General features: G+C 65.4%; 55 protein-coding genes, 1 tRNA gene and 3 pseudogenes (2 of these 59 cut by a window edge). 34 read left to right on the top strand and 25 right to left on the bottom strand.

All coding sequences use genetic code 11. The features are described from left to right. Positions 1-122: the 5' portion of a caspase family protein gene (locus ACVJ19_RS13535; RefSeq protein ID WP_453955096.1), read on the bottom strand. Its footprint begins 1,663 nt before the window's first position; 122 of the gene's 1,785 nt are visible here — the first part of the coding sequence; its start codon is at positions 120-122; the stop codon falls past the left edge of the window. Between the two features lie 424 nt (positions 123-546). Then, positions 547-633: transfer RNA gene (locus tag ACVJ19_RS13530), tRNA-Leu, on the bottom strand. A 140-nt stretch (positions 634-773) separates the two neighbouring features. Here ACVJ19_RS13530 and ACVJ19_RS13525 point away from each other — a divergent pair. Further along, a complete protein-coding gene (locus ACVJ19_RS13525) occupies positions 774-1,739 on the top strand; it encodes a complex I NDUFA9 subunit family protein (RefSeq protein WP_453948714.1) in 966 nt (321 codons plus the stop codon). Between the two features lie 197 nt (positions 1,740-1,936). Here ACVJ19_RS13525 and ACVJ19_RS13520 read toward each other — a convergent pair whose 3' ends face one another. The 3 genes from ACVJ19_RS13520 to ACVJ19_RS13510 all read right to left on the bottom strand — a co-directional run bounded on the left by ACVJ19_RS13520 (position 1,937) and on the right by ACVJ19_RS13510 (position 4,917). Next, positions 1,937-2,677, bottom strand: coding sequence for an SDR family oxidoreductase (locus ACVJ19_RS13520; protein ID WP_453948715.1), 741 nt, complete (start codon positions 2,675-2,677; stop codon positions 1,937-1,939). 3 nt (positions 2,678-2,680) lie between these two features. Beyond that, on the bottom strand, positions 2,681-4,012 hold the full coding sequence (locus tag ACVJ19_RS13515; RefSeq protein ID WP_453948716.1) for an FAD-binding protein: 1,332 nt from the start codon (positions 4,010-4,012) through the stop codon (positions 2,681-2,683). 98 nt (positions 4,013-4,110) lie between these two features. Next, on the bottom strand, positions 4,111-4,917 hold the full coding sequence (locus tag ACVJ19_RS13510; protein ID WP_453948717.1) for an undecaprenyl-diphosphate phosphatase: 807 nt from the start codon (positions 4,915-4,917) through the stop codon (positions 4,111-4,113). A 169-nt stretch (positions 4,918-5,086) separates the two neighbouring features. Between ACVJ19_RS13510 and ACVJ19_RS13505 the strand changes: the two genes are divergently transcribed. The 3 genes from ACVJ19_RS13505 (at position 5,087) to ACVJ19_RS13495 (ending at position 7,855) form a co-directional block, all read left to right on the top strand. Beyond that, on the top strand, positions 5,087-5,779 hold the full coding sequence (locus ACVJ19_RS13505; RefSeq protein WP_453948718.1) for a glutathione S-transferase family protein: 693 nt from the start codon (positions 5,087-5,089) through the stop codon (positions 5,777-5,779). Beyond that, positions 5,728-6,903, top strand: a complete 1,176-nt coding sequence (queG, locus tag ACVJ19_RS13500; RefSeq protein ID WP_453948719.1) for a tRNA epoxyqueuosine(34) reductase QueG — start codon at positions 5,728-5,730, stop codon at positions 6,901-6,903. The genes ACVJ19_RS13505 and queG overlap by 52 nt, the downstream gene beginning before the upstream one ends. Positions 6,904-7,057: 154 nt before the next feature. Next, positions 7,058-7,855, top strand: coding sequence for an acyl-CoA thioesterase domain-containing protein (locus tag ACVJ19_RS13495; protein WP_453948720.1), 798 nt, complete (start codon positions 7,058-7,060; stop codon positions 7,853-7,855). A 102-nt stretch (positions 7,856-7,957) separates the two neighbouring features. Here ACVJ19_RS13495 and ACVJ19_RS13490 read toward each other — a convergent pair whose 3' ends face one another. Together ACVJ19_RS13490 and ACVJ19_RS13485 are read right to left on the bottom strand one after the other, a co-directional pair. Then, positions 7,958-8,428, bottom strand: a complete 471-nt coding sequence (locus ACVJ19_RS13490) for a nuclear transport factor 2 family protein (RefSeq protein WP_453948721.1) — start codon at positions 8,426-8,428, stop codon at positions 7,958-7,960. A 137-nt stretch (positions 8,429-8,565) separates the two neighbouring features. Beyond that, positions 8,566-9,354 (bottom strand): alpha/beta hydrolase, encoded by a 789-nt coding sequence (locus ACVJ19_RS13485; protein WP_453948722.1) that lies wholly within the window; start codon positions 9,352-9,354, stop codon positions 8,566-8,568. A gap of 251 nt (positions 9,355-9,605) precedes the next feature. On the opposite strand from ACVJ19_RS13485, the gene infC reads away from it, so the two are divergent. Further along, the gene (gene infC / locus ACVJ19_RS13480) at positions 9,606-10,145 is read left to right on the top strand and encodes a translation initiation factor IF-3 (protein ID WP_080134054.1); all 540 of its coding nucleotides are present in this window, start codon (positions 9,606-9,608) and stop codon (positions 10,143-10,145) included. A 244-nt stretch (positions 10,146-10,389) separates the two neighbouring features. Here infC and ACVJ19_RS13475 read toward each other — a convergent pair whose 3' ends face one another. Further along, a complete protein-coding gene (locus ACVJ19_RS13475) occupies positions 10,390-10,794 on the bottom strand; it encodes a hypothetical protein (protein WP_453948723.1) in 405 nt (134 codons plus the stop codon). 272 nt (positions 10,795-11,066) lie between these two features. On the opposite strand from ACVJ19_RS13475, the gene rpmI reads away from it, so the two are divergent. Next, entirely contained in the window at positions 11,067-11,267 is a 201-nt protein-coding gene (gene rpmI, locus ACVJ19_RS13470; protein ID WP_008539890.1) for a 50S ribosomal protein L35, read from the top strand. An 83-nt stretch (positions 11,268-11,350) separates the two neighbouring features. Beyond that, a pseudogene (rplT, locus tag ACVJ19_RS13465) lies at positions 11,351-11,714 on the top strand (50S ribosomal protein L20). A gap of 8 nt (positions 11,715-11,722) precedes the next feature. On the opposite strand, the gene ACVJ19_RS13460 reads toward rplT, so the two are convergent. Next, positions 11,723-12,136, bottom strand: coding sequence for a hypothetical protein (locus ACVJ19_RS13460; protein ID WP_453948724.1), 414 nt, complete (start codon positions 12,134-12,136; stop codon positions 11,723-11,725). A gap of 151 nt (positions 12,137-12,287) precedes the next feature. On the opposite strand from ACVJ19_RS13460, the gene pheS reads away from it, so the two are divergent. The 4 genes from pheS (at position 12,288) to ACVJ19_RS13440 (ending at position 17,269) form a co-directional block, all read left to right on the top strand. Beyond that, positions 12,288-13,370: a phenylalanine--tRNA ligase subunit alpha gene (pheS, locus tag ACVJ19_RS13455; protein WP_453948725.1), complete on the top strand. Its 1,083-nt coding sequence runs from the start codon at positions 12,288-12,290 to the stop codon at positions 13,368-13,370. Between the two features lie 221 nt (positions 13,371-13,591). Beyond that, entirely contained in the window at positions 13,592-14,038 is a 447-nt protein-coding gene (locus ACVJ19_RS13450) for an endonuclease domain-containing protein (protein ID WP_453948726.1), read from the top strand. After that, positions 14,035-16,443 (top strand): phenylalanine--tRNA ligase subunit beta, encoded by a 2,409-nt coding sequence (gene pheT / locus ACVJ19_RS13445; RefSeq protein ID WP_453948727.1) that lies wholly within the window; start codon positions 14,035-14,037, stop codon positions 16,441-16,443. Before ACVJ19_RS13450 ends, pheT begins: the two co-directional genes overlap by 4 nt. Before the next feature lie 55 nt (positions 16,444-16,498). Then, entirely contained in the window at positions 16,499-17,269 is a 771-nt protein-coding gene (locus tag ACVJ19_RS13440; protein ID WP_453948728.1) for a sulfite exporter TauE/SafE family protein, read from the top strand. Positions 17,270-17,433: 164 nt separating this feature from the next. On the opposite strand, the gene ACVJ19_RS13435 is transcribed toward ACVJ19_RS13440, so the two are convergent. Continuing rightward, positions 17,434-18,819: a flavin monoamine oxidase family protein gene (locus tag ACVJ19_RS13435; RefSeq protein WP_453948729.1), complete on the bottom strand. Its 1,386-nt coding sequence runs from the start codon at positions 18,817-18,819 to the stop codon at positions 17,434-17,436. Positions 18,820-19,011: 192 nt separating this feature from the next. Between ACVJ19_RS13435 and ACVJ19_RS13430 the strand changes: the two genes are divergently transcribed. Continuing rightward, positions 19,012-19,977, top strand: coding sequence for a YiiX/YebB-like N1pC/P60 family cysteine hydrolase (locus ACVJ19_RS13430; RefSeq protein WP_453948730.1), 966 nt, complete (start codon positions 19,012-19,014; stop codon positions 19,975-19,977). 196 nt (positions 19,978-20,173) lie between these two features. On the opposite strand, the gene ACVJ19_RS13425 is transcribed toward ACVJ19_RS13430, so the two are convergent. Beyond that, on the bottom strand, positions 20,174-20,449 hold the full coding sequence (locus ACVJ19_RS13425) for a metal-sensitive transcriptional regulator (RefSeq protein ID WP_024338640.1): 276 nt from the start codon (positions 20,447-20,449) through the stop codon (positions 20,174-20,176). A gap of 63 nt (positions 20,450-20,512) precedes the next feature. Between ACVJ19_RS13425 and ACVJ19_RS13420 the strand changes: the two genes are divergently transcribed. The 3 genes from ACVJ19_RS13420 to ACVJ19_RS13410 all read left to right on the top strand — a co-directional run bounded on the left by ACVJ19_RS13420 (position 20,513) and on the right by ACVJ19_RS13410 (position 24,584). After that, on the top strand, positions 20,513-22,972 hold the full coding sequence (locus ACVJ19_RS13420) for a heavy metal translocating P-type ATPase (protein WP_453948731.1): 2,460 nt from the start codon (positions 20,513-20,515) through the stop codon (positions 22,970-22,972). 202 nt (positions 22,973-23,174) lie between these two features. Further along, positions 23,175-23,621, top strand: a complete 447-nt coding sequence (gene nikR / locus ACVJ19_RS13415) for a nickel-responsive transcriptional regulator NikR (RefSeq protein WP_453948732.1) — start codon at positions 23,175-23,177, stop codon at positions 23,619-23,621. 222 nt (positions 23,622-23,843) lie between these two features. Continuing rightward, on the top strand, positions 23,844-24,584 hold the full coding sequence (locus tag ACVJ19_RS13410) for a sulfate transporter family protein (protein ID WP_453948733.1): 741 nt from the start codon (positions 23,844-23,846) through the stop codon (positions 24,582-24,584). Between the two features lie 23 nt (positions 24,585-24,607). Here ACVJ19_RS13410 and nth read toward each other — a convergent pair whose 3' ends face one another. After that, positions 24,608-25,375 carry an endonuclease III gene (gene nth, locus ACVJ19_RS13405; protein WP_453948734.1) on the bottom strand — a complete coding sequence of 256 codons (768 nt, stop codon included), beginning with the start codon at positions 25,373-25,375 and terminating at the stop codon, positions 24,608-24,610. Positions 25,376-25,397: 22 nt separating this feature from the next. Between nth and ACVJ19_RS13400 the strand changes: the two genes are divergently transcribed. Next, entirely contained in the window at positions 25,398-25,931 is a 534-nt protein-coding gene (locus tag ACVJ19_RS13400; RefSeq protein WP_453948735.1) for a DUF2244 domain-containing protein, read from the top strand. 54 nt (positions 25,932-25,985) lie between these two features. After that, positions 25,986-26,882: a methylated-DNA--[protein]-cysteine S-methyltransferase gene (locus ACVJ19_RS13395; protein WP_100233290.1), complete on the top strand. Its 897-nt coding sequence runs from the start codon at positions 25,986-25,988 to the stop codon at positions 26,880-26,882. A 135-nt stretch (positions 26,883-27,017) separates the two neighbouring features. Here the strand turns inward: ACVJ19_RS13395 and ACVJ19_RS13390 are convergent, their stop codons facing one another. From ACVJ19_RS13390 to dnaK, 8 genes are all read right to left on the bottom strand, one after another. After that, positions 27,018-27,641, bottom strand: a complete 624-nt coding sequence (locus tag ACVJ19_RS13390) for a 2,3-bisphosphoglycerate-dependent phosphoglycerate mutase (protein WP_271510315.1) — start codon at positions 27,639-27,641, stop codon at positions 27,018-27,020. A gap of 23 nt (positions 27,642-27,664) precedes the next feature. Then, entirely contained in the window at positions 27,665-28,480 is an 816-nt protein-coding gene (gene dapB / locus ACVJ19_RS13385; RefSeq protein WP_453948736.1) for a 4-hydroxy-tetrahydrodipicolinate reductase, read from the bottom strand. A 211-nt stretch (positions 28,481-28,691) separates the two neighbouring features. Next, on the bottom strand, positions 28,692-29,003 hold the full coding sequence (locus ACVJ19_RS13380; protein ID WP_453948737.1) for a DUF1330 domain-containing protein: 312 nt from the start codon (positions 29,001-29,003) through the stop codon (positions 28,692-28,694). Between the two features lie 22 nt (positions 29,004-29,025). Then, positions 29,026-29,736, bottom strand: a complete 711-nt coding sequence (pyrF, locus tag ACVJ19_RS13375) for an orotidine-5'-phosphate decarboxylase (RefSeq protein ID WP_453948738.1) — start codon at positions 29,734-29,736, stop codon at positions 29,026-29,028. Between the two features lie 6 nt (positions 29,737-29,742). Beyond that, entirely contained in the window at positions 29,743-30,321 is a 579-nt protein-coding gene (locus ACVJ19_RS13370; protein ID WP_453948739.1) for an NADPH-dependent FMN reductase, read from the bottom strand. 57 nt (positions 30,322-30,378) lie between these two features. After that, positions 30,379-30,978 (bottom strand): class I SAM-dependent methyltransferase, encoded by a 600-nt coding sequence (locus ACVJ19_RS13365; protein ID WP_061023588.1) that lies wholly within the window; start codon positions 30,976-30,978, stop codon positions 30,379-30,381. Between the two features lie 88 nt (positions 30,979-31,066). Then, a complete protein-coding gene (gene dnaJ, locus ACVJ19_RS13360) occupies positions 31,067-32,191 on the bottom strand; it encodes a molecular chaperone DnaJ (RefSeq protein WP_453948740.1) in 1,125 nt (374 codons plus the stop codon). 245 nt (positions 32,192-32,436) lie between these two features. Then, complete coding sequence (gene dnaK / locus ACVJ19_RS13355; RefSeq protein ID WP_018645013.1) at positions 32,437-34,338, bottom strand: molecular chaperone DnaK; 1,902 nt, start codon at positions 34,336-34,338, stop codon at positions 32,437-32,439. Between the two features lie 393 nt (positions 34,339-34,731). On the opposite strand from dnaK, the gene ACVJ19_RS13350 reads away from it, so the two are divergent. Then, a complete protein-coding gene (locus tag ACVJ19_RS13350; RefSeq protein ID WP_453948741.1) occupies positions 34,732-35,673 on the top strand; it encodes a hypothetical protein in 942 nt (313 codons plus the stop codon). 271 nt (positions 35,674-35,944) lie between these two features. Next, the gene (gene pncA, locus ACVJ19_RS13345; RefSeq protein WP_453948742.1) at positions 35,945-36,667 is read left to right on the top strand and encodes a bifunctional nicotinamidase/pyrazinamidase; all 723 of its coding nucleotides are present in this window, start codon (positions 35,945-35,947) and stop codon (positions 36,665-36,667) included. A 148-nt stretch (positions 36,668-36,815) separates the two neighbouring features. On the opposite strand, the gene grpE is transcribed toward pncA, so the two are convergent. Next, positions 36,816-37,436 carry a nucleotide exchange factor GrpE gene (grpE, locus tag ACVJ19_RS13340; RefSeq protein WP_453948743.1) on the bottom strand — a complete coding sequence of 207 codons (621 nt, stop codon included), beginning with the start codon at positions 37,434-37,436 and terminating at the stop codon, positions 36,816-36,818. A gap of 96 nt (positions 37,437-37,532) precedes the next feature. Further along, positions 37,533-38,621 (bottom strand): heat-inducible transcriptional repressor HrcA, encoded by a 1,089-nt coding sequence (gene hrcA, locus ACVJ19_RS13335; protein WP_453948744.1) that lies wholly within the window; start codon positions 38,619-38,621, stop codon positions 37,533-37,535. A gap of 168 nt (positions 38,622-38,789) precedes the next feature. Here hrcA and rph point away from each other — a divergent pair, with 168 nt between their 5' ends. Genes rph through hemW form a run of 3 tightly spaced genes read left to right on the top strand, consistent with a single transcriptional unit; the run spans position 38,790 to position 41,351 of the window. Continuing rightward, entirely contained in the window at positions 38,790-39,503 is a 714-nt protein-coding gene (gene rph / locus ACVJ19_RS13330; protein ID WP_439372379.1) for a ribonuclease PH, read from the top strand. An 11-nt stretch (positions 39,504-39,514) separates the two neighbouring features. Further along, entirely contained in the window at positions 39,515-40,150 is a 636-nt protein-coding gene (rdgB, locus tag ACVJ19_RS13325; RefSeq protein ID WP_453948745.1) for an RdgB/HAM1 family non-canonical purine NTP pyrophosphatase, read from the top strand. A gap of 16 nt (positions 40,151-40,166) precedes the next feature. Continuing rightward, complete coding sequence (gene hemW, locus ACVJ19_RS13320; RefSeq protein ID WP_453955097.1) at positions 40,167-41,351, top strand: radical SAM family heme chaperone HemW; 1,185 nt, start codon at positions 40,167-40,169, stop codon at positions 41,349-41,351. Between the two features lie 164 nt (positions 41,352-41,515). On the opposite strand, the gene ACVJ19_RS13315 is transcribed toward hemW, so the two are convergent. Next, a complete protein-coding gene (locus tag ACVJ19_RS13315; protein WP_453948746.1) occupies positions 41,516-42,751 on the bottom strand; it encodes a penicillin-binding protein activator in 1,236 nt (411 codons plus the stop codon). A gap of 339 nt (positions 42,752-43,090) precedes the next feature. Here ACVJ19_RS13315 and rsmI point away from each other — a divergent pair, with 339 nt between their 5' ends. From rsmI to ACVJ19_RS13280, 7 genes are all read left to right on the top strand, one after another. Then, positions 43,091-44,041, top strand: a complete 951-nt coding sequence (gene rsmI / locus ACVJ19_RS13310) for a 16S rRNA (cytidine(1402)-2'-O)-methyltransferase (RefSeq protein WP_453948747.1) — start codon at positions 43,091-43,093, stop codon at positions 44,039-44,041. Continuing rightward, positions 44,028-44,426, top strand: coding sequence for a YraN family protein (locus ACVJ19_RS13305; protein ID WP_453948748.1), 399 nt, complete (start codon positions 44,028-44,030; stop codon positions 44,424-44,426). Before rsmI ends, ACVJ19_RS13305 begins: the two co-directional genes overlap by 14 nt. A 10-nt stretch (positions 44,427-44,436) precedes the next feature. Next, positions 44,437-45,381 carry a glutathione synthase gene (gene gshB, locus ACVJ19_RS13300; protein WP_453948749.1) on the top strand — a complete coding sequence of 315 codons (945 nt, stop codon included), beginning with the start codon at positions 44,437-44,439 and terminating at the stop codon, positions 45,379-45,381. A 415-nt stretch (positions 45,382-45,796) separates the two neighbouring features. Further along, entirely contained in the window at positions 45,797-46,609 is an 813-nt protein-coding gene (cpaB, locus tag ACVJ19_RS13295; RefSeq protein WP_453948750.1) for a Flp pilus assembly protein CpaB, read from the top strand. Positions 46,610-46,619: 10 nt separating this feature from the next. Then, positions 46,620-48,140 carry a type II and III secretion system protein family protein gene (locus ACVJ19_RS13290; RefSeq protein WP_456739387.1) on the top strand — a complete coding sequence of 507 codons (1,521 nt, stop codon included), beginning with the start codon at positions 46,620-46,622 and terminating at the stop codon, positions 48,138-48,140. A 55-nt stretch (positions 48,141-48,195) separates the two neighbouring features. Next, the gene (locus ACVJ19_RS13285) at positions 48,196-48,930 is read left to right on the top strand and encodes a CpaD family pilus assembly protein (protein ID WP_453948751.1); all 735 of its coding nucleotides are present in this window, start codon (positions 48,196-48,198) and stop codon (positions 48,928-48,930) included. After that, on the top strand, positions 48,927-50,216 hold the full coding sequence (locus ACVJ19_RS13280; RefSeq protein ID WP_453948752.1) for an AAA family ATPase: 1,290 nt from the start codon (positions 48,927-48,929) through the stop codon (positions 50,214-50,216). Before ACVJ19_RS13285 ends, ACVJ19_RS13280 begins: the two co-directional genes overlap by 4 nt. Before the next feature lie 12 nt (positions 50,217-50,228). Here ACVJ19_RS13280 and ACVJ19_RS13275 read toward each other — a convergent pair whose 3' ends face one another. Beyond that, positions 50,229-51,005, bottom strand: a complete 777-nt coding sequence (locus tag ACVJ19_RS13275) for a tetratricopeptide repeat protein (RefSeq protein ID WP_453948753.1) — start codon at positions 51,003-51,005, stop codon at positions 50,229-50,231. An 80-nt stretch (positions 51,006-51,085) separates the two neighbouring features. Next, the gene (locus ACVJ19_RS13270; protein ID WP_018644993.1) at positions 51,086-51,331 is read right to left on the bottom strand and encodes a PilZ domain-containing protein; all 246 of its coding nucleotides are present in this window, start codon (positions 51,329-51,331) and stop codon (positions 51,086-51,088) included. Positions 51,332-51,559: 228 nt separating this feature from the next. Between ACVJ19_RS13270 and ACVJ19_RS13265 the strand changes: the two are divergent. From ACVJ19_RS13265 to ACVJ19_RS13245, 5 genes and pseudogenes are all read left to right on the top strand, one after another. Then, a pseudogene (locus tag ACVJ19_RS13265) lies at positions 51,560-52,204 on the top strand (magnesium chelatase domain-containing protein); the annotation flags it as partial. A gap of 45 nt (positions 52,205-52,249) precedes the next feature. Further along, positions 52,250-52,423, top strand: a complete 174-nt coding sequence (locus ACVJ19_RS13260; protein ID WP_018644991.1) for a hypothetical protein — start codon at positions 52,250-52,252, stop codon at positions 52,421-52,423. Positions 52,424-52,722: 299 nt separating this feature from the next. After that, positions 52,723-54,265, top strand: a pseudogene (gene istA / locus ACVJ19_RS13255) (IS21-like element ISFK1 family transposase). Between the two features lie 18 nt (positions 54,266-54,283). Further along, entirely contained in the window at positions 54,284-55,045 is a 762-nt protein-coding gene (gene istB, locus ACVJ19_RS13250) for an IS21-like element ISFK1 family helper ATPase IstB (protein ID WP_011090937.1), read from the top strand. Between the two features lie 115 nt (positions 55,046-55,160). Then, positions 55,161-55,621, top strand: the 5' portion of a protein-coding gene (locus ACVJ19_RS13245) for a recombinase family protein (protein ID WP_453948754.1). Its footprint extends 1,015 nt past the window's final position; the window shows 461 of its 1,476 coding nt (coding positions 1-461); the start codon lies at positions 55,161-55,163; its stop codon lies beyond the right edge, outside the window.

Genomic DNA, 55,621 nt, shown 5'->3' with positions numbered 1-55,621 from the left:
AGCCGGGTTACACTTTTGTAGGCGGAATTGCCCATTACCAACGCGACACGGCGCTCAGCATGGGCCGAACCGCACGTCAGCCAGATGAAAAAGAACAATGAAAACCAGCGAAACGTGCCCATCGTCGCCCCGAATGACAATCCGCGCAGCGTATCCAGAGACTGTCGGAAGGCAAGCTCAGGCTCTGTGACGCCTGTCACCTTGCCGTCTGATTCCCCATGTTGGGACGAAAGGCGAGATCGCAGGAGATGAACCGGTAGACCGTCCCAAAGCCAACGTCGCTCTCGATGAGACTTTCAGCCTGCCGCCATTTCCTCCTGGCCTTTCTTGGCGGCCATCCCGTGGACCCTCGAGGCGGCCGACCCGGACCATTGTGGTCTTGTCTCCAGGATGCGCAGCGCCAAGCCCGCCGCCCTGTCGGTCAGATCAGCCGGAGCGCCCTTTCGGAGCCAATCAAGGGAGAAACCATTCGCGGAAGTATGTGCAAACGCTCGATCACCCCTGGTGATCAGGGACTTCAGCGAAATCAACAACATCGCGGAGCGATGGTGCCCAGGAAAGGACTCGAACCTTCACGGCCGTTAAGCCACTGGCACCTGAAGCCAGCGCGTCTACCAATTCCACCACCTGGGCATGCCGTTTGGGGCACGGAGGCGGTTACTACGGTTCGGTGACGCCGTTGTCAATTCATGCGTTGTGATGCGGATTGCGCATCGCAAACCGGCCCGATACAAGCCTGATAATACGCACTCTTCCCTGCAGGAATGGACCCCATGGCATCGAATCTGGAAACTCTCGTCACGGTTTTCGGCGGATCGGGGTTTTTGGGCCGGAATGTCGTCCGCGCGCTGTGCCGGCGGGATTACCGGGTCCGTGTTGCGGTGCGGCGGCCGGAACTGGCCGGATACCTGCAACCCTCCGGCAAGGTCGGGCAGGTCCATGTCGTGCAGGCCAATCTGCGCTATCCGGCCTCGGTCGAGGCGGCGCTGCGTGATTCGGATGTCGTGATCAACCTGGTCGGCATCCTCGCCGAGGGCGGCGCGCAGACCTTCGACGCCGTCCAGGCCAAGGGCGCCGAGACCGTCGCCAAGGCGGCTGCTTCTGCCGGCGCGCGCCTCGTCCACGTCTCCGCGATCGGCGCCGACGCCGAATCGCCCTCGCAGTACGCCAAGGCCAAGGCGGCCGGCGAGGCGGCGGTGCTGGCCGCGGTGCCCTCCGCCACGATCTTCCGCCCCTCCGTGATATTCGGCCCCGAGGACCAGTTCACCAACCGCTTTGCCGCCTTGGCCCGGATGTCGCCGGTGCTGCCGCTGATCGGCGGCGAGACCCGGATGCAGCCGGTCTATGTCGGCGACGTCGCCACCGCGATCGCCGATGCCGTCGACGGCAAGGCCAAGGCGGGCGCCACTTACGAGCTCGGCGGGCCGGAAGTGCTGACCATGCGCGAGATCATCGAGGCGATCCTCGCAATCATCGACCGCAAGCGCATGCTAATCCCGCTGTCGTTCGGCCTCGCCCGCTTCCAGGCCAACTTCCTGCAATTCGCGCCGGGCGCGTTCAAGCTGACGCCGGACCAGGTGACGCTGCTCCAGCGCGACAACATCGTGTCGGATGCGGCGAAGGCTGCGGGGCTGACGCTGGAAGGGCTCGGCATCGCGGCCGATTCGCTGGAGGCGATCGCTCCGCAATATCTCTGGCGCTTCCGTTCGGCCGGTCAGTTCCAGCGCATGAGCGTGTGAGTTGGTTTCACCTCTCCCGCTTGCGAGAGAGGTCGGATTGCGTTCGGCGATGCGAAGCATCGTCCGAAGCAATCCGGGTGAGGGCTTTCTCCTCTAGGGGAGTCTCTTTGTGGAGGCACCCTCTCCCCTACCCTCTCCCGCAAGCGGGAGAGGGGGCGCACCGCCGCTGGGGCGAAGATTGACCCGTCACACGACGTTCAAAACTTCAGCTTCTTGAACACCGCTTCCGGCAGCGTCTTGATGATCAGCATCACGAGGCGCCATTTGCTGCTGACATAGACGACGTCGGTCTTGTTCTCGACGGCGCGAAGGATCGCATCGCCCACGACGGGCGCCTCGACGGTCAGCGGGCCGATCAGCTTCATGCCTTCGGTCATTTTCGTCCGGACAAAGCCGGGCTTCACCGTGACGACGTGCACGCCGCCACGGCTGGCGCGGGCGCGCAGGCCCGAGAGGAAGGCGGAGAAGCCGGCCTTGGCCGAGCCATAGACATAGTTCGAGGCCCGGCCGCGATCGCCGGCGACCGACGACACGCCGACGAGGATGCCGCTGCCGCGGCCCAAAAATTTCTCCGCGAACAGGCCGAGGATCAGCGACGGTCCCTCGTAGTTGGAGCGCATGATCGTGGTGGCGTGGGCGAGATCGCTCTGCGCGCTCTCCTGCGTGCCGAGCAGTCCGACGATCGAGATGACAACGTCAGGCAACGCCGGAAGGCTGCCGACAAAGCCCTCGAACGAGGCGGTGTCGAGCACGTCGAACCTGTAGACACCGACATCGACACTATAGCGCACGCGCAGATCGGCGGCGTCAGGCTCCAGCGCGGCGACGTCGCGGCCGGCGAGGCCGACATCGTAGCCGGCCTTGGCAAAGGCGCGCGCGGCGGCGCGGCCGATATCGGAGGAGCCACCCAGCACCAAAACGGACTTGCGTGACGTCACGGCCTAGACCTCATCAAACAGGCGTTGTGAAAGTTTCGAACGGATGGTGCCTTTGGGATCGAGCGATTTGCGGATCGCGTTGAAGCGGCGCAAGGCCGGATAGCCGGCCTCGAACGTGGCGCGCGACTGACGCGCGTCCTTGGCGAGATAGAGTCGGCCGCCGGCAGCGACGACCAGACGATCGATCTCGTCCAGGAAGTCCAGGATGTCGCCCTTCACAGGAAAGTCCAGCGCCAGCGTGTAGCCGGGCAGCGGAAACGACAGGAGGCCGTCGCCCTGGCCGAGCTTCTTCAGCACGGCGAGGAAGGAGGCATCGCCGCGCCGCGCGACGCGATCGAGGATCTCGCCGAGCACGGCGCGCGCACCGGCTTCCGGGATCACGCATTGGTGCTGCAGGAAACCGCGCTTGCCATAGATGCGATTCCAGTCGGCAATGCTGTCGAGCGGGAAGAAATAGGGATAGAGCGAGACCACATGGCTGCCGCCGGCACGCCGCGCACCCATGCGGTAGTAGAGCTCGTTGAAGGCGCGGATGCTATAGCGGTTCAGCGTCATCGACGGCATGTCGATTGGCACGCTGAGGCCGGGATTCTTGCCGACCGGAAATGCGTCGGCGCCGTCCGCAAGCTCCTCATTATTGGCGTGCTCGCCCAGATAGATCAGCGAACGGCCGAGACTTCGCCCGCGCGCGGCGCAATCGATCCACGCCACCGAATAGGTCGCGGTGTCACCGGCATCGAGCGCGCGCATCGCCGCGTCGAGATCGGATGCGGAGATCACCCGCTCGCGGATCCACCCCGTTTCGACCCGCCGCAGCCGTATCGTCGCCTCCAGGATCGCGCCGGTGAGGCCCATGCCGCCGACGGTCGCGAAGAAGGCATCGGAATTCTGCTCGCGCGAGACCTCGATGGTCTGTCCCTCGCCGGTGCGCAGCAGGATGCTCTCGACATAGCGGCCGAAGCCGCCCTCGCAATGATGGTTCTTGCCGTGCACATCGGCGGCAATGGCGCCGCCGACCGACACGAAGCGCGTGCCGGGCACGACGAAGGGCAGGAAGCCGCGCGGGCCGAAGGTGTCGATCAGGTCCGACAACAGCACGCCGGCCTCGAGGCGAACACGGCCGGTGGCGGGATCGAACGACCTGATCCGGTCGAAGCCGGTCATCGCGACGGTCCTGGCAGCTCCGATCGCGGCATCGCCGTACGCGCGACCGTTGCCGCGAGCCACCGAGCCGGCCACATCAGCGACGGCGTCGCCCACGGCCTCGAACGAGCGCGGCCGCAGCAGATCGGTATCGACGACCGGGAAGCGTCCCCAGCCGGAGACGAGGGTCATGGTTCAGCTCCTGTGCGAGGTGCGCGCCGCGCCCCGCTATGGAAACTGCCTACCGCTCAAAAGCTTATTTTATGTTGAGGTCTCGACGAGTTTCGAGGTTAACGCCCCAGCGCCAGCGCGATCAGGCCGAGCGTGCCGACGATGACGCGCCACCAGGCGAACAGCACGAAGCCGTGGCGGGTGACGTAGGTCAGGAACGTCTTGACCACGATGACCGCGGTGATGAACGACACGATGAAGCCGATCGCGACGACGCCCATATGGTCCATCGTCATCTCGGAGCGGTTCTTGTAGAAGTCGTAGGCGAACGCGCCGATCATGGTGGGGATGGCAAGGAAGAACGAGAACTCCGCGGCGGCGCGCTTGTCGGCACCGAGCAGCATCGCGGCGACGATGCTGGCGCCTGAGCGCGACACGCCCGGAATCATCGCCACGCACTGCGCGATGCCGATATAGAGATACATCAGCAGCGGGAACTTGGTGGCGTCAAATTCGCGCGGCTTGAGCTCGAGCCTGTCGACCCAGAGCAGGATGGCGCCGCCGACGATCAGCGTGAAGCAGACGACCCAGGGGTTGAACAGCACGATCTTGATGTATTTGCCGGCAACGAGGCCGACGATGACAGCAGGCAGAAACGCCACCAGCACACCGATCACGAAACGGCGCGCATAGGCATCGCCCGTGAACATGCCGATCGCGACGTCCCACAGCTTCCTGAAATACAACCCGACGATCGCGAGGATCGCACCGAGCTGGATCAGAACGGTAAACGAATCCCAGAAGTCGCCTTCACCAAGATGGAAGAAACGCTCGGCAAGCAGCAGGTGGCCGGTCGAGGACACGGGAAGGAACTCGGTCACACCCTCGATGATGCCGAGGATCACTGCCCGTATTGCATCTGACATATTTACGGTCCATTTCGGCTGGAAAAGCGGGGCTCTTCTCGCCTATTCCCTCCAATGCTGCAATCGCAAAATGCTGCATCGCGCTCTTGCTTCGCGGTTTTGAAGGACTAGTGTGGCGCCGCACAAACATTGATGGATTCTTAAGCACCATCAAATAGTCAAAGGCTTCATGTTTACGCTGTTTCATCATCCGTTCTGCCCGCATTCGCGCTTCATCCGTTTGATCGCGGGCGAATACGGGCTCGACCTCAAGCTGGTCGAGGAGCGCAGCTGGGAACGGCGCGAGGCATTTCTGCTGCTCAACGCGGCGGGCTCGACGCCTGTCCTGGTGGACGACGAGCAGCCGCCGATCCCGGGCGCGGCGATCATCGCGGAATATGTCGACGAGGCCTATGGCGTCGGGATGGGACCCAAGCGCCTGATGCCGGAGACGACCTTCGAGCGCGTCGAGGTGCGCCGGCTGATGGCCTGGTTCAACGAGAAGTTCTTCGAGGAGGTTTCGCACCCGCTGGTGACCGAGCGCATCTACAAGCGCTTCATGAGCGAGGAGAATGGCGGCGGCCCGCCCTCGGCCGACGTGATGCGCGCGGCCAAGGCCAACGTGCGCTATCATCTGGCCTATATCGGCTGGCTGGCGCAGACGCGTAACTTCCTCGCCGGCGACCGGCTCACCTACGCGGATCTCGCCGCCGCGGCGCATCTCTCGGCGATCGACTATCTGGGCGACGTGCCATGGAGCGAGGACGACGCAGCAAAGGCGTGGTACGCGCGGGTGAAATCCCGCCCGTCGTTCCGTCCGCTGCTGAGCGAATGGCTGGCCGGCGTGCCGGCGTCGCGGACCTATGTGGACCTGGATTTCTGAACTCCGATCCGACTGAACTGAAGGCGCAGCTCACGCGCGAGGCGCGCGCGCTCGGCTTCGACTGCGTCGGCATCACCGCACCCGGTACGATCGAGGCTGCCGGAAAGCACTTCCTCGCGTTCATCGCCTCGGGCGGACATGGCGACATGGACTGGCTCGCGGCGCAGCCGGAGCGCCGGGTCGATCCGCGCGGGCTGTGGGCCGACGTGCGCAGCGTGATCATGCTCGGCGTCAATTACGGTCCCGACTCCGATCCGCTGGCGATCCTGAAGCAGCGTACGCGCGCGGCGATCTCGGTCTATGCGCAGGGCGACGACTATCACGACCTCATCAAGAAGCGGCTGAAGGCGCTGGCACGCTGGCTGGTCGCGGCCGCGCCGTCGGATGTGAAAGTGTTCGTCGACACCGCGGCCGTGATGGAAAAGCCGCTGGCGCAGGCCGCGCATCTGGGCTGGCAGGGCAAGCACACCAACCTGGTCTCGCGCGAATTCGGCTCCTGGCTGTTCCTCGGCGCGATCTACACCACGCTCGAGCTGCCGCGCGACGATGCCGAGATCGATCATTGCGGCTCGTGCCGGGCCTGTCTCGACATCTGCCCGACCGCGGCGTTTCCCGCGCCCTACAAGCTCGATGCGCGGCGCTGCATCTCGTATCTCACCATCGAGAACAAGGGGCCGATCCCGCACGAGTTTCGCAAGAGCATCGGCAACCGCATCTATGGCTGCGACGATTGCCTCGCCGCCTGCCCCTGGAACAAGTTCGCGCAGGAGGGACGCGAGACCAAGCTCGCCGCGCGCGATGAATTGCGTGCACCTGGCCTTGCCGAGCTCGCACGGCTCGACGATGCCGCATTTCGCGCGCTGTTCACGAAGTCGCCGGTGAAGCGCATCGGCCGCGACCGGTTCTTGCGGAATGTGCTGATTGCGATCGGCAACTCGGGCGAGGTGGCGCTGGCGGACGAGGCGCGGCGATTGCTGAGTGATCCGAGCGCGCTGGTGCGCGGGGCTGCGGTGTGGGCGCTGGGACAGTTGCTGGAGCGAGAAGAGTTTGAGGCGATGAAGCTGACTGCGGCGAGCAACGAGCACGACCCAAGCGTGCGCGAGGAGTGGCAAGCCGCTTTCTGACCCTCATCCTGAGGAGCCGCGCAGCGGCGTCTCGAAGGATCGAGGCCGAGCTGCCGCAGCGGGGCCTGCATGGTTCGAGACGGCGCTTCGCGCCTCCTCACCATGAGGATCGAGCATCTTGATTTCCCTGAGCGTTCCCGCAAAGTCGCGCGTCATGACAAACATGCCTTTCTTCACCCGCAACAGCGATACATTCCATCCGACGGAAGTCGCCAACGGTCCGTGGGATCCGAAATCGCTGCACGGACGCGTCATTGTCGGCCTGCTCGGCTTCGTCATCGAGGAACGTCATTCCGGTCCCGAATTCGTGCCTGCGCGGCTCACCGTCGACATGTTTCGGCTGCCGACCATCGACAAGCCGATCGAAGTGACGACGCGGCTCGTGCGCGACGGACTGCGCATCCGCGTGATCGAGGCGGAGTTGTTTTCCGGCGGCGTCAGCATGGCGCGCGCCTCGTGCCAGCTGCTGCGCAAAACGCAGAATCCTGATGGCAATGTCTGGTCGCCGCCGAACTGGGACGTGCCGAAGCCATCAGACATTCCGAAACCGACCGATCCCAGGCTCGGCATGAACGGCAAATGGACGACGCGCCCCATCGTCGGACACATGGGCTCGCTCGGGCCGCGCCGGCTCTGGATGAGCGAGGTGCGTGAGCTCGTCGCCGGCGTGTCCATGACGCCGTTCGTCCATGTCGCCGTTGGTGCCGATTTCGCCAGCCCGTTTGCGAACGCCGGCGACAACGGGCTCGGCTACATCAACAGTGACGTCACGATCTACCTGCACCGCCTGCCGGTGACGAACTGGATCGGTTTCGATGTGGTCAATCACCAGGCGACGGATGGCGTCGCGATCGGCGAATGCTGGCTCTATGACGAGCAGGGCCCGATCGGCACGGCGACGGTCGCAGCGCTGGCACAGCGCAAGCCGATGCCGAAGGTGACGCCGCCGTAGGTTTTGTCATTCCGGGGCGCCCGCAGGGCTGAACCCGGAATCTCGAGATTCCGGGTTCGATGCTTCGCATCGCCCCGGAATGACGATAGGGAGATAGTGCGCCTACCCCAAATGCCGCTGCATCTCCGGTCGCGCCTTCAATTCCGCGCCCTGCTTGGCGACGATCTTCGCGATCCGCTCCGGCGCAAACTTCAGATCGACGAACGCCGGCGCGGTGTTGGCGACCTCGTGATACCCAGCGATCCTGCCGTCACGCAGCGTCATGATCGCCACGCCCTCGAACATCGCCCGCGCGCCGTTCGCTTCCGGCAGGGTCGATTTGTAGCTGAACGTGTAGCGCGCATAGAGCGTGGTGCCGTCGGACACGGGATCGTGCATGTCCCAGCGGAAATCGGTGGCCGTGCGATAGAACCAGTCGTCGATCATCGCGGCGATCTTCTCGCGGCCTGCGAAGGCGCCGTAGAAGACGTCGTGATAGACGCCGTCCTCGGAGAAGAGGTCGGCGAAGGCACGGCCGTTGCGCTGCTCGACGGCGTCGCAGAAGGCGCGCAGCATGGCGGTGGTGGTTGTCATTGACGTTTCTCCCAATTTGCCCGTCATGCCCCGGCTTGACCGGGGCATCCAGTACGCCGCAGCCTCTCGGTTCTATCGCTGCCGTCTCTGGAATACTGGATTGCCCGCCTTCGCGGGCAATGACACCGAGCTACACTTCACCCGATCTCGGCCACCGCGGCAAGGATGCGTGCAATATCCTGCGGGCGTGACAAGCGATGATCGCCATCCTGGATCATGGTGAGCACGACGTCGTCGGCCGGCAGGCGATGCGTCAGCGCAAACGCATGCTGCCACGGAACATCGGGATCCTGCGCGCCTTGCAGGATGCGGACGGGGCAGCCGAGATCGATGGCGCTGCCGAGCACGAGATGATTGCGGCCTTCCTCGATCAGCTTGCGCGTGATCGGATAGGGCGAGCCGTCGCCATAGTCCGACGGCCGCAGCCAGAAGCCTTTGGTCTCGATCTCCTTCTTCACCGCGGGTGAAAAATTCTTCCACATCAGTTCCTCGGTGAAGTCGGGCGCCGGCGCGATCAGCACGAGGCCTGCCAGTGCCCCCTTGCTGTTCCGTTTCCTGATCTCGCGCGCGAGCAGCAGCGCCATCCAGCCGCCCATGGAGGAGCCGATCAGGATTTGCGGGCCGTCGCAGAACCGCTCGAACACGGCGACGCTATCCTCGAGCCAGCTTCCGATGGTTCCGTCGGCGAAATCGCCGCTGGATTCGCCGTGGCCGGAATAGTCGAACCGGACCACCGCGCGACCGTGCTCGTGGGCCCAGACGTCCAGCGCCACGGCCTTGCCGCCCTGCATGTCCGACTTGAACCCACCCAGCCAGACGAGGCCGGGGCCGTTCCCAGCGCGGCGGCGTACCGCGATCCGGCGCGCGGACGGGCCTTCGCCCAATTCGATGAAGTCGAGGACGGCATCCGGAATTGCGTCGGTCATGGAACGTTTACTCTGGCTGTGCGGTTTGAACTGTCCGGGCCGATTCCGAAAGCACACCTGATATCGGCATTGTCCCTTTGGGACGCTTGCGGAACAGAAGCAAGGTGTCTATGTCGAGCACCGTGCCGTTGGGCGTGACCAAAATGCCTCGCTTTTGAGGGTTTTTCGACCGCGGTACCAGCGACTTGCTTGCCGGCAAACGCATCTTCCTTCAAGATAGCCGCTTCTTTCACAACTTTGGAGAACCACCCATTCGCCGTCCCAATAAAGCTCCGCCCGCTGCCAGCAAAGACGGGCCGCGCATCAATGATGATATCCGCAATGCGCAGATCCAGCTGATCGATCAGACCGGTGATAACAAAGGCACGGTCGAGACCGTCGTCGCCATCCGGATGGCCCAGGAAGCTGGCATGGATCTGGTCGAGATTTCGCCGAATACCAGCCCTCCCGTCTGCAAGATCATGGACTACGGGAAGTACAAGTATTCCGCTCAGAAGAAAGCCGCGGAAGCCCGCAAGCGGCAGAAGACCGTCGAGATCAAGGAGATCAAGCTCCGCCCGATGATCGACGACCACGATTACGACGTGAAGATGCGCGCGATGCAGCGGTTCTTCGAAGAGGGCGACAAGGTCAAGATCACGCTGCGCTATCGCGGCCGCGAGATGGCGCACCAGGAGATCGGCACCAAGCTTCTGGACAAGATCAAGACCGACGTCGCCGAGCTCGCCAAGGTCGAGCAGGACGCGCGGTTCGAAGGTCGTCAGGTCGTCATGGTGCTGGCGCCGCGCTGACGCGAAGCGCTCTGGAACTTTAAGAGTTCAACGGCCCGTCCGGATTTCCGGCGGGCCGTTTTGTTTTTGGTTGAGGTGCAAGCCGCGAGCGCTGCTGCACCCTCTCCCGCTTGCGGGAGAGGGTGGCGCGAAGCGCCGGGTGAGGGCTTCCTTCTCTGGGGGACAGTCCCGTTGCGGAGACACCCTCTCCCCAACCCTCCCCCGCAGGCGGGGGAGGTAGCGCACCGTCTCCGTGATTACGATCTTACGTCCGCGTCGCCTGCCAGGTGCCGCTGCACTGGTCGCCGGAAATGATGCCCCTCCACGAGCCGGCGCCGTTCACGCCGGCGAGCCGGCCGCCGCCGCTGGCATGAGAGGCGCCGACCGAGACCTGGACGGCGACAGCGCCGGAGCGCTTGACCCGGCCGGAGACCCGGCCACCGCCGGCGGACGAGACGCGGCTGCCGATCACAGTGAAGGGAACGCTGTAGCCCGAGCTGCAATTGCCGCGGGTGGTGGCGAAGGTGACGTTCCAGATGCCGTCATAGCCGCCGGCGCGAGCCTCGGCAGTTGACGGCAGCGCGGCCGTGGCGAGCACGGCGAACAGCGCCAGATGGCGCGGACGGGCGAAATCCGCCAGCGACGTGAGAAATTGCGGGAAATGGGCCATTTTGGACCTGCTTCAGGCGACAAGGCTTGGACATGAGGGTGGTAACCTCCAATAGTCGGCGGGCAGGTTTCGGCGGTTCATCGTTGCCAATTGGCTTGTCCTCTGTCATAAGCCCAGCCTTCATCGCCCGGCTGATTAAGGGCTGCCGTGGCGGTGTTTCGTGCGGGTTTCGCGCTTGTTCGCAAAACCTGAGCACAATCAACGCTCTAACGAGCATTTTTGACGGCCAGCCGCCTTCGCGGGCGGATCTCTATGGCCATTAGGAGAGCCAAATGCCCAAGCTGAAGACCAAATCGGGCGCTAAAAAGCGCTTCAAGGTGACTGCCACCGGCAAAGTGATGCACGCCCAGCGCGGCAAGCGTCACGGCATGATCAAGCGGACGAAGAAGCAAATCCGTCAGCTCCGCGGCACCCGCGTGCTGTTCAAGACCGACGGCGACAACGTCAAGAAGTACTTCTTGCCGAACGCCTGATCGCGTCCACGATCACTGCCACCTCGCGCGCCGCAGCTGTCGCGGCGATCCGAAACCGAAGTCATCTCTGAAGGATTTTTGTCATGTCTCGCGTCAAACGCGGTGTGACCGCCCACGCCAAGCACAAGAAAGTCTACAAGGCCGCCAAGGGTTTCTACGGCCGCCGCAAGAACACCATCCGCGCCGCCAAGCCGGCCGTGGAGAAGGCCCAGCAATACGCCTTCCGCGACCGCAAGCGTAAGAAGCGGACTTTCCGCGCGCTCTGGATCCAGCGCATCAACGCTGCCGTCCGTCCGTCCGTTCGGCCTGACCTACAGCCGGTTTATCGACGGCATGGCCAAGTCGGGCATCACCGTGGACCGCAAGGTGCTGTCGGATCTCGCGATCAGCGAGCCCGCCGCATTCCAGGCGATCGCCGAGAAGGCCAAAGCCGCTCTGGCTGCTTAAGGCTTGCGCTAGCGGGCCTTCGGGCCCGCAGCCTTCAGCGCGCGTTGCGAGTAGCGCTGGGCGACCTCCGCCCGGCAAAAAGCTGCGAACGAGAGATACATGGTGCCGGACTTGTTCCGGTATTTCCGGTCGCAGACGCGCATCTCGCGTTTGTAAGCCTGCTGCTGCGCCGTGTTGAGGCCGGGCATGAAGTCCGCCTCGCACTTCTTCTCGACGGCGGCGCCAAGCTGGACGTCCCCGCTCGCGGTCAATTGGCAATCCTGAAACACCTTCATCGCGCTTTCGCAGCTCTTCTGAGCGCCGATGGCCTCGACGACCTCATCCAGCGTCATGGACTTGTCCATGCAGACCATGGCGTGCGCAGGGGTACCTGCGACCGACAGAACGACGGCCAGAACAGCCAGGCAGGATCTCGAAAGCATCGCAAAGGTCTCCTCGTATCCCCCTTGGTGCCGGGTCCCCGCGCAGGGTTCAACCCAGCCGGCCATGTGCCCGAAATGACCGGCTTTTTGCTTGACGTTACGGCCTTCGGGCGGCGACAACCCAGCCGAATTTAGAGCCAAGGATTTGACAGTGTCCGACCTCGCAACGCTCGAAACATCCATCCTCGACCAGATCGCCGCCGCCGGCGATGAAGCCGCCCTGGAGGCGGTGCGCGTCGCGGCCCTCGGCAAGAAGGGCTCGATCTCGGCGCTGCTTGCCACGCTCGGCAAGATGTCGCCTGACGAGCGCAAGACGCAAGGCGCCGCGATCAACCTCGCCAAGGACAAGGTCACCGCGGCGCTCGCAGCCCGGCGCGATGTTCTGAAGTCGGCGGCGCTCGATGCGCGGCTCGCGTCGGAAACCATCGACGTGACGCTGCCGCTGCGCGACGCGGCGGCCGAGGCCGGCCGCATCCATCCGCTGAGCCAGGTCTGGGACGAGCTGACCACGATCTTCGCCGACATGGGATTCTCGGTCGCCGAAGGTCCCGATATCGAGACCGACGACTACAACTTCACAAAACTGAATTTTCCGGAAGGCCATCCGGCGCGCGAGATGCACGACACGTTCTTCTTCCACCCGAAGGAGGACGGCTCACGCATGCTGCTCAGAACCCACACCTCGCCGGTGCAGGTGCGCACCATGCTGAGCCAAAAGCCGCCGATCCGCGTGATCTGCCCGGGCCGCACCTACCGCATCGATTCGGACGCGACCCACACGCCGCAATTCCACCAGGTCGAAGGCCTCGTCATCGACAAGGGCTCGCATCTCGGCCACCTCAAATGGATCCTGCACGAGTTCTGCAAGGCGTTCTTCGAGGTCGACCACATCAACATGCGCTTCCGGCCCTCGTTCTTCCCGTTCACCGAGCCGTCGCTGGAAGTCGACATCCAGTGCCGCCGCGACAAGGGCGAGATCCGCTTCGGCGAGGGCGAGGACTGGCTGGAGATTCTCGGCTGCGGCATGGTGCATCCGAACGTGCTGCGCGCCTGCGGCATCGATCCCGACGAGTACCAGGGCTTTGCCTGGGGCATGGGCATCGACCGCATCGCCATGCTGAAATACGGCATCGCCGACCTGCGCCAGCTGTTCGACAGCGACGTCCGCTGGCTCTCCCATTACGGTTTCAAGCCGCTCGAAGTCCCGACGCTTGCCGGAGGGCTGAGCTCGTGATGGGCTTGCTCAAATATGAGCTAGCGAAGACTCTCTCCGTTCCCTTCGCGGAGAGAACCCTCTCCCTGCCCCTCCCCCGCAAGCGGGGGAAGGAACGGATAGAGCGAGCGCGTAGCCGCTATCTCATGGGTACGTATTCTCTATCCGCTCGACGGGTCGCGCTCCCTCCCCCGCTTGCGGGGGAGGGCTGGGGTGAGGGTGTCTCCTCAATGGGGTTGCCAATGGTCGATCCTGAACATCCGAACTGGAAAGTGTCGACCAAGTTGCGGGCCAATGCGCGCGCGCTCAGATGTAATTTGACCGATGCGGAGCCTATCCTCTGGTCGGAGCTGCGCGCCGGTCGATTGAACGGCGTGGTTTTCCGCCGCCAAGTGCCGATCGAGCGCTACGTCGCCGATTTCATCTGCCATGCAGCCAAGCTCGTCATCGAGCTCGATGGCGGCCAACACTTCTCGAACGAAGGCGAGCGCGCCGATGCGCGTCGCTCTGCCGCGATCGAAGCGAAGGGCTTCAAGGTGCTCCGCTTCAGCAATCTCGATGTCATGACCAATCGTGGCGGCGTTCTCGAAACAATCGCGACCACCGTCGCGGAGAGAGCCCCCACCCCAGCCCTCCCCCGCAAGCGGGAGAGGGAGCAGACCGTCTCCGTGGAGAAGAAACAGCCATGAAATTCACGCTCTCCTGGCTGAAAGACCATCTCGAGACCGACGAGCCGCTGGACAAGCTCGCCGACAAGCTCACCATGATCGGGCTCGAGGTCGAGAACATCGAGGACAGGGCGAAGGCGCTGAAGCCCTTCACCATTGCGAAGGTGATCTCGGCCGAGCAGCATCCGAACGCGGACCGCTTGCGCGTCTGCATGGTCGACACCGGCGACGGCGGTGCGCCCGTGCAGGTCGTGTGCGGCGCGCCGAATGCGCGCGCGGGCCTCGTCAGCGTGTTCTCAGCCCCCGGCACCTACATTCCCGGCAAGGACATCACGCTCGGCGTCGGCACCATTCGCGGTGTCGAGAGCCGCGGCATGCTGTGCTCGGCGGCCGAGCTGCAGATCTCCAACGACCATGACGGCATCATGGAATTGCCGGCGGATGCACCGATCGGCGCTGGTTACGCCGAATGGGCCGCGCTCGGCGATCCCGTGGTCGAGATCAATTTGACGCCGAACCGGCAGGACTGCACCGGCGTGCACGGCATCGCGCGCGACCTCGCCGCCGCCGACATGGGCAAGTTCAAGGACCCCACCATCAAGCCGGTCAAGGGCGAATTCCCCTGTCCGGTGAAGGTCACGGTCGAGGACGCCACGCTCTGTCCGGGTTTTGCGCTCCGCCTCGTGCGCGGGGTGAAGAACGGGCCGTCGCCGGAATGGCTGCAGGAGCGGCTGACCGCGATCGGGCTGCGCCCGATCAACGCACTGGTCGACATCACCAACTTCATGACCTACGACCGCGCGCGCCCGCTGCACGTGTTCGACGCCAAGAAGGTCAAGGGCAATCTCGTCGTGCGCCGCGCGCGCGACGGCGAGACGCTGCTCGCGCTCGACGGCCGCACCTACAATCTCGATCCCGCCATTTGCGTGATCGCCGACGAGCACGGCGTTGAATCGCTCGCCGGCATCATGGGCGGCGAAGCCTCGGGCTGCGACGAGAACACCACGGACGTGCTGATCGAGTCCGCGCTGTGGAACGAGATCAACATCGCCCAGACCGGCCGCAAGCTCGGCATCAATTCGGATGCGCGCTACCGCTTCGAGCGCGGCGTCGATCCGGCCTTCATGGTGCCCGGCCTCGAGCTCGCAACCAGGCTGGTGATGGAGATGTGCGGCGGCGCGCCGTCCGAGACCGTCGTGGTCGGCAAATCCTTCGGCGATGACCGCGTGATCGATTTCCCTGTCACCGAGGTCAAGCGTCTCTCCGGCATCGAGGTGCCGCAGGTCGAGATGAAACGCATCCTGACCCATCTCGGCTTCATGATGGCGGGCCCCGGCCCGGTCGTGAAGGTCGCGGTGCCGTCCTGGCGCTCCGACGTGCACGGCAAGGCCGACATCGTCGAGGAGATCGTCCGCATCTTCGGCGTCGACAAGGTGCCGATGACGCCGTTCGAGCGCGGCGAGGACGCGCGCAAACCGGTGCTGACGCCGCTGCAGCTGCGCACCCGCCGCGCCCGGCGCGCGCTCGCGAGCCGCGGCATCATCGAGGCGGTGACCTGGTCCTTCATCAACAAGACTGCGGCTGAATTGTTCGGCGGCGGCCAGCGCGAGCTCGAAGTGGCCAACCCGATCGCATCGGATCTCTCCGACATGCGCCCGACCCTGCTGGCGGGCCTGATCGCGGCGGCGCAGGCCAATGCCGATCGCGGCTTTGGCGATGTCGCGCTGTTCGAGGTCGGCCAGGTTTTTAGGGGTGACCGCCCGCAGGACCAGTTCATGGCGGCGAGCGGCGTTCGCCGCGGCTTTGCTTCGTCCGAAGGTCTCGGACGGCACTGGACCGGCTCGGCGCAGGCCGATGTGTTCGACGCCAAGGCCGATGCGCTGGCGGTGCTGGCTGCGGCCAGCGCGCCGATGCAGGCGCTGCAGATCGTCTCCGGCGGACCGTCCTGGCTGCATCCGGGCCGCTCCGGCACGATCCAGATCGGGCCGCAGAACGTGCTCGGCTATTTTGGCGAGGTACATCCGCGCGCGCTCGAGGCGCTCGGCGCCGATGGGCCGCTGATGGTGTTCGAGGTGATCCTCGACCGCATCCCGGAGGCGAAGAAGAAGCCGACCCGCGCCAAGCCCTTGATCGAGCTGTCGGCCTTCCAGCCGGTGTCGCGTGACTTCGCCTTCATCGTCGACCGCGCGGTCAAGGCCGGCGATATCGTGCGCGCCGCGCAGGGCGTCGACAAGAAGCTGATCACCGGCGTGAACGTCTTCGACGTCTACGAGGGCAAGGGCATCGACGACGGCAAGAAGTCGATCGCGGTCGCGGTCACGCTCCAGCCGCGCGAGAAGACCTTGACCGATCAGGAGATCGAGGCCGTCGCGGCGAAGATCGTGGCGGAGGTGACGAAGAAGACCGGCGGCACGTTGAGAGCATGATGCCGAAAAGTGTGAAGCGGTTTTTTGGCAACATCATGCTCCAGAATCATCGAGCATGACGCTCGCTGACTTCCTTCCGAAGGACGTCAGCCTCACCATTGCGGCGGCGCTCTGCGCCGTCGCTTTCGTTTCGGGCACCGCCCGCGGCTTCTCCGGATTTGGTTCGGCGCTGATCTTCATGCCGCTGGCGAGCAGCATCGCGGCGCCGCGGCTCGTTGCCGCGCTGCTGCTCGTGATCGATTTCGTCGCGGCTGCGCCGCTGCTGCCGGATGCATGGCGGAAGGCGGACCGCAAGGCTACCGCCGTGATCGTGTTCGGCGCGCTGATCGGCGTTCCCGTCGGCACCTACTTCCTCAGCGTGCTCGAACCCGTCACCACGCGCTGGATCATCTCCAGCTTCGTCGCCGCACTGCTGCTTCTGCTGCTGTCGGGCTGGCGCTATCGCGGCAAGGACCACGCCTGGCTCTCGGTCGGGATCGGCGGCCTCTCCGGCTTCTGCAGCGGCCTCGCGCAAACCGGCGGGCCGCCGATCGTCGGCTACTGGCTCGGCCGCCCGATCGCGCCGATCGTCGCGCGCGCCAACATCGTGCTGTTCTTCGGCGCCTCGGATTTGTTCTCGATGACCAGCTACGCGATCACGGGCCTGATCAGCCGCGAGTCGCTGGTGCTGTCGCTGATCGTCGGCCCGGTCTACGCCCTCGGCGTCGCCTTCGGTGCCTCCCTGTTCGGCCGCGCCAGCGAAAAGGTGTTTCGCGGGATTTGCTATGCGCTGATTGCGATGGCGGTGATCTTTGGGCTGCCGGCGCTGGATGGCGTGTTGCGCTGACTCTCTCCACGGGTCGTCCCGGCGAAGGCCGGGACCCATACGCCGCAGCAGTCGTTGTTGGGCGAGATAGTCGTTGCCCGTCTTCGCCAAACTACTGCTGCGGCGTATGGGTCCCGGATCTGCGCTTCGCTTGTCCGGGACGACGGAGAGACTCAGTTCGCCTACTACTGCCTCACCCGCCGCTTCTTCGTCGACTGCGTCGGCACGTCGGCCGGCTCGTCCTTGATCGCGCCGATCTTGCGCAGCGCAGCGTCCGCGGCGCGCTCGCCGCTTTCCCAGGCGCCGTCGACGGTGCCCCACAATGTCTCGTGTGTGGCTTCGCCCGCGAGGAAGACATTGCCGATCGGCTCGGTCAGGATCTTTCGCGAGAGCTGACCGCCGGGCGCGGAGGCCGACATCGCGCCCATCACGTAAGGCGAGGCATTCCAGCGCGTCGCGCTGGTCTTCTGCACGGTGGCTGCCGCTTCGCTGCCGAACAGCTTTGAGATCCACTCCTTCGCGAAGGCGGCCATCGCCTTCTCGCCCTGCCCGGAGAGATCGCGACCGAACGAGCCGCCGACATCGATCGAGCACAGCGAGGAGCCGCCGATATTGGCATACATCAGCGCCGTGCGCGTCGAGTTGCTCTGCTCGATCAGGATATCGTCACGCGACAGGCCGAGCGGATTGCCCGGCAGCTGCAGCATGATGTGGTCGTAGCTGCCGAGGCTGAGCTTTGATGCCGCGTCCAGCGTGCGCTTGGGGATGTCGGGCGCGAACTTGATCGCGCCTGACGTCAGCACATTGGTCGAGACGGTGATGATGGCGGCGCGCGCGGCAATCTTGCCGCTCTGCGTCTCGACGCTGACGTCGCGGTTGCTCCAGGCGATCCGGCTTGCCGGCGTCGACAGCGCGACCGGCGCCTGCTCGCCGAGTTTCGTGATCAGGGTCCCCAGCCCCTGGCGGCAGGCGATCGCGGCATTGCGGTCCTGCGCACGGGCCTTGTCGATCGCCGACAGCTCCTTCAGGTCCTTGCCTGCAAAGCTCGCGCCCAGCATGAACTCGGCCGCGCCGGCCCAGTCGCCGAGATCCTTCGGCAGCACGGACGCGCAGGAGGTGTCGAGCTTGCCGCGCGCGGCCTCGTCGATGGCGCGGTTGGCACGGACCAGCGCCGCCAGAAATTCCTCGGTCTCGCCCGCGCGTGCGTTGCGGCGGCCGATGCGCATCTTCTGGCCGGCCGGCGCCGGCAGCACGTCGAGCCCGGCGCTGCGTGCCAGGCGGATCATCGGATTGGTCTCGGGATTGTGCATCCAGCGCGCGCCGCGGTCGAACGGCACATCGAAGGTCGTGGTATCCGTGATGCAGCGGCCGCCGACCTGCGAGGCCGCCTCCACCACCACGACCTTGCGATTGGCGGCCATGATGCGCCGCGCTGCAGCGATGCCGGCCGCGCCGGCGCCGATCACGACGATGTCGGCCTCGCGCGGCAGAGGTGCGGCGGTTGCGCGCAGGACCGGCATGGCGGCAAGGGCCGCCGACGCCGAAAGGAAACCGCGGCGCGTGATTGTCATGTCATGGTTTCCGGAGACTTGCGGCGAACGGGAACAGCCAGCGAACCTTGCCGCATCTGATGTTGCACGGCAACCATCATGGTGAATCAATCGTGCTTGATCTCACGGAGTGATGAACCGAATTGCAAGACGTTTCGACCATGCTAGAGAAGGGAAAAAAGACGGCCGGAAAAGGCTGTGGGGGAGTTCGACATGGGGACGGTCCTAGATTCAGTCGGCAAGCTGATTGCCGCGTACCTCTCGAAGGAGGTGCCGGGCTATGAGCCGTTCACGCCCAGCGACCCCGAGCACCTGCGCGGTATCATCGAGCCCGGCGACGTGCTGTTGGTCGAGGGCAACAACCGTATCTCCGGCATCATCAAATATCTGACGCAGTCGACCTGGTCGCACGCCGCGCTCTATGTCGGTCCGGTCGAGGGCGCCCACGAGCCCAACGGCGAGCCGCATGTGCTGATCGAAGCCAATATCGGCGAAGGCGTCACCTCCGCGCCGCTGTCGAAATACTTCCCGTATCACACCCGCCTCTGCCGTCCGGTCGGGCTCTCCCACGAGGACCGCACCACGGTCTGCCGCTATGCGATCAACCGCATCGGCTTCGGCTACGACACCAAGAACATCGTTGACCTCATGCGCTATCTGTTCCCGCTGCCGATACCGCAGCGTTGGCGCCGGCGCATGATCGCGATCGGCTCGGGCGATCCGACCAAGATCATCTGCTCCGCGCTGATCGCGCAGGCGTTCGACGCCGTGCGCTATCCGATCCTGCCGAAGATCACCAAGGCCGGCAGCCGCGCCGCACGGCGCGAGATCCTGCACATCCGCGATTCCTCGCTGTACATGCCCCGCGACTTCGACATCTCGCCCTATTTCGAGGTGGTCAAGCCGACCATCGTCAACGGATTCGACTACACCGCCCTGCACTGGGCCGACAAGCAAAAGCCGCTCGAGGAGGTGGCGGGCACTTTCAGTGTGTTTCCAGAAACGCTCCGTGCGCCGCCGCTCGTTCCTGAGGCGATTGACGAAGAAGCGCCGGATGAAGTTCCGGCTGAGGAAGTGAACGCGCAGCCGGCGGAGCTCACCGCCGCGTTCTCCGAGCATTTCGTGCTGCTGAGCGAGCTCGCGATGAACCGCGTGCGGGCGCGAGAGATGGCGGCTTAATCGCGTTGTCCACCGACGTCGTCCTGGCGAAAGCCAGGACCCATTATCCCTGGAAGTCGTTTGGCGAAGATTCGTCGTTCGGTACGCCTACCGAGCGTTATCGATAGATTCCGCGGTATGGGTCCTGGCTTTCGCCAGGACGACGCTAGAGGAGATACTGCGCGTCCCTCTCCACCGCCATTGCGGACGTACGCCCCTACCGCTCCGCTCGCCCGATCACCGCCATCAGCTCCGCGATCTTCTCACGCTGGTCGGCCTTGTCGCCGCTCGCGATGGCGTGCTCGACGCAATGGGCGACGTGGTCCTTCAGGATCTCCTCCTCGACCCGGCGCAGCGCGGCGCGCACCGCCGAGATCTGCGTCACGATGTCGATGCAGTAGCGGTCTTCCTCTACCATTTTCGACAAGCCACGAACCTGGCCCTCGATCCGGCCGAGACGTTTTCCGACAGATGCCTTGATGTCCTTGCGCATGGGGTCTATATACCCCTACCGGGTATGGGTTGCAAGCCCCGAGGACAAGGCCGGAGCATGGGAATGAACAACAACGAACACGGGCATCATCACGACGCGGAAACGCCTTCCGGATGCGGCTGCTCCACGAAAGCTGCAGCGCCGGCAGCCAAGCCCGCGGCCTCGTGCTGCGGCGGCCACGGCGATCATTCCGGCCATGCACATCATCAGGCCCATGACCACGGTGACGCCGCGACAAAAGTCAAAGACCCCGTCTGCGGCATGACGGTCGATCCTGCGACGTCAAAGCATCGCTTCGAGCATCACGGCGAGACCTTTCACTTCTGCTCGGCCGGCTGCCGCACCAAGTTCGCCGCCGATCCCGCAAAATACCTTGCCAAGGAGAAGGCCCCCGAGCCGAAGTTGCCTGAAGGCACGATCTACACCTGCCCGATGCATCCGGAGATCCGGCAGGTCGGACCCGGCACCTGCCCGATCTGCGGCATGGCGCTGGAGCCGGAGGTGGCGAGCCTCGAGACCGGCCCCAATCCGGAGCTCGCCGACATGACGCGGCGGTTCTGGATCGGCGGCGTGCTGGCGCTGCCGGCGGTGGTGCTGGAAATGGGCGGCCACCTCGCGGGTCCGCACAACTGGATCGATCCGACGCTGTCGAACTGGATCCAGCTCGTCTTCGCAACACCGGTGGTGCTGTGGGCCGGCTGGCCGTTCTTCGTCCGCGGCTGGCAGTCGCTGCTGACGCGCAACCTCAACATGTTCACGCTGATCGCGATGGGCACCGGGGTCGCCTATGTCTACAGCGTCCTCGGCACGGTCACACCGCAGATCTTCCCCGCCACGTTCCGCGGCCATGAGGGCGCGGTCGCGGTCTATTTCGAGGCAGCCGCCGTCATCACCGTGCTGGTGCTGCTCGGCCAGGTGCTAGAGCTGCGCGCCCGCGATGCGACGTCGGGCGCGATCAAGGCGCTGCTGCAGCTTGCGCCGAAGACCGCGCGCCGCGTCGACGCTGACGGCAGCGAGCATGAGGTCGAGATCGACACGCTCCATGCCGGCGATTCCCTGCGCGTGCGTCCCGGCGAGAAGGTGCCGGTCGACGGTGTCATCCTCGAAGGCCGCTCCTCGCTCGACGAGTCGCTGGTGACAGGCGAATCCATGCCGGTCACCAAGGAGCCAGGCGCCAAGGTCATCGCCGGCACGCTGAACCAGTCGGGCAGCTTCATCATGCGCGCCGACAAGGTCGGGCGCGAGACGCTGCTGTCGCAGATCGTGCAGATGGTCGCGGATGCGCAGCGTTCACGCGCGCCGATCCAGCGCCTGGCCGACCAGGTCGCCGGCTGGTTCGTGCCGGCCGTGATCGTCGTCGCCGTCGCCGCCTTTGCCGCATGGACCTGGTTCGGACCGGAGCCGCGGCTCGCCTTCGGCCTCGTCGCCGCCGTCAGCGTGCTGATCATCGCCTGTCCCTGTGCGCTGGGCCTGGCAACCCCGATGTCGATCATGGTCGGCGTCGGCCGCGGCGCGCAAGCCGGCGTGCTGATCAAGAACGCCGAGGCGCTGGAGCGGATGGAGAAGATCGACACGCTGGTAGTCGACAAGACCGGCACCCTGACCGAGGGCAAGCCCAAGGTGGTCGGAATCGTGCCGGCGTCCGGCTTTGCAGAAGACGACATCCTGCGCATTGCGGCCACCGTCGAGCGCGCCAGCGAGCATCCGCTGGCCGACGCCATCGTGCGCGCGGCGAAGGAGAAGCAGCTCGCGCTCGGCCAGGTCGAGCAGTTCGATTCGCCGACGGGCAAGGGCGCGACCGGCAAGGTCGACGGCAAGACCGTCGTGCTCGGCAATGCCAGATACCTGTCGTCGATCGGCATCGAGACCACAACGCTCGACACGGAGGCCGAACGGCTGCGCGGCGATGGCGCGACCGTGATCAACATGGCCGTCGACGGTGCGCTTGCCGGCCTGTTCGCGATCGCCGATCCGGTCAAGGCCTCGACGCCGGAGGCGCTGAAGGCGCTGGCCGAAGAAGGCATCAAGGTGATCATGCTGACCGGCGACAACCGCACCACGGCCGAGGCCGTGGCGCGCCGGCTCGGCATCGCCGAGGTCGAGGCCGAGGTGCTGCCGGACCAGAAGAGCGCGGTGGTGACCAAGCTGCAAAAGGCCGGGCGCAGCGTCGCGATGGCCGGCGACGGCGTCAACGACGCGCCGGCGCTGGCCGCGGCCGAGGTCGGCATCGCCATGGGCACCGGCACCGACGTGGCGATGGAGAGCGCCGGCGTCACCCTGCTCAAGGGCGATCTTGTCGGCATCGTCCGTGCGCGAAAGCTGTCGCAGGCGACGATGAGCAACATCCGCCAGAACCTGTTCTTCGCCTTCATCTACAACGCCGCCGGCATCCCGATCGCGGCCGGCATCCTCTATCCGACCTTCGGCGTGCTGCTCTCCCCGATCATCGCCGCGGCGGCGATGGCGCTGTCCTCGGTGAGCGTGGTCGGCAACGCGCTGCGGCTTCGTGCGACACGGCTGTGAAGGTGCCAGCGGCGACGAAGGTGCGCTCCCTCGCCCCGTTCTTACGGGGAGAGGGTTGGGGTGAGGGGCTGTCTCCGCAATCACAGTGAGAATTGGACTCGCAGAGAGTCCCCCTCAACCGGAATTCAAGCTAGGCTTGAATTCCGACCTCTCCCCGCAAGCGGGGCGAGGTAAGAGGAGCGAGACCCGTGGAGAGGACCTGATGCAGCGGATAACGATCACGATCGAGGACGACCTCCTGGCGGAGATCGACGCCGCGGCGGATGCGCGCGGCTACCAGAACCGCTCCGAGATCATTCGCGACCTCGCGCGCGCCGGGCTGCAGCAGAGCACCGAGGACACCGCGCAGACCGGCCAATGCGTCGCCGGTCTCGTCTATGTCTACGATCACGCCGCGCGCGACCTGTCGAAACGACTGGTGCAGGAATTCCACGGCCATCACGACCTCGCGCTGGCGACGCTGCACGTCCATCTCGACGACAACAATTGCATGGAGATGACGGCGCTGCGCGGCGCCGCCGACGAGGTCAGGCATTTCGCCGATCACATCATCGCCGAACGCGGCGTGCGCTACGGCCGCGTGGTGATGATCCCGACCGGCGAGGGCAAGCAGGTGAAGGCGCGCAAGCACGGGCACCGGCACGAGTAGCTGGGGGCTTGCGTGCCCCGGACGCAGCGCAGCGCGCACTTGGGCGGTGCGCTGCAGAGCCGGGGCCGATCTCGCCGCAAGCTCCTGGGTCCCGGCTCAGCAGCGCGTCATTTCATGCCGCGCCGCGTCCGGGACACGGTGGTGCCTTGGGCAGCCCCCGCCCTTGCCGAAGCCGCATTCGGTGTCTACCTCTCGCGAAGTGTTTACCTCAGAGGTTCCCCCATGCTGGATGCCGCCGTGAAGGCGCTGTCGCAAATGATCTCGCCGCCGATGCGCTCGATCCTGTGGCGATCGATCGGGCTCGCGCTGGTGCTGATCACCGTGCTGGCGATCGGCCTGCAGCGGCTGCTCAGCTGGTTTGCGACCTCCGGCGAGGTCTGGCTGGAGGGCCTGCTCGGGCCGGGCTGGCACTCCTCGCTCGAGGTTCTCTCCTGGATCGTCTCGATCGCGGCGGGGCTTGGCGTCGTGTTCGGCGGCATCTTCCTGATGCCGGCGATCACCTCGGTGGTGGCGAGCCTGTTCGTCGACGACGTCGCCGACATCGTCGAGCGCGAGCACTATCCCGCCGAGCGCCCGGGCGTGGCGCTGCCGTTCAGCCAGGCGATCATGGAGGGCGTCAAGACCGCGCTGCTGGCCATCCTGGTTTACCTGGCTGCGCTGCCGCTGGTGTTGTTCGCCGGCGCGGGCTTCCTGATCTTCTTCATCGCCGCCGCCTGGCTGCTGGGCCGCGAATATTTCGAGCTCGCCGCGATGCGCTTCCGCTCGCCGGAGGAAGCCAAGGCGATGCGGCGCGACAATGCCGCGACCATCTTCACCGCCGGCCTCTTCATCGCCGCCTTCGTCTCGATTCCGATCGTCAATCTGGCGACGCCGATCTTCGGCATGGCCTTCATGGTCCACATGCACAAGCGCCTGTCAGGCTCGCGCCCCGAGCTGATCGAGCCGGCCCGGCAGATGCGCTGACGACGGCCGGCGCACGGGCCTGCTCATACCGTCTTCTCCGGCCAGCGGCAGAGATCGTTGATCAGGCACACCTCGCAGCGCGGCTTGCGGGCGAGGCAGGTATAGCGGCCGTGCAGGATCAGCCAATGATGGGCGTGCAGCATGAACTCGGCCGGGATCACCTTTTCGAGGCCAAGCTCGACCTCGAGCGGCGTCTTGCCGGGCGCAAGTCCCGTGCGATTGCCGACGCGGAAGACATGGGTGTCGACCGCCATCGTGTGCTCGCCGAAGGCCATGTTGAGCACCACGTTGGCGGTCTTGCGCCCCGCACCGGGCAATGACTCGATCTCCGCGCGCGTGCGCGGCACCGCGCCGCCGAATTCGCCGAGCACTTTTGCCGACAGCGCGATGACGTTCTTGGCCTTGGTGCGATAGAGGCCGATGGTCTTGATGTAGTCGCGCAAGCGCTCCTCGCCGAGGTCGAGCATCTTCTGCGGCGTATCGGCGACCTCGAACAATGCGCGCGTCGCCTTGTTGACGCCGGCATCGGTCGCCTGCGCCGACAGCACCACCGCGACCAGCAGCGTGAACGGGTTGACGTGCTCGAGCTCGCCCTTCGGCTCCGGATTGGCCTTGCGGAAGCGGCTGAAGACCTCGTGGATCTCCGCCGGCGTCCAGGGTTTTATGGCCTTGAGCGATTTCCTGGCCGGCACCGATTTCTTAGCGGGCTTGGGCTTCGCGACAGTCGCCTTTGCCTTTTTCTTCGGCACGGCGGCTTTGCGCTGGACCGGCTTGCGGGTGATTTTCGCCATGATCGGGATATACTGAGGGACGATGAGCACAGGCAACGAAATTGAGCGCAGGGACTCTGAAGCTCAGCGCGAACCTCAGATTTTCTCGGCGCTGCTGACGCCGCACCGCTCGCTGAACCGCACCGGCTTCCTCGCCGTCATGCTGTTCCTGAGCGTCGTCAGCTTTGCCACCGGCCTCGCCTTCCTGATGAAGGGCGCCTGGCCCGTGCTCGGCTTCTTTGGTCTCGACGTGCTCGTGGTCTGGTGGGCCTTCAAGGTCAATTTCGGCACCGGGCGGGCGCGCGAGGAGATCACCGTCACGACCTCCGAACTGCGCGTGAGGCGCATCAGCCATCGCGGCCAGGTCGCCGAATGGACCTTCAATCCGCTCTGGGTCCGCCTCGACATGGAAGTCGACGAGGACTTTGGCATCGAGCATCTCTATCTGATCTCGCGCGGCCACCAGATCCAGATCGCGAGGTTCCTGGGGCCTGAGGAAAAGGCTAGTTTTTACAAAGGCTTGGTTGAGGCACTGAACGCCGCCAAGCGTGGCCCGACCTACAACCCGATCAGCTGATCCCAGTCGGAAATCGGGTGGTTTCAGGCCCGCCCCTCTCCTACATTTCCGGTCATGATGACACTCGCAATCCATGACCAGCGCCTGGCCAAGCCGGGCCCCCAGAACGCCGCTCTGCGCGACTATGATTCCGTCCGCCGGGCGATCGCGTTCATCTCGGAGAACTGGCGCGCGCAGCCGACCATCGAGGCGATGGCGGATGCGGCCGGCGTCACGCCCGATGAGCTGCACCATCTGTTCCGCCGCTGGGCCTCGATCACGCCGAAGGCTTTTATGCAGGCGCTGACGCTCGATCACGCCAAGGGTCTGCTGCGGGACTCCGCGAGCATCCTCGACGCTGCGCTCGACTCCGGCCTGTCAGGCCCGGGCCGGCTGCACGATCTCTTCGTCACCCACGAAGCGATGTCGCCGGGCGAATGGAAGAACGGCGGCGCAGGACTGACCTTGCGCTACGGCTTCCATCCCTCGCCGTTCGGCACCGCCATCGTGATCGCAACCGACCGTGGCCTCTCGGGCCTCGCCTTCGCCGATCCCGGCGAGGAGAAGATCGCGCTCGCCGACATGACGCGGCGCTGGCCGAACGCGACCTATGTCGAAGATCACGAAGGCACCGCGCCGCTTGCCGCGCGCATCTTCGACCCGAAACTCTGGCGGCCCGACCAGCCGTTGCGCGTGGTCCTGATCGGCACCGATTTCGAGGTGCGGGTGTGGGAGACGCTGCTGAAGATTCCGATGGGCCGCGCGGTGTCCTATTCCGACATCGCCTGCAACATCAACAGCCCGAAGGCCTCGCGCGCCGTTGGCGCCGCGGTCGGCAAGAACCCGGTCTCGTTCGTCGTGCCGTGCCACCGCGCGCTCGGCAAGAGCGGCACGCTCACCGGCTATCACTGGGGCATCACCCGCAAGCAGGCGATGCTGGGCTGGGAAGCCGGGCGAGTGGGGGTGCAGTAGATCGCCGTCCCGGCGAAGATGCCGTAGGGTGGGCAAAGGCGCAAAGCGCCGTGCCCACCATCTTTCTCAATCGCTAACGGAGCGTGGGCACGCTTCGCTTTGCCCACCCTACGGCACCGCGCGTGCGATGAAGACCTAACCCGCCAGATCCAACTTCGAGGCCACGGTCGAATCCGCATTCAGCCGGTAGATGATCGGCACGCCGGTGGCGAGCTCGCGCTTCAGAATACCTTCCGGTGACAGCTTCTCCAGCACCATGATCAGCGCGCGCAGCGAATTGCCGTGGGCGGCGACCAGCGTGCGCTTGCCGTTGAGCACGCCGGGCAGGATCTCCTGCACGTAGTACGGCAGTGCGCGCGCGAGCGTGTCCTTCAGGCTTTCGCCGCCGGGCGGCGGCACGTCGTAGGAACGGCGCCAGACATGCACTTGCTCCTCGCCCCATTTCTTGCGGGCGTCGTCCTTGTTGAGGCCGGAGAGATCGCCATAGTCGCGCTCGTTCAACGCGAGGTCCTTCGAGGTCGGCAGGCCCTCCTGGCCGAGCTCGCCGAGGATGAGGTCGAGCGTGTGCTGCGCGCGCGTCAGCACCGAGGTGTAGGCGACGTCGAACACGAGTCCCTGCGCCTTCAGCTTGCGGCCGGCTTCCTTGGCTTCCTTCACGCCGAGCTCGGTGAGATCAGGGTCCTTCCAGCCCGTGAACAGGTTCTTCAGATTCCATTCGCTCTGGCCGTGGCGCACGAGCACGAGGAGACGTTCACTCATCAACTGCTTTCCGTTGGGTTCGATCAGAAATCGGCGAGGCCGAGCACGTCGGCCATGGAGTAGTGCCCCGGCGCCTTGCCATGCGCCCACAGCGCCGCCTTGAGCGCGCCGTGCGCGAACAGCATGCGATCCTCGGCCTGGTGCGAGAGCGTCAGGCGCTCGAACGGGCCGAGGAAGGTCACGCTGTGGTCGCCGGCGACGGTGCCGCCGCGCAAGGAGGCGAAACCGATATTGCCCGGCCGGCGCGCGCCGGTGATGCCGTCGCGGCCACGCTCGGAATGTTCATCGAGCGTAACGCCGCGCCCGCTGGCCGCCGCCTGACCCAGCATCAGCGCAGTTCCCGAGGGCGCATCGACCTTCATGCGGTGATGGGTTTCGACGATCTCGATGTCAAAGGTCTGGTCGAGCGCCTTGGCGACGCGCTTGACCACGGCGGCGAGCAGATTGACGCCCAGGCTCATATTGCCGGATTGCACCACGACCGCGCGATTGGTGACGCTCTTGATCACGGCATTGTCGGAGCCGGAGAGCCCGGTGGTGCCGATGACATGAACGAGGCCGCGCTCGGCGGCGATCGCGACATTGGCGATGGTCGCGGCCGGCACGGTGAAATCGAGGATGCCGTCGGCATCCTTCGACATCGCCCAGAGATCGGCGGAAAGCTTGATGCCATTGGCTGGCAGGCCTGCGAGCACGCCGGCATCCTTGCCGAGCAGGTCGGAGCCCGGCGCCTCCAGCGCGCCCGCCAGCACCGCGCCTTTGCTCTCGGCAATCGCCCGCACCAGCGCGCGGCCCATCCGGCCGCCGGCTCCTGCAACAATCAAGCGCATGTCGGACATGGTGTGATCCTCTTCGGAGCCGTTGTAGCGGGGGGATGCAGTTCCGGCAACCGAGGGAGATCGGGCAGGGTCGCCTGCGGCCATCCTTCGAGACGCCCGCCTACGGCGGGCCCTCAGGATGAGGGCGCGTTTCGCGGCGAGATGTCAGACCCTCATGGTGAGGAGCCCGCGCAAGCGGGTGTCTCGAACCATGCAGGCCTGAGATCGCGTCTCAGCCGTCCTGCGGCTGCGGGCCGTCATAGCCCTCGATGATGATGAGATCGGCGATCGAGTGCGGCTGGCGCACCTTGATGTTGGCCTGGTATTCCGGCGAGTTGTAGCAGGCGATCGCGGTCTGGTAGTCTGGGAATTCGATCACGACGTTGCGGGTGCGGCTGGCGCCCTCGACGGTGGTGAACTTGCCGCCGCGGATGACGAAGCGACCGCCCCATTTCTTGAAGATCGAACCGTTGGCGACGACGTAGGGCTTGTAGCCCTCGTCATTGTTCACGTCGACGCGTCCGATCCAGTAGCCTTTTGCCATTGTTCTTCTCCCTTGTTGGTGGTTAGCCGAGCGCCTGCGCGATCTCGGTCTGGATGGCGTCCGCGACGGCCTTCGGGTCAGCGGCTTCCACGACCGGCCGTCCGACGACGAGATAATCGGCGCCCGCGGTGATCGCGCGGCCCGGCGTCATGATGCGCTTCTGGTCGCCGCTGGCCGAACCCGCCGGACGGATACCGGGGGTGACGAGGTTCATCTGATGGCCGACGATCTTGCGCAGAGCACCGACCTCCTCCGGCGAGGACACGAGGCCATCGACACCCAGCACCTGCGCCTGCTGCGCGCGCGCCTCGACCAGCTCGGAGACGCTGAGCCGATAGCCGGCGGCGTGTAGATCATCGTCGTTGTAGGACGTCAGCACCGTGACAGCGAGGATCTTCAGGCCCGACCCACCGCGTCCTTCGACGGCCGCCTTCATGGTCTGCGGATAGGCGTGCACGGTGACGAAGGTCGCGCCCAGCCTGGCCACGCTCTCCACACCACGCGTCACCGTGTTGCCGATGTCGTGCATCTTGAGATCGGCAAAGACCTTCTTGCCCTTGTCGGCGAGCTTGCGGATCAGCGGCAGGCCGCCGGCATAGGCGAGCTGATAGCCGATCTTGTAGAACGAGACGCTGTCGCCGAGCCTTGCGATCATCGCCTCCGCGGCATCAACGCTCGGCAGATCGAGCGCAACGATCAGGCGGTCTTTCGGGTCGATTTCGGCTGGCGTCATGTCACCTCACATCATGCGTTGGGAAACGTCGATCAACTGCGCTACCAGCTCCTTCAACGCGGCGATATCGCGCTCGTTCTTCAGCCTGTCCATATCGTCATAGGCATCGTTGGCAAAGGCGAGCGTGAGCTGGCTGGCAATCACATTGGCGTGGCAGGAGGTCAGGATCAGGCGCAATGCCTGGAGCGCGCGGGCGGCACCTAACCGGCTCTGCGAAGCGCCCGCGAGCGCAAAGGTGCGATTGCGGAACACTTCGCCGCGCGCCTCGTGCAGTTCGTGGACGAGGCTGACCCAGTCGATCGCGTTCTTGAGCAGCGGCGGCACCGAGGCGTTGTATTCGGGCGAGACGATCAGCACGCCGTGATGCGCGCCGATCATGCGCTTCAGGTTGATCGCGTTCTTGGGCACGCCGGACTTGGCCTGGAGATCGCCGTCATAGATCGGCAGCGGGAAATCGGCGAGCGAGATGCGGGTGACGTCGACGCCGGCCCGCGCGAATTCATAGGCTATGACCGCCGCCAGCTTCGCATTGTGCGAGCCGGTGCGCAGCGAGCCGGGAATGACCAGGATTTTGGGTGCGGACATCCGCTTCCATGCGTTCGGCGAAATGAGCCCGCCGCGCAAAGAACAACGCCGGCGGAATTAGTCCTTGCGATACACCCAGACGCGGGCCGGCGGAAGGTTCATCCAGATCCGTTCCGAGGCCTCTGTGGACACGCCGGGGAGCGATTTCGGGATCGGCGGGACCACCGCATAGGTGAACTGGATGAAGGGCGCGCCGGGCGCCAGCGCCGTAAAGGCATCGCGAATGAGCCGCAGCCGCGTCAGCATCGGTTTTGTGACCAGCGGCAGGCCCGAGACGACGGCGCTGGCCGGCGCGCTCAGCACGTTCCAGAGCGTGTCACGCAGCCGATAGGCATCGCCCTGCACGACCTTGGCCTGCGGGTAGCGATCGCGCAGCAGCGCGCAGAAGCCGGGATTGTATTCGACGAGAACGAGACGCTTCTGGTCGACGCCACGCTCGATCAGCGCCGAGGTGATGGCGCCGGTGCCGGGCCCGAGCTCGACCACCGGTGCGTCGGAATCGACGTCGACATAGTGGGCCATGGTCCGGGCCAGGAGCTTGCCCGACGGCATCACCGCGCCCATGTGGAGGGGCTTTTCGATCCACGATCTGAGAAAGCGCACCTCGTCGTCGAGACGGGGCTTCTTCAACGCACGCGCGGACGATGGCAATGGCATGTCTGGACCGGACGGGACCGCAGGACCGCGGCGTGTCAGAAAATGGTCATAAACAGGTATAGGCCGCGGGCGATACGGTCAAGCCGGGTCAACTCGCCCGATTACCGAAGAAGTCCTTGACCTTGGCGAAGAAACCCTCGGATTCCGGCTGGGTGTTGCCGGAGGAGAGCTTTTCGAACTCGGCCAGCAATTCCTGCTGCTTCTTGGTGAGGTTCTGCGGGGTCTCGACCACGACCTGAACATACATGTCGCCGGTCTGGCGCGAGCGCAGCACCGGCATGCCTTTTGATGCAATGCGGAACCGACGGTTGGACTGGGTCCCGGCCGGCACCTTCACCTTGGCCTTGGCCTTGTCGATGGTCGGCACCTCGAATTCGCCGCCGAGGGCGGCCGTCACCATCGAGATCGGCACCCGGCAATGCAGGTCGGCGCCGTCGCGCTGGAAGAACTGGTGGTGGGCCAGCGACAGGAAGATGTAGAGGTCGCCGGGCGGACCACCGCGCACACCGGCCTCGCCTTCGCCGGCGAGCCTGATCCGCGTGCCGTCCTCGACGCCCTGGGGAATGTTGACCGACAGCGTGCGCTCGCGGGTGACGCGGCCCTGGCCCGAGCAGGACGGGCAGGCGTCCTCGATCATCTGGCCGCGGCCCTGGCAGCCCGGGCAGGTGCGTTCGAGCGTGAAGAAGCCCTGTGACTGCCGCACGCGGCCGGCGCCGCCGCAGGCCGAGCAGGTCTTCGGCTTGGTACCGGCCTTGGCGCCGATGCCCGAGCAGGCCTCGCAGGTGACCGAGACCGGGATCTCGATCTGCGCGGTCTTGCCGCCGAAGGCTTCCTCGAGCGTGATTTCCATGTTATAGCGCAGATCGGCGCCGCGCTCGCGACCGCCGCGGCCGCGCTGTCCGGCCATACCGAACAGGTCTTCGAAAATGTCGGAGAAGGAGGAGGCGAAGCCCGCGCCGAAGCCGGCGCCACCGCCGCCGCCCTGCTCGAAGGCGGCATGGCCGAAACGGTCATAGGCGGCGCGCTTGTCCTTGTCTTTCAGGACCTCGTAGGCCTCGTTGATTTCCTTGAACTTGACTTCGCTGGTGTCGTCCCCGGGATTGCGGTCGGGGTGGAACTTCATCGCCAGCTTGCGAAAGGACGATTTCAGGACGGAATCGTCGGCAGTGCGCTCGACTTCAAGGGTTTCGTAATAGCAGCGCTTGGTGGACATGGCGGGCTCGGTCTATCCAATCGCGAGTCAAGTCGGAGCGAAACAACGTCGCCACGCGACCATATAGGCAGCCTTGCGCCTTGCGGCAGAGGGCGGCACGGCGGCGTTGAGAATAATGGCTGGGAATTGATTGATCGTAACGGGCGCCTCGCCCGACGAGCCCGACACGACGGCCTCCCCCGTGAGGGAGGAGGCCGGTAGCGCGTGTGGGGTCCAAGTCGTCCGCATCATTACCCTCTTGGGGTTCAGGCGGACTTCTTGTTGTTCTTGTCGTCGTCGACTTCGGTGAACTCCGCATCGACGACGTCGTCCTTGGCCGCGTCCTTCTTGGCGTCGGCCTCGGCCTGCTGCTTGTACATGGCCTCACCGAGCTTCATCGAAGCCTGCGCCAGCGTCTGGGTCTTGGCCTTGATCGCCTCGGCATCGTCGCCCTTCAGCGCTTCCTTGAGATCGCTGACGGCATCCTCGATGGCGCGGCGCTCGGTCTCGGCCACCTTCGAACCGTGCTCGGCCAGCGCCTTCTCGGTCGAATGCACCAGGCCATCGGCCTCGTTCTTGGCGGTCACGGCCTCGCGGCGCTTCTTGTCCGCCTCGGCATTGGCCTCGGCGTCCTTGACCATCTTCTCGATGTCGGCTTCCGACAGGCCGCCCGAGGCCTGGATGCGGATCTGCTGCTCCTTGCCGGTCGCCTTGTCCTTGGCCGACACGTTGACGATGCCGTTGGCGTCGATGTCGAAGGTCACCTCGATCTGCGGCATGCCGCGCGGAGCCGGCGGAATGCCCATCAGGTCGAACTGGCCGAGCATCTTGTTGTCGGCCGCCATTTCACGCTCGCCCTGGAAGACGCGGATGGTGACGGCATTCTGATTGTCTTCAGCCGTCGAGAACACCTGGCTCTTCTTGGTCGGGATCGTGGTGTTGCGGTCGATGATGCGGGTGAACACGCCGCCCAGCGTCTCGATGCCCAGCGACAGCGGGGTCACGTCGAGCAGCAGCACGTCCTTGACGTCGCCCTGGAGCACGCCGGCCTGGATCGCGGCGCCGATCGCCACGACTTCGTCCGGGTTGACGCCCTTGTGCGGCTCCTTGCCGAACAGCTGCTTCACGACTTCCTGGACCTTCGGCATGCGCGACATGCCGCCGACCAGCACCACTTCGCCGATCTCACCGGCGGTGACGCCGGCGTCCTTCAGCGCCTTGCGGCAGGGCTCGACGGTTTTCTGGATGAGGTCGTCGACCAGCGCCTCGAACTTGGCGCGGGTGAGCTTCATCGTCAGATGCTTCGGGCCGGTCTGGTCCGCGGTGATGAAGGGCAGGTTGATCTCGGTCTGCGTCGTCGACGACAGCTCGATCTTGGCCTTTTCAGCGGCTTCCTTCAGGCGCTGCAAGGCGAGCTTGTCGTTGCGCAGGTTGATGCCCTGCTCCTTCTGGAACTCGTCGGCCAGATAACCCACGAGGCGCATGTCGAAATCCTCGCCGCCGAGGAAGGTGTCGCCGTTGGTCGACTTCACCTCGAACACGCCGTCGCCGATTTCGAGAATGGAGATATCGAAGGTGCCGCCGCCGAGGTCGTACACGGCGATCGTGCCGGCCTTGGTCTTGTCGAGGCCATAGGCGAGCGCGGCCGCGGTCGGCTCGTTGATGATGCGCAGCACTTCAAGGCCCGCGATCTTGCCGGCGTCCTTGGTGGCCTGGCGCTGGGCGTCGTTGAAGTAGGCGGGAACGGTGATGACGGCCTGGTCGACCTTCTGGCCGAGATGGGCTTCCGCGGTCTCCTTCATCTTCTGCAGGATGAACGCCGAGACCTGCGAGGGCGAGTAGGTCTGGCCGTCGGCCTCGACCCAGGCATCGCCGTTGGAAGCCTTCACGATCTTGTACGGAACGAGCTTCTTGTCCTTCTCGACCATCGGGTCGTCGTAGCGGCGGCCAATGAGGCGCTTCACTGCGAAGAACGTACGCTCGGGATTGGTAACGGCCTGGCGCTTGGCTGGCTGGCCGACGAGGCGCTCACCGTCGTCCGTCACGGCGACGATCGAAGGCGTCGTGCGCATGCCTTCGGAATTCTCGATGACTTTGGCGTTTTTGCCATCCATCACGGCGACGCACGAGTTCGTGGTGCCGAGGTCGATCCCAATGACCTTTCCCATGGTCCTGATATCCTTCTTTTTGCAGCAGGTTGGCTGGGCCCAGAAGGCACCCGAACCGAAACCCCCTAAGATCAAACATCCGCGATATTGCGATGATTGAGGCTCATATAGGAGGGGGGGAGGGGGCCGCAAGGACCGAAGCAACGTTTCGGCCGTGAAAACATTGGGTTTTGGGAGCTCATATCCGGGCTCAACCGCCCTTGCGGGTGAGGAAATATTAACAGGTCCGGCGATCCGCCACCCCCGCCGCCGTGATCCGCCACACCCTGTTGCGGCAGGGCCAAACCCGCTAAAAGCGGGCCGGCCGACAGCCGTGCCAAGGCTGCGTCGCGCGACAATGCGGCCCGGTGGGCGACCATCGAACGGCCTCAATGTGAACCAATCAGAGTGCCCATGAAGCTGATCCACCCCCTCGCCGCGCTCGCCGTCCTCGTTGCCTCCGCGCTCCCGGCCCTGGCTGCCGACGCCGTCTTCCCGCCCGGCCTGCGCCTCGGCATGGCGCCTCTGGTCGGCCTCAGCACGGCAAAAACCTTTCCGGGCTTCGAGAGCGAGGACGGCAGCGTCAAGGTGCTGATCACCGAGCTGCCGCCGGCGGCCTATGGCGAGGTCGTGAGCGCCTTCAATTCCAATCCGGCCGGAGCCGGCGGGGTCAAGCAGGACAAGATCGAGACCCCCGCGGGGCTTGCCTATTTCACCACCGAGAGCGGCAAGGCCGGCGATACCCCGGTGAAGCGCTATTCGATGATCGTGCCCGGCGCCGGCTTCTCCGGCTATGTCGCGGTGCAGATCCCGGAGAACGCGACCAAGATCTACACCGACGAGGCGGTGCGCCAGATGTTTGCGAGCGCCACGACCCGCAAGCAGGTCTCGGCCGAAGAGCAGATCGCGCTGATGCCGTTCAAGATCACCGATCTCGCCGACTTCAAGGACATCCGCACGCTGGCGCCGGGCTCCAGCATCATCCTGGCCGACGGCAACGAGAGCGCAGGCTATGAGTCGAAGCCGTTCATGATCCTGGGCCTGATCGGCGCCACCCCGCAGCAGGCCGACGATCGCGCCCGCTTCGCCCAGGAGGCCGCGCTCCAGATCCCCGGCGTGCGCGAATCCCGCGTCACCATGTCGGAGCCGATCCGCATCAACGGCCAGCAGGGTTTTGAGACCCGGATCGACGGCGTCAGCGGCAAGGACAAGACGCCGGTGACCGTGGTGCAGTGGATCCGCTTCTCGAGCGGCGGCGCCTCGCTGCGCATCATCGCCAGCGCCCCGCGCGACCAGTGGCAAGCCGCCTTCACCCGCTTCCGCGCCGTGCGCGACGGGATCCAGCCGAAGGGGTAAGCGCATCCACGCACGAGATGCGCTCCCTCCCCCGCTTGCGGGGGAGGGTTGGGGAGAGGGTCTCTCCGCAAGCGAGAACCCCCAAGAGGAGAAAGCCCTCACCCGCCGCGCTCTGCGAGCGCAGCGACCTCTCCCGCAGGCGGGAGAGGTGCACCGAGCACGCCGCGAGAGCCCAACCCCTCGCCAATACCGGCTGCATTTTCGGGCTTCTGTTCGTATACGAACGGAACTAGGCTTCCCCGGTTGGATCATCCTGGAGGGGAGACGAACGATGCTGGATCGGCGACAGGTCTTGGCAATGCTTGGGACGACGGCGCTCGCGACGCTGGCGCCAACCACGCTGCTTGCGGCGGCATCGATCAAGCCGGACGATGCATCCGTGCTGCTCGTGATCGACGTGCAGAACTGCTTCCTGCCCGGCGGCAGTCTCGCGGTGAAGGAAGGCGAGCAGGTGGTGCCGGTCATCAACAAGATGGCGAAGGCGTTTGCGAACGTGGTGATGACGCAGGACTGGCACACGCCCGGCCACGTTTCGTTTGCGTCGGTCCACGCCGGCAAGAAGCCGTTCGAGACCATCGACCTGCCTTACGGCAAGCAGGTGCTGTGGCCGGATCATTGCGTGCAGGGCACCGATGGCGCGGCGCTGTCGAAGGACCTGTCGATCCCGCACGCCGAGCTCATCATCCGCAAGGGTTTTCACAAGGACGTCGACAGCTACTCAGCCTTCCTCGAAGCCGACGGCAAGACCTCGACCGGGCTCGCCGGCTATCTGAAGGGCCGCAAGATCAAGCGCGTCTTCGTCGCTGGCCTGGCGACAGATTTCTGCGTCGCCTGGACCGCGCTCGACGCACGCAAGGCAGGCTTCGAAGTCTATGTGGTGGAAGACGCCTGCCGCGGCATCGACACCCAGGGCTCGCTGGCAAAGGCCTGGGCCGACATGGCCAAGGCCGGCGTGAAGCGGATTCAGTCGAGCGATATCGCGGTGAGCGCGTAAGCAGCGCGCAACACTGCAAGACCCTCATCCTGAGGAGCGCGCTTCTTCGCGCGCGTCTCGAAGGATGAAGGCCGAGCTGCCAGAGCCGGGCCTGCATGGTTCGAGACGCCGCGCAAGGGCGCGGCTCCTCACCATGAGGGTCTGAGACTCAGTTTGCCGCGCCGCTCTGCTCGTTGTTGTTGTTCGCCGCGGGCGCGGCCTTCGCGCCGCCCTTGGCGACACCAACCAGGGCCGGACGCAGCACGCGGTCGCCGATGGTGTAGCCGGCCTGCATGATCTGCACCACGGTGCCCGACGGCACCGACGCATCAGGCACTTCGTACATCGCCTGGTGGAAGTTCGGGTCGAACTTCTGGCCCAGCGGATCGAGCTTCTTCACGCCGTGCTTTTCCAGCGCATTGAGCAGCGCGCGCTCGGTGAGCTCGACGCCCTCGATCAGCGAGATCAGGCCGGGATCGGCCGCGGCACGCGCTTCGGCCGGAACGGCATCGAGCGCACGCTGGAGATTGTCGGCGATGTCGAGCACGTCGCGGGCAAAGCCGGTGATGCCGTAGAGGCGGGCGTCAGCGACCTCCTTGGTGGTGCGCTTGCGCAGATTCTCCATCTCGGCCAGCGTCCGCAGCATGCGGTCGCGCGCCTCGGCGGCTTCCTTCTGCAACATTTCGACCGAGCCGGGCTCGGGATCGTCGGGCATGATGTAGGGTTTTGACACCACGGGCTCGCCGGTCGCTGCAGTCGTGTCTTCGGGTTGCCGGTCTTGATCGGTCATCGGCTCTAATCTCGAACTCGTTTCCAGGGATTGTTGGCCCGGATATCGTGCCTAAGCTCACGAAAATCAAGCGCCCGTGATCGGCGCAAATGCCGGTCAGCCCCCCAGCAGGCGGCTGACGATACGGGCGGCATAGTCCACGGTCGGGATCACGCGGGCATAATTCAGCCGTGTCGGCCCGATCACGCCGAGAACGCCGACGATGTGGCCGGCGGCATCCCGATAGGGCGAGATGATGGTGGAGGACCCCGACAGCGAGAACAGCTTGTTCTCGGAGCCGATGAAGATCCGCACGCCCTCGGCGGTTTCGGCGCGCCCCAAAAGGTCGATCACGCCGCGCTTGGTCTCGAGGTCGTCGAACAACAGGCGCACCCGCTCCAGATCCTCCAGCGCGTGCAGATCCTCCAGCAGGTTGGCGTGGCCGCGGACGATGAGCTGGCGGTCATCGTTTTCGCCGCCGGACCAGCTGGCGATGCCGGCGGAAATCACCTTCTGGGTCAGCTGATCGAGCTCCGCTCGGGCCTCCCCGAGCGCGGTTTCGAGCTCAAGCCGCGCCTCGGCCAGGGTCCGGCCGCGAATCCGGGCATTGAGGAAATTGCCGGCTTCGGTGATTGCGGACGATGGAACTCCCGGCGGCAGCGACAGCACGCGGTTTTCGACCTGGCCGTCCTCGCCGACCAGGATCACCAGCGCTTTTTCCGGTTCCAGGCGGACGAATTCGATGTGCTTGAGCCGCGCATTGGATTTCGGCGTCAAAACCACCGCCGCGGCGCGGGTCAGGCCGGACAGCCGCGTCAGCGCCTGGTCCAGCGCCGCCTCGACCGACTGGGCCTGGCCGACCGTGGCAAGCTGGCCCTGAATCGACTGCCGTTCGGCCTCGTTGAGATCGCCGACCTGCATCAGGGCGTCGACGAAGAAGCGCAGGCCGAGTTCCGTCGGCAGCCGGCCCGCCGAGGTGTGCGGGGCATAGATCAGGCCGAGCTGTTCCAGATCGGCCATGACGTTGCGGACCGAGGCCGGCGACAGCGGCATGGCGATCAGGCGGGAAATGTTGCGCGAGCCGACCGGCTCACCGGTCGCGAGATAGCTTTCGACAATTTGACGAAAGATGTCGCGGGAACGCTCGTTGAGCTGGGCGAGGCCTGCGCGCGGCGCGATCAGATGGATCGGATCGTGATGGGCCACAGACGGTAACTCCTCTCAGATACTGATAATTTGTCCATCCGGGACGGTTCTGACAAGCGTGGCGTTTGCGGGGTGGAAAACCGGGGGTGAAAAAGCCTTGCTGCTCACCCTCACCCCACCTACAAGCACCGCGAACAGCCTATTCCCGTGAGTTTTGGAGGATTTTCCATGCGGCCAAGCCGCCGTGCGCCCGACGAATTGCGCCCCGTGACGCTGGAGCGCGGCGTGGTCAAATATGCGGAAGGCTCGTGCCTGGTGAAGTTCGGCGACACCCACGTGCTGGTCACCGCCACGCTGGAAGACCGCCTGCCGCCATGGCTCAAGGGCCAGGGCCGCGGCTGGGTCACCGCCGAATACGGCATGCTGCCGCGCGCGACCTCCGAACGCACCCGCCGCGAGGCCTCCGCCGGCAAGCAGAGCGGCCGCACCGTCGAGATCCAGCGCCTGATCGGCCGCTCCTTGCGCACCATCGTCGATCTCGAAGCCCTCGGCGAGCGCCAGATCACGGTCGATTGCGACGTGCTCCAGGCCGACGGCGGCACCCGCACGGCCTCGATCACCGGCGCCTGGGTCGCGCTCGCCGATTGCATCAACTGGATGAAGGCGCGCAACATGATCAAGGCCAACGTGCTGCGCGACAACGTCGCCGCGATCTCCTGCGGCATTTACAACGGCACGCCGGTGCTCGATCTCGACTATGCCGAGGACTCAGAGGCCGAGACCGACGCCAATTTCGTCATGACCGGCGATGGTCGCATCATCGAGGTGCAGGGCACCGCGGAACGCGAGCCGTTCACGGAAACCGAGTTCCTGGCGCTGATGGCGCTGGCGCGCAAGGGCGTCGCGCGTCTCGTGGACTTGCAGAAACTGGCTGTGGCGTAGTCAATAGGCCCATGCACCGCCGAATCACCGGACAGCTCGTCATCGCCACCCACAATCCCGGCAAGCTCGCCGAGATGAAGGAACTGCTCGCGCCGTACGGGATCGAGGCGGTGTCGGCAGGTGCGCTCGGCCTGGACGAGCCCGAGGAAACCGGCAACGACTTCCGCAGCAATGCCGCGATCAAGGCGATCGCGGCGGCGAAGGCGACGAAGCTTCCGTCCTTCGCCGACGATTCCGGTATCGTCGTCGACGCGCTCGACGGCGCGCCGGGTATTTACAGCGCGCGCTGGGCCGGTCCAGCGAAGGATTTCAACGCGGCGATGGCCCAGATCGAGCGGCTGTTGCAGGAACGCGGTGCGGCCACACCTGCAAAGCGCACCGCGCATTTCGTCTCCGCGCTCTGCGTGGCCTGGCCCGACGATCATCTCGAAGAGGTCGAGGCGCGCGTCGACGGCACGCTGGTCTGGCCGCCGCGCGGCACCGCCGGCTTCGGCTACGACCCGATGTTCCTGCCCGATGGCCACAGCCGCACCTTCGGCGAGATGGAAAGCATCGAGAAGCATGGCCTGCCGCCGCTCGGCCTTGGCCTGTCGCACCGCGCCCGCGCCTTCGTGAAACTGGCGGAGATCTGCCTTGAGCCGCGCTAGAGCGTTTTCGAGCGAAGTGGATACCGGTTCGCGCAAGGAAAACGCGTCAAAACAAGAATCTGAAGCCTTTGGCGTCTACGTGCACTGGCCGTTCTGCCTGTCGAAGTGCCCCTATTGCGACTTCAACAGCCATGTCCGCCACGCCGCGATCGACGAGGCACGCTTTGCCTCCGCGTTCGCGCGCGAGATCGCAACGACCGCCGAGCGCGCACCCGGACGTGAAGTGACCTCGATCTTCCTCGGCGGCGGCACGCCGTCGCTGATGCAACCTTCAACCGTCGGCGCCGTGCTCGACGCCATCGGCAAGCACTGGACTGTCGCAGGCGACGTCGAGGTGACGTTGGAAGCGAACCCGACCAGCGTCGAGGCCACGCGCTTTGCCGGCTATCGCTCAGCCGGCGTCAACCGCGTCTCGCTCGGCGTGCAGGCGCTTGATGATGCGTCGCTGAAAGCGCTGGGACGGATGCACAGCGCGCGCGAAGCGCTCGATGCCGTCGCCATCGCGCGCCGCTCGTTCGACCGCTATTCGTTCGATCTGATCTACGCCCGCCCCGACCAGACGCCGGCGATGTGGGCCGATGAACTGCGGCACGCGATCGATGAAGCCGCCGAACATCTGTCGCTCTATCAATTGACGATCGAGGAAGGCACGCCGTTCTTCGGCCTGCACCAGGCCGGCAAATTGAAGACGCCGGACGAAGCGGTCGCGCGCGCGCTCTACGACGTCACGCAGGAGACCTGCGACAAGCTTGGGCTACCCGCCTACGAGATTTCCAACCACGCGCGACGCGGCGCCGAGTGCCGGCACAATCTGGTCTATTGGCGCGGCGACGAATATGCCGGCATCGGCCCCGGTGCGCATGGCCGCCTCGACATCGACGGCGTGCGTCATGCCACCGCCACCGAGAAGCGCCCCGAGGCCTGGCTGCTGCGCGTCGAGACCAACGGCCACGGCGTCGTCACCGACGATCTCCTCAACAGCGAGGAGCGCGCCGATGAATTCCTGCTGATGGGACTGCGTCTGGCCGAAGGCATCGACCCCGAGCGCTACACCGCCCTCTCCGGCCGCCCGCTCGACCCCGGCCGCATCGCGCTGCTGCGCGAAGAAGGCGCGATCACGGTCGATCCGACGGGACGTCTGCGCGTGACGAGCAGCGGATTCCCGGTGCTGGATGCGGTGGTCGCGGATCTGGCGGCCTGAGCTCTCTCCCCATCGTCGTCCTGGCGAAAGCCAGGACCCATTACCCCAGGGAGGAGTTTGGCGAAGACTCCCAATTATTCTTTGCCGGTACTCGCAACCGTAATCACTCGATAGATCACGCGGTATGGGTCCTGGCTTTCGCCAGGACGACGGCGGAGAAACAACTACGCCCCAAAACTCTTCGGCGAGCCCGCCACCGCAACGCCGCCGCCGGTCGTCACCTTCATCACCGCAAGGCCGCGCTCATTGGTACCGTCGGGGCGGAAGCGGAACAGGCCGTCGATGCCTGCGAAGCCGGAAGGATTGGTGAGCACATCGGAGGAGAAGCGCTGGCCGCCTTGCGTGCGCGCCAGCGCGGCGACGAGGGCGACCGCATCATAGGCGAGCGTCGCGGTGCGGATCGGCTCCGCGCCGTACTTGGTGCGATAGCGGCCCGAGAAGGCGCGGAAGCCGGCCGGATCCGGCGCGGCATAGAGGCCGCCCTGCAGTGCGGAGCTTGCATAGACGCGTGGATTGTCCCACAGGCCGGTGCCGAGCAGCTGGATGTTGCGCAAATTCGCACCCGCCGCGGTCATCGCATCCGCGACCGTCACCACCGCATCGCCGTCGTCTGCAATAAACAGCGCGTCCGCACTGCCGAGCTGCTGCGCCACGGTGCGGGCCGGCGTGGCGCGATCGGCGCCGTATTTCTCGAACGCGACGATGCGGCCGCCACGCCGCGGCACCGCCGCCTTCACCGCAGCCTCGACGACATTGCCATAGGCGTTGTCGGGCACCAGCACGGCGAACGAGCGCTTTCCGATGCTGGCCGAATATTCGACGATGCGGTTGACGTCGGACTCCGGCAGGAACGAGAGCAGGTAGACGCCACGGCCGGCGATGCTGGAGTCGGTCGAGAACGCGATCACCGGGACGTTGCGGGTGCGCGCGACCTGCGCCACTGCCGGCACCGATTGCGCGAACAGCGGCCCGAGGATGATCTCGGCACCCTCCTCGACAGCCTGCTGCGCGCCGGCTTGCGCGCCCTGCGGGCTGCCATTGTCGTCCTTGATCAGCAGCTGGATGTTCGGGTTCTGGAACTCGGCCAGCGCCATCTCGGCGGCATTGCGCATCGACTGCGCGGCGAGCCCGGCGTTGCCGGCCGCCGAGAGCGGCAGGATCACGGCGACCTTGACCCCGCCGCTGCCGGCGGTCGTCGCCTGTTGCGGCGGGCCGGCCGGCTGGGCCGGCGGCGTGGAGGAGCTCGAGAACGGATTGGAGAACTGGCTGAGGCTCTGCTGCACGCCGGCGCAGGCCGACAACAGGGGCGTGCCGAGCAACAGGCCGAGCGCGCTCCGCCGGGTCGCACCCGATGACAGGGGCCCCGGATAGGGAGATTTTGGATGACGCGGGCCCAGCATGACAACTTCTCTTCCAACCGGCTCTCGCCAGCCGGTCACAACATTCTTTGCCGCGACACAAGCCGCGGATTCAGGCATATTGTCGACAAATAGTTAACCAAAACAAAAGGATAATGACAGCTTAACGCGGCTGCCTTCCCGTCCTGGCCAGCTGTTCGCCGTTCGTCGCGTAGCATCAAGGCGGCGTTTCCGTCGCGAATATGGCACGAGGGCCCTCACTCCCTCCCGACGTGATCCTGGATCGATCACTTTCCCGTCCGTTCCTCGCCCCTCACCTCGGCACGATCTTTTCGAAGAGCAGTTCCCAGCCCTGCGGATCGTGCCTAAGTTGACTTCATTATGCGCGCAAAGCCGGCCCCGATAAATACGCCTGAAGGCCCAGACGCCGCCCCGCGCGGCTTCTCCATCGACGCCCATCGGCTCCCAGCCCCGAAGGCCGCGGCGGGCCTGCATCTGGTCGCGACCCCCATCGGCAATCTCGGCGATATCACCTTGCGCGCGCTGCAGACGCTTGCCGGCGTCGACGTCATCGCCTGCGAGGACACCCGCATCACGCGGCGCCTGACCGAGCGCTACGACATCTCGGCGCAGCTCAAACAATATCACGAGCACAACGCCGAAGCCGCGCGTCCGAAGATCCTGGAGGCGCTGGCGCAAGGCGGCTCTGTGGCGCTGGTGTCGGATGCCGGCACGCCGCTGATCTCCGATCCCGGCTTCAAGCTGGTGCGCGAGGTGTGCGCCGCCGGCCACGCGGTGTATGCGCTGCCCGGCCCCTCCTCGGTGCTGGCCGCACTGTCTGTCGCGGCGCTGCCGACCGACCGCTTCTTCTTCGAGGGCTTTTTGCCGGCGAAATCTGCCGCGCGGCGCTCGCGCCTGACTGAGATCGCCCGCATCGACGCGACGCTGGTGATGTTCGAATCCGGCAATCGCGTCCAGGATACGCTCGCCGAGCTCGCCGAGATCATGGGCGCGCGCGAGGCCGCGATCTGCCGCGAATTGACAAAACTACATGAGGAGATCTCGCGCGCAACGCTGCAAGAGCTGGCGCGCGAGGCCGATACGCTGGAGACGCGCGGCGAATTCGTGCTGGTGATCGCTCCACCTGCGGCCGACGCCGAGGTGCTGACATCGGATGCGCTGGACGATCTCCTGCGCGAGCAGCTCGCAGCCCACAGCGTCAAGGACGCCGTTGCGCACGCAGTCGCGCTGTCGGGCCGGCCGCGCCGCGAGGTCTATGCCCGCGCGCTCGAGCTCGCAAAGGACCTGCGGGGCGGCAATGGCGAAGACTGAGGGTGCGGAACCGAAAGTCGCCTCGCCCGAGCGCGTCGCCGCGTTCCGCACCGGCATCTCCGCGGAAAGCCGCGCCGCCGCCTATCTCATAGCCAAGGGATACCGCATCCTGGCAAAACGCTACCGCACGCCGCACGGCGAGATCGACCTCGTGGCGCGCCGCCGCAACCTGATCGCCTTCATCGAGGTCAAGGCGCGCGCGAGCCTGGACGATGCGGCCTATGCCGTGACGCTGCGTCAGCAGCAGCGCATCATCGACGCCGCCCAAGGCTGGCTCGTGGCGCATCCCGAGCATGCCGAATTCGAATTGCGATTCGACGCCATGCTGATTGCGCCGCGCTCACTTCCGCGCCATGTGTTGGCGGCATTCGACGCCTCGACCTGAAAGGCAGACCATGAAACTCAACGTCGCCGTCCAGATGGACCCCATCGCCCGCATCAACATCAAGGGCGATTCCACCTTCGCGCTGCTGCTGGAGGCGCAGAAGCGCGGCCATGGCCTGTCCTACTACACGCCCGACAAGCTCTCGATGGTCGGCGATGAGATCGTCGCGCCGGTGCAGCTCCTGACCGTGCGCGACGAGCCCGGCGACCATTTCACCCTCGGTGAGCCCAAGCGCGAGGCGCTCAACGGCTTCGACGTGGTGCTGCTGCGCCAGGACCCGCCGTTCGATCTCGCCTACATCACCTCGACGCACTTCCTGGAGCGCATCCATCCGAAGACGCTGGTGGTCAACGACCCCGCCTCGGTGCGCAACGCGCCGGAAAAACTGTTCGTGATGAACTTTCCGCAGCTGATGCCGCCGACGCTGATCTCGCGCGATCTCGACGAGATCAACGCGTTCCGCGACAGGCACGGCGCCGTCGTGATGAAGCCGCTGCACGGCCATGGCGGCGCGGCGGTGTTCCGCGTGATGCCGCAGGACATGAATTTCGGCTCGCTGTTCGACATGTTCTCGGTGACGTTCAGGGAGCCCTGGGTGATCCAGCAGTTCATCCCCGAGGTGAAGCACGGCGACAAGCGCATCATCCTCGTCAACGGCGAGTTCGCCGGCGCGGTGAACCGCGTGCCGGCCGCCGACGACCTCCGCTCCAACATGGTGCGCGGCGGCGCGGCGCAGGAGACCGAGCTCACCCCGCGCGAGCGCGAGATCTGCGCCACCGTCGGCCCGGCACTGCGCGAGAAGGGCCTGCTGTTCGTCGGCATCGACGTCATCAACGGCAACCTCACCGAGATCAACGTGACCTCGCCGACCGGCATCCGCGCCATCTCACGGCTCGGCGGCCCCGATGTGGCGGCGAAGATCTGGGACGCGATCGAGCAGAAGCGGAAGAAGTAGGGACGACTGTCTCCCCAACGTCGTCCTGGCGAAAGCCAGGACCCATTACCCCAACTGCTGGTTTGGCGAAGGTCGGGACAGATACCTTCTGTAACAATTCACGCTGGTGGTTATGGGTCCTGGCCTTCGCCAGGACGACACCGGTGATGTGGCCGCGGCTCCCAACACACGCGCCACTAACCACCCGTTCACCATGACGCCCCTCGCCTCATCCGAACGCGCGATCCGGCATGCGTGAATCTACGGGGCCGCTGGCCGACTGAATAACGCTGCGTTCACCATCTGCCGAAAACCAGCATCGGGACCGGCCGGCGCATTCGGCCTCGCAACAACCCTTATACTTTTACTCCCTACTCATCGACGCAGGGGAACCCGCCAGGTGCGGTTCGAGTACCGCGCGTAAGAGTAAAAGCGTATGAACACCGCACGCATTGTCGTTCTCGTCATCGCGCTGGGCGCCGGCGGCGTCGCTGCGTATCTGGCGAGCGGCTATCAGAATGCACCCGCGCCCGTCCTCCCCGTCGCCGAGAAGCTGCCGACGGTCGAGGTTCTGATCGCGAAGAACGACATCCAGCTCGGCCAGGCCGTAAAGCCCGACGACCTGCAATGGCAGTCCTGGCCGGCCGCGACCGCGAGCAGCGCCTTCATCCGCCGTGACGCCAGGCCCGACGCGCAGACCCAGATCGCCGGCGCGATCGCACGCGTCCCGTTGATGCAGGGCGAGCCGATCCGCGAGCAGAAGCTGGTGCGGGCCGAAGGCTCCGGCTTCATGGCCGCGATCCTGCCCTCGGGCATGCGGGCCGTCTCCACCGAGATTTCAGCCGAGACCGGCGCCGGCGGCTTCATCCTGCCGAACGACCGCGTCGACGTCGTGCTGACGCGCCGCCTGAAGAATCCTGACGCCAACGGCGCAACCGCCGGCAACGACCTCATCGTGTCCGAGGTCATTCTTTCCAATATCCGCGTGCTCGCGATCGACCAGGCGCCGAAGGAAAAGGACGGCCAGACCGCCGTGATCGGCAAGACCGTCACGCTCGAGCTCAAGCCCGATCAGGTCGCGACGCTGTCGGCCGCGCGCCAGGGCGGCACGCTTCAGCTCGCGCTGCGCAGCATCGTCGATGCCAACGCAACCGAGCTCACGGTCGAGGACCAGGCGGCCAAGCGTTCCGGCGGGGTCAACGTGATCCGTTACGGGGTGCAGGTGCGGCAACTGACGTCACAGAAGTGATGGGGATAGCATGAACTACGGGGATGATCGGACGGGCCTGCGCATTCGGGGGAATCGCGCAAGCACGTTCTGGACGGGGGCGATGCTGATGCTGGGGCTGCTTGCAGCTCCTGACATGGTCAGTGCTGCTGCAGATGCGCCGGTCGGCGACCAGGCACCGATGCAGGTGCCGGATCTCGGTGTGTCGACGGTCGGGTCGATCGCGCCGGCGAAGACGCGTTTTCTCTCGCTTGGCGTCGGCAAATCCGTCGTCATCGACCTGCCGCGCGAGGTCAAGGACGTGCTGGTGGCCGATCCCAAGATCGCCAATGCGGTGATCCGCTCGGCCCAGCGCGCCTACATCATCGGCGGCCAGGTCGGCCAGACCAACGTCGTGTTCTTCACCGCCGACGGCCAGCAGGTCGCCGCCTACGACATCGCAGTGAAACGCGACCTCAACGGCATGCGTTCGGCGCTGCGCCAGTCGCTGCCAGGCGTGCAGATCGAAGGCGTCGGCGACAGCGTGATGCTGACCGGCTCGGTGTCGAGCCCGGTCGAGGCCCAGCAGGCCGGCGACGTCGCCGCAAAGCTCGTCGGCGGCTCCGAGAAGGTCGTCAACAACATCGTCGTGCGCGGCCGCGACCAGGTGATGCTCAAGGTCGTCGTCGGCGAAGTGCGCCGCGACATCGTCAAGCAGCTCGGCGTCGATCTCAGCGCCAGCCTGAACGCCGGCACCGCCGTCGTGAATTTCAACAACTCCAACCCGTTCTCGGTCTCCGGCGGCCCGCTCGTCAGCAGCAACGGGCTCGGCGTTACCGGACTCGCAAAAGGCGTGGCCACCGTCAACGCCACGATGCGCGCGATGGAAAGCGCCGGCGTGATGCGGACGCTGGCCGAGCCGAGCCTGACGGCGATCTCCGGCGAGTCCGCCACCTTCATCGCCGGCGGCGAATTCCCGATCCCTGCGGGCTATTCCTGCGATCCGGTCACCCACGTCTGTACCACCCAGATCACCTACAAGAAGTTCGGCATCTCCCTGAACTTCACGCCGGTCGTGCTCAGCGAGGGACGTATCAGCCTGCGCGTGATGACCGAAGTCTCAGAGCTGTCGAATCAGAACGCCATCTCCGTGACCCAGGCGGTGTCCTCGGGCACGACCAGCTCGATCACCATCCCCTCGATCCAGACCCGCCGCGCCGAGACCACGCTGGAAATTCCCTCGGGCGGCTCGATGGCGATGGCCGGCCTGATCCAGCAGCAGACCAAGCAGGCCATCAACGGCCTGCCCGGCGTCGACCAGGTGCCGATCATCGGCGCGCTGTTCCGCAGCCAGGACTTCGTCAACAACGAGACCGAGCTGATGGTGATCGTGACGCCCTATGTGGTGCGCGCGGTCGCCCAGAAGGAATTGTCGCGACCGGACGACGGCTTCGCGCCGGCCTCGGACGCGCAGACCGCTCTGCTTGGCCGCATGAACCGCCTCTATGGCATCGCGCGGCGCGTCGACCCGGTCAACGGCACGCCCGGCGATTTCGGCTTCATCATCGACTGAGACGGCCGGACGGCTTGGGGAACGGGCAGGACACGGGGCAAGAGGGGATCAAGCGATGACGAAGACGACAGCCGATCGACGTCACGGCTTAAGCGTCGCGCTGGCGCTGACGGGGCTCTCCGTCATGCTCGGCGCCTGCAACACCACCGGCGAGATCGTCACCCAGACAGTGCCGACCGACTACCGCCAGCGCCACCCGATCGCGGTGCAGGAAGGCAAGAAGTCGATCGTGATCTTCGTCGGCAAGGCGCGCGGCGGCCTCTCGGACGCGCAGCACTCCGACGTCGCCGGCATCGCCCGGGACTGGGTGCGCGAAGGCACCGGGTCCGTCGTCGTCGACGTGCCGACCGACACCGCAAATTCGCGCGCTGCGGCGGCGACCTATCAGGAAATCCGTTCGGTGCTGGCATCCGGCGGCGTGCCGTCGCGCGCCATCGTTAAGCATCCCTATCGGCCCGAGGATCCCGGCCTGCTGCCCACCATCCGCGTGAGCTATTCCAGGATCGCCGCGGTCGCCGGTCCCTGCGGGCTGTGGCCGGAGGACGTCGGGCCGTCCATCCTCAACCCCGGCTACAACGAGAACCGGCCGTACTTCAATCTGGGCTGCGCCAGTCAGCGCAACCTCGCGGCGATGATCGACAATCCTGCCGACCTCGAGCAGCCGCGTTCGGAGACACCGGTTTACACCGCGCGGCGTGACGTCGCCTTCGACCGCTATCGCAAGGGCACCCCGATCGCCAACCCCAATCCCGACGCCGAGAAGGCCAAACTCAGCGATACAGGCAAATGACAGGCTTCAACGACGAAGAAGCGGACGATCCGCGGCACCCCGAGGAACACATTGCACCGGTTCCTCGTATCTCCGTGCAGGCCTTTTGCGAGACCGACCAGACGCTCAAAGCGGTGACCGCGGCGGGCGAGGATCGACGGCTCGCCAAGGCGCATCTCACCGCCAAGGAAGGCGGCCTCGCCGCGGCGATCGAAGTCTATGAATCGATGCCGACGCCGAACGTGATCGTGATCGAATCCGACGGCACGCGCGACATCCTCGAAGGTCTCGACGATCTCGCCGGCGTCTGCGATCCCGGCACCCGCGTGGTCGTGATCGGCAATCCCAACGACACCGCGCCCTATCGCGAGCTGGTGCGGCGCGGCGTCAACGATTACGTAGTCGGCCCGGTCGAAACGCTCGACGTGGTCCGCTCGATCTGCAGCCTGTTCTCGGCGTCCGAAGCCATCATCACCGGCCGCGTCATCGCGGTGGTCGGCGCCAAGGGCGGCGTCGGCGCGTCCACCGTCGCGCACAACGTGGCCTGGACCATCGCCCGCGACCTTTCACTCGATTCCGTCGTGATCGATCTCGACCTCGCCTTCGGCACCGCGGGTCTCGATTACAACCAGGACCCGGCACAGGGCATCGCCAATGCGGTGCTGTCGCAGGACCGCCCCGACACCGCGCTGATGGAACGCCTGCTCGCCAAATGTACCGATCGCCTCAGCCTCCTCGCTGCGCCCGCCACCCTCGACCGCGTCTATGATTTCGGCGCCGAAGCGTTCGACGCGGTGTTCGACACGCTGCGCATGACCACGCCCTGCATCGTGCTCGACGTTCCCCATCAATGGTCCGCCTGGACCAAGCGCGCGCTGGTCAACGCCGACGACATCGTGATCGTGGCTGAGCCTGATCTGGCGAACCTGCGCAACACCAAGAACATGCTGAGCGTGCTGAAGGCGGCGCGGCCGAACGACCGGCCGCCGCTGTACTGCATCAACCAGGTCGGCATGCACAAGCGCGCGGAGATCGACGTCAAGGCGTTCGCCAAGACCATGGAGAGCCAGCCGATCGCGGTGATCCCGTTCGATTCGAAACTGTTCTCGACCGCGGCCAACAACGGCCAGATGATCGCGGAGGTCTCCAAGAACCACCGCACCACCGGGCTGTTCCAGACCATGGCCAACCGCCTCGCCGGGCGCGGTGAGGTGAAGAAGCCGAAGCGTTCGCTGCTCGCGCCGCTGCTGAAGAAGCTGAAGGGCCGCTCGGGTCGCGGATCCGCCCCGCATCGCAAGGCGTCGTAACAAACCGGCGGGCTACTTCTCGGCCCGCTGCTGCTGCTTCTTCGCCAGCAACTGGCGCAGCGCCGTGACCTTGGCCGCGGCCTGGTCCGGCGGCAAATCTGCCTTCACGAGGATTTCGGCCTCGGCCTCGCGGCCCTGCAATCCCAGCACGAGCGCGAGATTGGCACGGATCCGCGCATCGTTCTGATTGCGCTGATAGGCGCGGCCGAGCACCTGTTCGGCCCGCGGCAGGTTGTTCTGCAGCATGTAGGACAGGCCGAGATTCGACAGAACCTGCGGCTCGTCAGGCACGATCTTCAAGGCGCTCGCATAATATTGCTGCGCCTCCTCGTTGCGGCCGAGCTGATCGAGCGCCGCGCCCTGCGCCGACAGAATCCGCCAGTCGGGATCCTGAGGCGAGTGCGCGCGGCCCAGAACGTCGAAAGCCTGCTGGAAATTGCCGTTGTCGGCGAGCGCGCGGCCGTAGCCGGCGAGCAGCGCCTTGTTGCTGGGATGGGCGAGCACGGCCTGCTCGAGCACCGCGACCGCCTGGGCGCGCTGGCCGCTGTCGCGCAGCGCCTTGCCGTATTCGATCGCAATTGCGGGATCGCTGGGCTTGGCGCGATAGCGCTCGCGCAATGCGTCCATGTCCGGCTTGGCGTCGGCCTTGCTGGCTGGTTCCGGCTTGCCACCGAGCGCGCCGGTGACGTCCTCGAGGCTCGTCGTCTGACAGCCGCCGAGGGCAAGCACGATGAGCGTGGAAAGCAGCAATCTCGCCCGGGGGATGGCGAGGGACGAACGCTTGGACATACTCTGATCACTCGGCAACTGATCAGAGATGCTTACCGATTAACGCTAAAGTCCCGTTAAGGACGCGCCCCTGTCGAGGTTCAGTCGACGAATTCGGCACCGAATTCGCAGCCGATGCGCCAGCGCAGGCGGCATTGGCGGGAATAGTCCGGCGCGAAGATAATGGTGAATTGCGGCGGCACTTCCAGAAATTCCGCCACGACTTTCACGCCCCCGTCCGAGATATCCGTGATCGTGCAGTCCCTGGGCAGCGAGCCCGCCCCAAAATGAATCTTGGCGAGCCGGCTGCACACCCGACGTTCGCTTCTCCGGCGATTTGCAAGCATTTGAACTGTTCACCCGTTAGACCACGGCCCATCCCGCAGCCCTAGGAGTAGCGGACATTCGTTGGAATGTGCTGAGGAGAGCCGTTCGCATTCGAGGCGTAGTGTCTCCGTTGCGTTTACGGCCTGTTAGAACTGGACGGGTGCCCCTGGATCGTTCTTGTATTGTTCTTGCGGAGCGCCGCGCCTCCTGCTACCCTTGATTGTGCAAGAGGGCAGGCTGGTTCGGGCATGGTTCAACGGGTTTCTACCGTCGCCTTTGAGGGGATCGAGGCCCGCGCGGTCGACGTGCAGGTGCAGGTCGCGCCGGGCCTGCCGGCCTTTGCCATCGTCGGCCTGCCGGACAAGGCGGTGTCGGAGGCGCGCGAGCGGGTGCGCTCGGCGCTGATCGCCTCAGGGCTGGCGCTGCCGGCGCGGCGGATCATCGTCAATCTGGCGCCCGCCGATCTGCCCAAGGAAGGCAGCCATTACGACCTGCCGATCGCGCTCGGGCTGATGGCGGCGATCGGCGCGATCCCGCCGGATGCGCTGACCGGCTTTACCGTGCTCGGCGAGCTCGGCCTCGATGGCTCGATCGCAGCCGTCGCCGGTGCGCTCCCCGCCGCGATCGGCGCCAATCAGCGCGAGGAAGGCTTGATCTGCCCGGCGGCCTGCGGCTCCGAGGCGGCGTGGGCGAGCCCTGATATCCAGATCATCGCCGCACAATCGCTGATCCAGATCGCCAACCATTTCAAGGGCACGCAGGTGCTGTCGCGGCCCTCGCCCAAGGTGCACGAGGCCGCCGCCTCAAAGCTCGACCTGCGCGACATCAAGGGCCAGGAGAGCGCCAAGCGCGCGCTGGAGATCGCGGCCGCCGGCGGACATCATCTGCTCATGTGATCTTCCCAATGCCCAAAGTGGGCGCTATAGGGAAGACCAGACATGAACCGCATCACCACCGCAGCCATCAAGTTCAGTTGGGCCGTACAGATCCCAGGGGAGCGCAAGCAAGCCCTTGGGGAACGCGTGGAGGCGTGGGCGCACCGCTTAGCCGTCCGGTGGGGTTGCGTCGATACCGTACTCGCCACGGTCACACGCGAAGCTCTGAGCCGCTGAGGGAAGCCCATGGACACGCAGCGGCTCCCGAGGGCGTACAGCTACGTTCGGTTCAGCACACCTGAGCAGGCCAAGGGCCATTCGCTCCAGCGTCAGACCGATGCAGCGCGGGCGTGGGCCGCTGCATGCGCGTTTCGCGGGATCGTGAGCGCGGATTTCAGGGGATCGTGAGCAGAGATTTCAGACGATCGTGAGCAACGATTTCGCGGGATCGTGAGCAAGGCTTTCGGAGCCTTGCAGCGCTTCGGCCGACAACTCAACCGGCTTAGGGATGACCTCGTGGTTAACGAGGAAGTCCAATGCCTACCCAGAGATTGTCGATGCGCCGGATCAAGGAAGTCCTTCGGTTAAAACATTTTCAAGGCCTGCCAGAGCGGGCCATCGCGCGGAGCGTGGGCGTCAGCAACGGCGTTGTGCACAGCTACCTGAGCCGCGCCCGCTCTGCTGGGTTGAGCTGGCCGCTTCCGGAGGGAATGACCGATGAAGACCTGGAGCTTTTGCTTTTCCCGGCCCCACGACCAGCGTCTCAGAGCCCGCAGCGGCCGGTGCCCGACTGGAGCTACATCGATAAAGAGCTCCGCCGGCGCAACGTAACCCGTCGCCTGCTCTGGGAGGAGTATCGCGCCGTTAATCCCGACGGTTTCGGGTACACGTGGTTCTGCACTACCTACGAGGCCTGGAAGGGGCGGGTCCGACCTTCGATGCGGCAGATTCATCTGGGCGGCGAGAAGGTGTTCGTGGATTTCGCCGGCGACACCATCGACATCGTCGATCCCCTGACCGGGGAAGTGCAGCCGATGAAGCTGTTCGTCGCGGCGATGGGCGCTTCGAACTACACCTACGCCGAGGCCTGCCCCAGCGAGAGCTTGGCCGACTGGATCCGGGCCCACGTCAACTTGTTCACGTTTTTGAGCGGAACGCCGACGTTCGTGGTCTGCGACAACCTCAAAGCCGCCGTCAGCAACCCCGACCGCTACGATCCCGGCCTCAATCGCACTTATGCCGAGATGGCGAGCCATTACGGCACGGCCATTCTCGCCGCACGGCCGCGGCGCCCAAAAGACAAGGCGAAGGTCGAGGTCGCGGTGCAAATCGCCCAGCGCTGGATTCTGGCCCGGCTGCGCAATCAGCGCTTCTTTTTCCCGGGCCGAGCTCAACGCCGCCATCAAGACACTCGTCGACGAACTCAATGCTCGTCAAATGCGTGGCTTCGGCTCAAGCCGCGCCGAACTGTTTGCCGAACTCGACAAACCCAAGCTAACCCCGCTGCCAGATCAGCCTTATGCCTTCGCACGCTGGAAGCGCTGCCGCCTCGCTCCCGATTATCATGTCGAGGTCGACGGCCATTGGTACTCCGCGCCGTATCGTCTGATTGGCGAGCTGGTCGATGCCCGTATCGACGATCGGACGGTCGAGATCTTCCACAAGGGCCAGCGGATCGCCAGCCATGCCCGCGCGCCCAACCGACGCGGACACACCACCATCGCCGACCACATGCCCAGCGCCCATCGCCGCTACGGCAAATGGACCCCCGCCGCGGTGATCGCCGCCGGCGAGCGGATCGGTCCTTCGACAGCAGCGTTTTTCCAGGCCGTGATCGACGCCCGGCCCCATCCAGAACAAGGCTTTCGAACCTGCCTTGGCATTCTGGCGCTCGTCAAAAGCTACGGCGCCGAACGCCTCGACGCAGCCTGCCGGAGGGGCATCCTCATCAAGGCGCGCTCCGTCGCCTCGATTAGATCGATCCTCCAGAACGGCCTCGATCGCACGTTCTTCGACGAATCTTTCGAGCACCAGCCCCTGCGCCACGGCAACATCCGCGGACGCGACTACTTCCACTGAAGCAAGGAGAGACCCGGCATGCTTAACCACCCAACCCACGAACGGCTGATCGAGCTTGGCCTGACCGGAATGGCCAAGGCCTTCGAGGAGCAGCGCCGATCGCCCGATCTCGAAGCCCTGCCGTTCGAAGATCGCATCGGCCTGTTGGTCGACCGCGAAGCCGCCGAACGCGACACCAGGCGGCTCACCACGCGCCTCAAGATCGCCGCACTGCGCCAGACTGCTTGCGTCGAGGACGTCGATCTGCGCACCCCGCGGGGCATCGACCGCGCCGTTTTCGCCAAACTCGTCGAAGGTCGCTGGATCGATCGCCACGAGAATTTGCTCGTCACCGGGGCAACCGGCCTGGGCAAAAGTTGGTTAGCCTGCGCGCTCGGCCACAAGGCCTGCCGCGACAACCGATCAGTCCTCTATCATCGCGTTCCAAGGCTGTTCGAGGCGCTCGCGCTCGCGCGCGGAGACGGACGTTACGCTCGGCTCCTCAAAAGCCTCGGCCGCGCTCAGCTTCTGATTTTGGATGATTGGGGACTATCGGTGCTCACCGCCGCGGAACGCCGCGATCTGCTCGAAATCCTCGAGGACCGCCATGGCCGCGCATCCACCATCGTCACAAGTCAGCTCCCCGTGGACACCTGGCATGGAGCCATTGGGGACCCCACGGTCGCCGACGCCATTCTCGATCGCCTCGTCCACAACGCCCACCGCCTCCAGCTCACCGGAGAAAGCATGCGAAAACGCAGCGCCAAAACCATCACCCTTGACGGCCAACCAGAACACTGACTCTATCTCCCATCGGCCGTAGCGGGCTGCTCACGATCGTCTGAATTCAGTGCTCACGATCGCGCGAAATCGATGCTCACGATCCGTGAAATCCGCAGCTGCAACCAAGGTCACCTTGGATGACGAGCTGACTTTTCAAGATAAGGGCGTCTCGGGCTTCACAGGGGCCAATAGAGAGACTGGGGAACTCGGGGTGTTCCTTGAGCGCGTCAAGGACGGGACGATACCGCACGGCTCTTGGCTCTTGGTCGAGAGCCTTGACCGCATCAGCAGGCAAGCAGCGCGACGGGCGGTGCGGGTCATTGAAGACATCATCGAGCATGGGATCACCGTTGTGGACCTGTCCGATGGAGGACGGGAGTACAGCGCCGAGACGCTCGAAAAGGACCCGTTCCTCTTCATGATGATGGTGCTCAAATTCATCCGCGCCAACGAAGAGAGCGCCACCAAGGGCGTTCGTGTGGCCAAGGCGCACGCCGCCAGACGGGAGAAGTTCAGGGGGCAGGAGAAGCTCACCAAGCCCTACACCCTGAAGCTCCCCGCGTGGATCCGCTGGAACACCCAGACAGCAAGCTA

The organism is Bradyrhizobium sp. USDA 376 (assembly GCF_054063675.1).
Note: the sequence above shows the minus strand (reverse complement) of the source record. Positions and strands in the feature narration are given on the sequence as shown.

Coding starts and splice junctions, on each gene's coding strand:
- ACVJ19_RS13525 (WP_453948714.1), top strand. CDS start 774: ATGGCATCGAATCTGGAAACTCTCGTCACGGTTTTCGGCGGATCGGGG.
- ACVJ19_RS13515 (WP_453948716.1), bottom strand. CDS start 4,012: ATGACCCTCGTCTCCGGCTGGGGACGCTTCCCGGTCGTCGATACCGAT.
- ACVJ19_RS13510 (WP_453948717.1), bottom strand. CDS start 4,917: ATGTCAGATGCAATACGGGCAGTGATCCTCGGCATCATCGAGGGTGTG.
- ACVJ19_RS13505 (WP_453948718.1), top strand. CDS start 5,087: ATGTTTACGCTGTTTCATCATCCGTTCTGCCCGCATTCGCGCTTCATC.
- queG (WP_453948719.1), top strand. CDS start 5,728: ATGGCTGGCCGGCGTGCCGGCGTCGCGGACCTATGTGGACCTGGATTT.
- ACVJ19_RS13495 (WP_453948720.1), top strand. CDS start 7,058: ATGACAAACATGCCTTTCTTCACCCGCAACAGCGATACATTCCATCCG.
- ACVJ19_RS13490 (WP_453948721.1), bottom strand. CDS start 8,428: ATGACAACCACCACCGCCATGCTGCGCGCCTTCTGCGACGCCGTCGAG.
- ACVJ19_RS13485 (WP_453948722.1), bottom strand. CDS start 9,354: ATGACCGACGCAATTCCGGATGCCGTCCTCGACTTCATCGAATTGGGC.
- ACVJ19_RS13475 (WP_453948723.1), bottom strand. CDS start 10,794: ATGGCCCATTTCCCGCAATTTCTCACGTCGCTGGCGGATTTCGCCCGT.
- rpmI (WP_008539890.1), top strand. CDS start 11,067: ATGCCCAAGCTGAAGACCAAATCGGGCGCTAAAAAGCGCTTCAAGGTG.
- ACVJ19_RS13460 (WP_453948724.1), bottom strand. CDS start 12,136: ATGCTTTCGAGATCCTGCCTGGCTGTTCTGGCCGTCGTTCTGTCGGTC.
- ACVJ19_RS13450 (WP_453948726.1), top strand. CDS start 13,592: ATGGTCGATCCTGAACATCCGAACTGGAAAGTGTCGACCAAGTTGCGG.
- pheT (WP_453948727.1), top strand. CDS start 14,035: ATGAAATTCACGCTCTCCTGGCTGAAAGACCATCTCGAGACCGACGAG.
- ACVJ19_RS13440 (WP_453948728.1), top strand. CDS start 16,499: ATGACGCTCGCTGACTTCCTTCCGAAGGACGTCAGCCTCACCATTGCG.
- ACVJ19_RS13435 (WP_453948729.1), bottom strand. CDS start 18,819: ATGACAATCACGCGCCGCGGTTTCCTTTCGGCGTCGGCGGCCCTTGCC.
- ACVJ19_RS13430 (WP_453948730.1), top strand. CDS start 19,012: ATGGGGACGGTCCTAGATTCAGTCGGCAAGCTGATTGCCGCGTACCTC.
- ACVJ19_RS13425 (WP_024338640.1), bottom strand. CDS start 20,449: ATGCGCAAGGACATCAAGGCATCTGTCGGAAAACGTCTCGGCCGGATC.
- ACVJ19_RS13420 (WP_453948731.1), top strand. CDS start 20,513: ATGAACAACAACGAACACGGGCATCATCACGACGCGGAAACGCCTTCC.
- nikR (WP_453948732.1), top strand. CDS start 23,175: ATGCAGCGGATAACGATCACGATCGAGGACGACCTCCTGGCGGAGATC.
- ACVJ19_RS13410 (WP_453948733.1), top strand. CDS start 23,844: ATGCTGGATGCCGCCGTGAAGGCGCTGTCGCAAATGATCTCGCCGCCG.
- nth (WP_453948734.1), bottom strand. CDS start 25,375: ATGGCGAAAATCACCCGCAAGCCGGTCCAGCGCAAAGCCGCCGTGCCG.
- ACVJ19_RS13400 (WP_453948735.1), top strand. CDS start 25,398: ATGAGCACAGGCAACGAAATTGAGCGCAGGGACTCTGAAGCTCAGCGC.
- ACVJ19_RS13395 (WP_100233290.1), top strand. CDS start 25,986: ATGATGACACTCGCAATCCATGACCAGCGCCTGGCCAAGCCGGGCCCC.
- ACVJ19_RS13390 (WP_271510315.1), bottom strand. CDS start 27,641: ATGAGTGAACGTCTCCTCGTGCTCGTGCGCCACGGCCAGAGCGAATGG.
- dapB (WP_453948736.1), bottom strand. CDS start 28,480: ATGTCCGACATGCGCTTGATTGTTGCAGGAGCCGGCGGCCGGATGGGC.
- ACVJ19_RS13380 (WP_453948737.1), bottom strand. CDS start 29,003: ATGGCAAAAGGCTACTGGATCGGACGCGTCGACGTGAACAATGACGAG.
- pyrF (WP_453948738.1), bottom strand. CDS start 29,736: ATGACGCCAGCCGAAATCGACCCGAAAGACCGCCTGATCGTTGCGCTC.
- ACVJ19_RS13370 (WP_453948739.1), bottom strand. CDS start 30,321: ATGTCCGCACCCAAAATCCTGGTCATTCCCGGCTCGCTGCGCACCGGC.
- ACVJ19_RS13365 (WP_061023588.1), bottom strand. CDS start 30,978: ATGCCATTGCCATCGTCCGCGCGTGCGTTGAAGAAGCCCCGTCTCGAC.
- dnaJ (WP_453948740.1), bottom strand. CDS start 32,191: ATGTCCACCAAGCGCTGCTATTACGAAACCCTTGAAGTCGAGCGCACT.
- dnaK (WP_018645013.1), bottom strand. CDS start 34,338: ATGGGAAAGGTCATTGGGATCGACCTCGGCACCACGAACTCGTGCGTC.
- ACVJ19_RS13350 (WP_453948741.1), top strand. CDS start 34,732: ATGAAGCTGATCCACCCCCTCGCCGCGCTCGCCGTCCTCGTTGCCTCC.
- pncA (WP_453948742.1), top strand. CDS start 35,945: ATGCTGGATCGGCGACAGGTCTTGGCAATGCTTGGGACGACGGCGCTC.
- grpE (WP_453948743.1), bottom strand. CDS start 37,436: ATGACCGATCAAGACCGGCAACCCGAAGACACGACTGCAGCGACCGGC.
- rph (WP_439372379.1), top strand. CDS start 38,790: ATGCGGCCAAGCCGCCGTGCGCCCGACGAATTGCGCCCCGTGACGCTG.
- rdgB (WP_453948745.1), top strand. CDS start 39,515: ATGCACCGCCGAATCACCGGACAGCTCGTCATCGCCACCCACAATCCC.
- ACVJ19_RS13315 (WP_453948746.1), bottom strand. CDS start 42,751: ATGCTGGGCCCGCGTCATCCAAAATCTCCCTATCCGGGGCCCCTGTCA.
- rsmI (WP_453948747.1), top strand. CDS start 43,091: ATGCGCGCAAAGCCGGCCCCGATAAATACGCCTGAAGGCCCAGACGCC.
- ACVJ19_RS13305 (WP_453948748.1), top strand. CDS start 44,028: ATGGCGAAGACTGAGGGTGCGGAACCGAAAGTCGCCTCGCCCGAGCGC.
- gshB (WP_453948749.1), top strand. CDS start 44,437: ATGAAACTCAACGTCGCCGTCCAGATGGACCCCATCGCCCGCATCAAC.
- cpaB (WP_453948750.1), top strand. CDS start 45,797: ATGAACACCGCACGCATTGTCGTTCTCGTCATCGCGCTGGGCGCCGGC.
- ACVJ19_RS13290 (WP_456739387.1), top strand. CDS start 46,620: ATGAACTACGGGGATGATCGGACGGGCCTGCGCATTCGGGGGAATCGC.
- ACVJ19_RS13285 (WP_453948751.1), top strand. CDS start 48,196: ATGACGAAGACGACAGCCGATCGACGTCACGGCTTAAGCGTCGCGCTG.
- ACVJ19_RS13280 (WP_453948752.1), top strand. CDS start 48,927: ATGACAGGCTTCAACGACGAAGAAGCGGACGATCCGCGGCACCCCGAG.
- ACVJ19_RS13275 (WP_453948753.1), bottom strand. CDS start 51,005: ATGTCCAAGCGTTCGTCCCTCGCCATCCCCCGGGCGAGATTGCTGCTT.
- ACVJ19_RS13270 (WP_018644993.1), bottom strand. CDS start 51,331: ATGCTTGCAAATCGCCGGAGAAGCGAACGTCGGGTGTGCAGCCGGCTC.
- ACVJ19_RS13260 (WP_018644991.1), top strand. CDS start 52,250: ATGAACCGCATCACCACCGCAGCCATCAAGTTCAGTTGGGCCGTACAG.
- istB (WP_011090937.1), top strand. CDS start 54,284: ATGCTTAACCACCCAACCCACGAACGGCTGATCGAGCTTGGCCTGACC.